43 protein-coding genes and 2 pseudogenes (1 of these 45 cut by a window edge) are annotated in these 57,671 nt (G+C 42.4%); 22 read left to right on the top strand and 23 right to left on the bottom strand.

All coding sequences use genetic code 11. The features are described 5' to 3' along the window. On the top strand, window positions 1-797 hold the 3' portion of the coding sequence (prmA, locus tag BXY_RS07370) for a 50S ribosomal protein L11 methyltransferase (RefSeq protein WP_004314966.1). The gene continues 52 nt to the left of window position 1, outside the view; only the last 797 of its 849 coding nucleotides appear in the window; the start codon falls outside the window, past its left edge; it ends in the stop codon at window positions 795-797. A gap of 226 nt (window positions 798-1,023) precedes the next feature. On the opposite strand, the gene BXY_RS07365 is transcribed toward prmA, so the two are convergent. The 10 genes from BXY_RS07365 to BXY_RS07320 form a co-directional block, all read right to left on the bottom strand. Continuing rightward, the gene (locus tag BXY_RS07365; RefSeq protein WP_004314967.1) at window positions 1,024-1,530 is read right to left on the bottom strand and encodes a flavodoxin; all 507 of its coding nucleotides are present in this window, start codon (window positions 1,528-1,530) and stop codon (window positions 1,024-1,026) included. A gap of 12 nt (window positions 1,531-1,542) precedes the next feature. Continuing rightward, window positions 1,543-3,579, bottom strand: a complete 2,037-nt coding sequence (locus BXY_RS07360; protein WP_015531585.1) for an alpha-ketoacid dehydrogenase subunit alpha/beta — start codon at window positions 3,577-3,579, stop codon at window positions 1,543-1,545. A gap of 37 nt (window positions 3,580-3,616) precedes the next feature. Continuing rightward, window positions 3,617-5,053, bottom strand: a complete 1,437-nt coding sequence (locus BXY_RS07355) for a dihydrolipoamide acetyltransferase family protein (protein ID WP_015531584.1) — start codon at window positions 5,051-5,053, stop codon at window positions 3,617-3,619. 108 nt (window positions 5,054-5,161) lie between these two features. Continuing rightward, on the bottom strand, window positions 5,162-5,884 hold the full coding sequence (locus BXY_RS07350) for a lipoate--protein ligase family protein (protein WP_015531583.1): 723 nt from the start codon (window positions 5,882-5,884) through the stop codon (window positions 5,162-5,164). Between the two features lie 19 nt (window positions 5,885-5,903). Continuing rightward, complete coding sequence (gene lpdA, locus BXY_RS07345; RefSeq protein ID WP_015531582.1) at window positions 5,904-7,247, bottom strand: dihydrolipoyl dehydrogenase; 1,344 nt, start codon at window positions 7,245-7,247, stop codon at window positions 5,904-5,906. Window positions 7,248-7,323: 76 nt separating this feature from the next. After that, window positions 7,324-8,217 carry a glycoside hydrolase family 25 protein gene (locus BXY_RS07340; RefSeq protein ID WP_004325606.1) on the bottom strand — a complete coding sequence of 298 codons (894 nt, stop codon included), beginning with the start codon at window positions 8,215-8,217 and terminating at the stop codon, window positions 7,324-7,326. 168 nt (window positions 8,218-8,385) lie between these two features. Continuing rightward, entirely contained in the window at window positions 8,386-10,032 is a 1,647-nt protein-coding gene (locus tag BXY_RS07335) for a diphosphate--fructose-6-phosphate 1-phosphotransferase (protein ID WP_008021833.1), read from the bottom strand. Window positions 10,033-10,238: 206 nt separating this feature from the next. Then, complete coding sequence (locus BXY_RS07330; protein ID WP_008643984.1) at window positions 10,239-11,618, bottom strand: efflux transporter outer membrane subunit; 1,380 nt, start codon at window positions 11,616-11,618, stop codon at window positions 10,239-10,241. Further along, entirely contained in the window at window positions 11,618-14,722 is a 3,105-nt protein-coding gene (locus tag BXY_RS07325) for an efflux RND transporter permease subunit (RefSeq protein WP_008643983.1), read from the bottom strand. Before BXY_RS07325 ends, BXY_RS07330 begins: the two co-directional genes overlap by 1 nt. Window positions 14,723-14,725: 3 nt before the next feature. Further along, a complete protein-coding gene (locus tag BXY_RS07320) occupies window positions 14,726-15,982 on the bottom strand; it encodes an efflux RND transporter periplasmic adaptor subunit (protein WP_004314976.1) in 1,257 nt (418 codons plus the stop codon). Between the two features lie 271 nt (window positions 15,983-16,253). Between BXY_RS07320 and BXY_RS07315 the strand changes: the two genes are divergently transcribed. Continuing rightward, complete coding sequence (locus tag BXY_RS07315; RefSeq protein WP_015531580.1) at window positions 16,254-18,470, top strand: patatin-like phospholipase family protein; 2,217 nt, start codon at window positions 16,254-16,256, stop codon at window positions 18,468-18,470. Between the two features lie 424 nt (window positions 18,471-18,894). Here the strand turns inward: BXY_RS07315 and BXY_RS07310 are convergent, their stop codons facing one another. The 5 genes from BXY_RS07310 to BXY_RS07290 form a co-directional block, all read right to left on the bottom strand. Next, complete coding sequence (locus tag BXY_RS07310) at window positions 18,895-20,355, bottom strand: carboxypeptidase-like regulatory domain-containing protein (protein ID WP_004314979.1); 1,461 nt, start codon at window positions 20,353-20,355, stop codon at window positions 18,895-18,897. A 47-nt stretch (window positions 20,356-20,402) separates the two neighbouring features. Next, window positions 20,403-21,620 (bottom strand): hypothetical protein, encoded by a 1,218-nt coding sequence (locus BXY_RS07305; RefSeq protein ID WP_008643976.1) that lies wholly within the window; start codon window positions 21,618-21,620, stop codon window positions 20,403-20,405. A 6-nt stretch (window positions 21,621-21,626) separates the two neighbouring features. Continuing rightward, window positions 21,627-22,244, bottom strand: a complete 618-nt coding sequence (locus BXY_RS07300; protein ID WP_004314981.1) for a YjbH domain-containing protein — start codon at window positions 22,242-22,244, stop codon at window positions 21,627-21,629. Window positions 22,245-22,790: 546 nt separating this feature from the next. Next, window positions 22,791-23,744 carry a tyrosine-type DNA invertase cluster 3b gene (locus tag BXY_RS07295; RefSeq protein ID WP_004314983.1) on the bottom strand — a complete coding sequence of 318 codons (954 nt, stop codon included), beginning with the start codon at window positions 23,742-23,744 and terminating at the stop codon, window positions 22,791-22,793. A 725-nt stretch (window positions 23,745-24,469) separates the two neighbouring features. Continuing rightward, a complete protein-coding gene (locus BXY_RS07290) occupies window positions 24,470-25,705 on the bottom strand; it encodes a site-specific integrase (RefSeq protein ID WP_004314041.1) in 1,236 nt (411 codons plus the stop codon). Window positions 25,706-26,082: 377 nt separating this feature from the next. On the opposite strand from BXY_RS07290, the pseudogene BXY_RS07285 reads away from it, so the two are divergent. From BXY_RS07285 to leuB, 7 genes and pseudogenes are all read left to right on the top strand, one after another. Beyond that, window positions 26,083-26,592 (top strand): annotated as a pseudogene (locus BXY_RS07285) (carboxypeptidase-like regulatory domain-containing protein); the annotation flags it as partial. Window positions 26,593-26,676: 84 nt separating this feature from the next. Then, a complete protein-coding gene (locus tag BXY_RS07280; protein ID WP_004311794.1) occupies window positions 26,677-26,910 on the top strand; it encodes a hypothetical protein in 234 nt (77 codons plus the stop codon). A 401-nt stretch (window positions 26,911-27,311) separates the two neighbouring features. Then, entirely contained in the window at window positions 27,312-28,841 is a 1,530-nt protein-coding gene (locus BXY_RS07275; RefSeq protein WP_015531576.1) for a 2-isopropylmalate synthase, read from the top strand. Between the two features lie 49 nt (window positions 28,842-28,890). Then, window positions 28,891-30,285 carry a 3-isopropylmalate dehydratase large subunit gene (leuC, locus tag BXY_RS07270; RefSeq protein WP_015531575.1) on the top strand — a complete coding sequence of 465 codons (1,395 nt, stop codon included), beginning with the start codon at window positions 28,891-28,893 and terminating at the stop codon, window positions 30,283-30,285. Window positions 30,286-30,326: 41 nt separating this feature from the next. After that, window positions 30,327-30,923 (top strand): 3-isopropylmalate dehydratase small subunit, encoded by a 597-nt coding sequence (gene leuD / locus BXY_RS07265; protein WP_004307192.1) that lies wholly within the window; start codon window positions 30,327-30,329, stop codon window positions 30,921-30,923. Continuing rightward, window positions 30,905-32,452 carry an alpha-isopropylmalate synthase regulatory domain-containing protein gene (locus BXY_RS07260; RefSeq protein ID WP_004315473.1) on the top strand — a complete coding sequence of 516 codons (1,548 nt, stop codon included), beginning with the start codon at window positions 30,905-30,907 and terminating at the stop codon, window positions 32,450-32,452. The genes leuD and BXY_RS07260 overlap by 19 nt, the downstream gene beginning before the upstream one ends. Before the next feature lie 60 nt (window positions 32,453-32,512). Next, a complete protein-coding gene (gene leuB, locus BXY_RS07255; RefSeq protein WP_004311790.1) occupies window positions 32,513-33,574 on the top strand; it encodes a 3-isopropylmalate dehydrogenase in 1,062 nt (353 codons plus the stop codon). Window positions 33,575-33,793: 219 nt separating this feature from the next. Here the strand turns inward: leuB and BXY_RS07250 are convergent, their stop codons facing one another. Together BXY_RS07250 and BXY_RS07245 are read right to left on the bottom strand one after the other, a co-directional pair. Next, on the bottom strand, window positions 33,794-34,483 hold the full coding sequence (locus BXY_RS07250; RefSeq protein WP_004311789.1) for a phosphatase PAP2 family protein: 690 nt from the start codon (window positions 34,481-34,483) through the stop codon (window positions 33,794-33,796). Window positions 34,484-34,578: 95 nt separating this feature from the next. After that, window positions 34,579-36,414, bottom strand: coding sequence for an LTA synthase family protein (locus tag BXY_RS07245; protein WP_008644767.1), 1,836 nt, complete (start codon window positions 36,412-36,414; stop codon window positions 34,579-34,581). Between the two features lie 131 nt (window positions 36,415-36,545). On the opposite strand from BXY_RS07245, the gene cysK reads away from it, so the two are divergent. Together cysK and BXY_RS07235 are read left to right on the top strand one after the other, a co-directional pair. Beyond that, window positions 36,546-37,496, top strand: a complete 951-nt coding sequence (cysK, locus tag BXY_RS07240) for a cysteine synthase A (protein WP_004311787.1) — start codon at window positions 36,546-36,548, stop codon at window positions 37,494-37,496. 27 nt (window positions 37,497-37,523) lie between these two features. Further along, window positions 37,524-38,342: a tetratricopeptide repeat protein gene (locus BXY_RS07235; RefSeq protein WP_004311786.1), complete on the top strand. Its 819-nt coding sequence runs from the start codon at window positions 37,524-37,526 to the stop codon at window positions 38,340-38,342. A gap of 184 nt (window positions 38,343-38,526) precedes the next feature. On the opposite strand, the gene recQ is transcribed toward BXY_RS07235, so the two are convergent. Beyond that, window positions 38,527-40,335 carry a DNA helicase RecQ gene (gene recQ / locus BXY_RS07230; RefSeq protein ID WP_008025863.1) on the bottom strand — a complete coding sequence of 603 codons (1,809 nt, stop codon included), beginning with the start codon at window positions 40,333-40,335 and terminating at the stop codon, window positions 38,527-38,529. Window positions 40,336-40,605: 270 nt separating this feature from the next. Between recQ and BXY_RS07225 the strand changes: the two genes are divergently transcribed. From BXY_RS07225 to hisS, 8 genes are all read left to right on the top strand, one after another. Continuing rightward, complete coding sequence (locus tag BXY_RS07225) at window positions 40,606-41,070, top strand: helix-turn-helix domain-containing protein (RefSeq protein ID WP_004301101.1); 465 nt, start codon at window positions 40,606-40,608, stop codon at window positions 41,068-41,070. A gap of 95 nt (window positions 41,071-41,165) precedes the next feature. Next, window positions 41,166-43,214, top strand: coding sequence for a dipeptidyl-peptidase 3 family protein (locus BXY_RS07220; protein ID WP_015531573.1), 2,049 nt, complete (start codon window positions 41,166-41,168; stop codon window positions 43,212-43,214). Window positions 43,215-43,220: 6 nt separating this feature from the next. Continuing rightward, window positions 43,221-43,886, top strand: coding sequence for a DNA alkylation repair protein (locus BXY_RS07215; protein WP_004314019.1), 666 nt, complete (start codon window positions 43,221-43,223; stop codon window positions 43,884-43,886). A 256-nt stretch (window positions 43,887-44,142) separates the two neighbouring features. Then, a complete protein-coding gene (locus BXY_RS07210; RefSeq protein ID WP_008025868.1) occupies window positions 44,143-44,631 on the top strand; it encodes a Fur family transcriptional regulator in 489 nt (162 codons plus the stop codon). After that, a complete protein-coding gene (locus BXY_RS07205) occupies window positions 44,628-45,899 on the top strand; it encodes an adenylosuccinate synthase (RefSeq protein ID WP_004301093.1) in 1,272 nt (423 codons plus the stop codon). The genes BXY_RS07210 and BXY_RS07205 overlap by 4 nt, the downstream gene beginning before the upstream one ends. 109 nt (window positions 45,900-46,008) lie before the next feature. Further along, on the top strand, window positions 46,009-47,307 hold the full coding sequence (locus tag BXY_RS07200) for an alpha-L-fucosidase (protein WP_008644769.1): 1,299 nt from the start codon (window positions 46,009-46,011) through the stop codon (window positions 47,305-47,307). Between the two features lie 120 nt (window positions 47,308-47,427). Further along, entirely contained in the window at window positions 47,428-48,108 is a 681-nt protein-coding gene (locus BXY_RS07195) for a zinc metallopeptidase (RefSeq protein WP_004301089.1), read from the top strand. A 240-nt stretch (window positions 48,109-48,348) separates the two neighbouring features. Continuing rightward, window positions 48,349-49,734, top strand: coding sequence for a histidine--tRNA ligase (gene hisS, locus BXY_RS07190; protein WP_009039277.1), 1,386 nt, complete (start codon window positions 48,349-48,351; stop codon window positions 49,732-49,734). A gap of 116 nt (window positions 49,735-49,850) precedes the next feature. On the opposite strand, the gene hydF is transcribed toward hisS, so the two are convergent. The 4 genes and pseudogenes from hydF to BXY_RS07170 all read right to left on the bottom strand — a co-directional run bounded on the left by hydF (window position 49,851) and on the right by BXY_RS07170 (window position 55,117). Next, window positions 49,851-51,041, bottom strand: a complete 1,191-nt coding sequence (hydF, locus tag BXY_RS07185; RefSeq protein ID WP_015531572.1) for a [FeFe] hydrogenase H-cluster maturation GTPase HydF — start codon at window positions 51,039-51,041, stop codon at window positions 49,851-49,853. A gap of 76 nt (window positions 51,042-51,117) precedes the next feature. Beyond that, a pseudogene (hydG, locus tag BXY_RS07180) lies at window positions 51,118-52,538 on the bottom strand ([FeFe] hydrogenase H-cluster radical SAM maturase HydG). Window positions 52,539-52,620: 82 nt separating this feature from the next. Beyond that, a complete protein-coding gene (gene hydE / locus BXY_RS07175; protein WP_015531569.1) occupies window positions 52,621-53,667 on the bottom strand; it encodes a [FeFe] hydrogenase H-cluster radical SAM maturase HydE in 1,047 nt (348 codons plus the stop codon). Next, window positions 53,648-55,117, bottom strand: a complete 1,470-nt coding sequence (locus BXY_RS07170) for a 4Fe-4S dicluster domain-containing protein (protein ID WP_004314012.1) — start codon at window positions 55,115-55,117, stop codon at window positions 53,648-53,650. The genes hydE and BXY_RS07170 overlap by 20 nt, the downstream gene beginning before the upstream one ends. Window positions 55,118-55,264: 147 nt before the next feature. On the opposite strand from BXY_RS07170, the gene BXY_RS07165 reads away from it, so the two are divergent. The 3 genes from BXY_RS07165 (at window position 55,265) to BXY_RS07155 (ending at window position 56,824) form a co-directional block, all read left to right on the top strand. Continuing rightward, window positions 55,265-55,438: a hypothetical protein gene (locus tag BXY_RS07165; RefSeq protein ID WP_008015767.1), complete on the top strand. Its 174-nt coding sequence runs from the start codon at window positions 55,265-55,267 to the stop codon at window positions 55,436-55,438. A 70-nt stretch (window positions 55,439-55,508) separates the two neighbouring features. Further along, window positions 55,509-56,057 carry an NUDIX hydrolase gene (locus BXY_RS07160; protein WP_004314010.1) on the top strand — a complete coding sequence of 183 codons (549 nt, stop codon included), beginning with the start codon at window positions 55,509-55,511 and terminating at the stop codon, window positions 56,055-56,057. 59 nt (window positions 56,058-56,116) lie between these two features. Beyond that, on the top strand, window positions 56,117-56,824 hold the full coding sequence (locus tag BXY_RS07155; protein ID WP_004314009.1) for a DUF5039 family protein: 708 nt from the start codon (window positions 56,117-56,119) through the stop codon (window positions 56,822-56,824). Between the two features lie 410 nt (window positions 56,825-57,234). Here the strand turns inward: BXY_RS07155 and BXY_RS07150 are convergent. Next, a partial coding sequence (locus BXY_RS07150) for a L,D-transpeptidase (RefSeq protein ID WP_208946777.1) occupies window positions 57,235-57,671 on the bottom strand: 437 nt, incomplete at its 5' end.

Here is a 57,671-nt window from a genome sequence, read left to right as displayed (position 1 = left end):
ATGACGTACTGGCTGCCATATTGGGTGAAGTCGGATTTGAAAGTTTTGTTGAGTGTGAAGGCGGACTGACCGCATATATCCAACAGACATTGTGTGATGAAAACGCCATCAAGATTGCCATCAACGAGTTCCCCCTACCCGATACGGATATTACTTATACATATACCGAAGCGGAAGACAAGGACTGGAACGAGGAATGGGAAAAGAATTTCTTCCAACCCATCATTATCGGAAACCGATGTGTGATCCACAGCACTTTCCACCAAGATGTCCCCAAAGCGGAATATGACATCGTCATCAATCCTCAAATGGCCTTCGGAACAGGACACCACGAAACTACCAGCCTCATCATTGAAGAATTATTGGACAGCGAACTGAAAGATAAATCCCTGCTCGATATGGGCTGCGGAACTTCGATTCTTGCCATCCTCGCACGTATGCGGGGCGCACGTCCCTGTACGGCCATCGACATTGATGAATGGTGCGTACGAAACTCCATCGAAAACATCGAGTTGAACCACGTAGACGATATTGCCGTATCACAAGGAGATGCCTCGTCGCTTGTAGGAAAAGGACCTTTCGACGTTATCATCGCCAACATCAACCGGAATATATTACTGAATGATATGAAGCAATATGTTGCCTGTATGCATACGAATTCCGAACTCTATATGAGTGGATTTTATATAGACGACATTGCCGCCATCCGCGAAGAAGCGGAGAAGAACGGACTGACTTTCGTTCATTATAAAGAGAAGAATCGTTGGGCAGAAGTGAAATTTATTTATAAAGGATAAGAGCCAACAAATATCTTTAAAAGAGAAAGCTCCCTTATCATTAAAAGATATAAGAAAGCAAGCAAAAATCGCAGTCGATATACGCTATAAACAAGCGTAAGACTCCAGATTAATGCAGAAAAAAAATAGTGACGGTATACGCGTGGGATAGTGACGCTATCCATAGCATATACCGTCACTATTTGCATCGGATAGCGTCACTATCTTATAAAGAGAAATAAAGTCGTTACGCGAACTCTTTTTTGACCTGTTGGCACCATGCTTTGATTTTCTTTTCCGCCTGTTCGGACTGATTATCCAAATCGACAACCAACCCGCACCACTGCTCGCCACGTAAAGCCTTGGAACGTTCGAAAGTGTAACCTTCGGAAGAAGTAAAACCGACCAAGGTAGCCTCATCCCCTTCAAAGACTTCTGCCAGCAGACCAATTCCATCTGCAAAATTTTCCGGATAACGTATCTGATCTCCCAAACCGAAGATAGCAACCTTCTTACCTTTCAATTTCATTGTCCGGAGTTCCGGCAACAGTTCGTCCCAATAAGTAGGAAGTTCTCCGTCAAACCAGGTGGAAGCACCCACAATGAAGCAGTCATAAGCTGCAAAATCATTCTGCCAGGCCTGCTCGATAGGCACTACTTCTATCTTGTCTTCACCAAACTCTTTCTGTATTTTCTCTGCCACCCAACTCGTTCTTTCGGCTTTGGTAGCATAAAACAAACCTATCTTTTTCATAATTCTTCTCTTTTAATATTCCAATAATTTCCGTGCAGCTTCGTATATCTTAGCTTCGTCCGGCAAAATTTCTTTTTCCAGTATCGGATTGAAACCGACGGGAGTAAACGTAGAACCGACACGCTGCACCGGTCCGTCGAGATAACGGAACATTTCCTCACCAATCATTGCTGCAAGCTCCGCACCAAAACCGGAGAATACTTTATCTTCATGTACAACCAATGCTTTGCTGGTCTTCTTGACCGATTCAAATATTGCCTCTTTATCCAGCGGAATCAGAGAACGAATATCGATCACTTCTACTTTCCAACCACCCTCTTTCTCCAATCGTTCGGCGACATGCAGACAGAAATGGGTCGTATTTCCGTATGTGATAATACTCAAATCCGTACCCTCACGGCGGATACGTGCTTTTCCGAAAGGTACTTCAAAGTCTTCCGGCACCACAGTGGCGGCTTCTACCGAATTATACAATGCTTTCGGTTCGAGAAACAAAGTAAATCCCTTAGAGCGCATACTAGTACGTAACAATCCGGCTGCATCATCTGCAAAAGAAGGGCAGACAATTCGTGCTCCCGGCAATGTAGTCAAAGCTCCTTCTATATTTTGAGAGTGATACAGCCCTCCACCGATATAACCTCCGGAAGCCAACCGCAGCGTTATATTCGGGGCAAACTTACCATTGCTGCGCCAATACTCATGCGTACATTCTACATATTGTTCTACGGCAGGCCAGAAGTAATCAGCAAACTCCGCTCCCTCTATCACGACATGGATTTTAGGATCAAAGCGGCTCATTCCATTGGCAGTGCCTACAATATAATCTTCGGCAATTGGCGCACTGAACACACGGGCTTCGCCGAATTCCTGCTGCATCCCTTTGGTGACATTAAACACGCCGCCTTTCTCTCTGTTTGCTACGTCCTGTCCCCAGATAAACGTATCGGGATTGTAGCGGAATTCGGCTTTCAATGTTTCGTTAATGGCATTTACCAGGAAGGTCTTTTCGCCCTCTGCTACATGAGTACCTTCTTTGTACTTCTGCGGTTGATAAGGTTCGGGCATCACAAAATCGTAGATGCTCTTAGGATCAGGATCGGGAGCAGCCAACGCTTTTCGGTTGGCAGCCGACAGTTCTTTCTTTGCGTCAGCTTCGATCTGTTGCAACTCTTCTTCTGTCAGGCGTTTGTAACGCAACAACATCCGGCGGAATTTCATCAGCGGATCGGCATCTTTTACGTATTCCAGTTCGTTCTCATCCCGGTACAGGGTATGTTTATCCGAGTTGGAATGGGAACCGATACGAACACAGTTGGCCTGCACAATCACCGGATTACGGGTTTCCCTTGCATATTCGTGGGCTTCGGTCATGGCATTCATCGAGTCGAACACATCTTTTCCATTGCAATAGATGATTTTCAGATTCTTGAAACCGGAGAAGTTCTCGGCAACTTTGCGGTTGGCCGTCTGTTCCGATTTAGGGACAGAGATACCATATCCGTTGTCCTGTATCACAAAAATGACAGGAAGACGTTCAAGGCTGGCGCCATTGATAGCCTCATATACAAATCCTTCGGAAGTAGCAGATTCTCCGTGAGAAGTGATGACGACTCCTTTGTGTCCATAATATACCATCGCTCTGGCTACACCTACAGCATGAAGGTCATGCGTTCCCGTAGCGGAAGAGATATTTTCGATGTGCCATTCCGGTTTGGCGAAATGGTTCGACATGTGACGTCCGCCGCTGCCCGGGTCTGTCGCTTTCGAGATACCATTCAGGATGATTTCTTCCGGAGTCATTCCGGCAGAAAGTACAGTCAGCATATCGCGGTAGTAAGGAAACAGGAAGTCTTCGCCCAAAGTGAATACCTGACCGATGGCAAGCTGAATACCATCATGCCCCGCGTAAGGAGCATGATAAGACCAACCCAAAGATTGCAGCAGGTATGACGGTGCTTTTTCATCCAAAGCACGCCCCAATGTCATCAGATGATACCACTTTTTCAGGGTTTCTACATCTGTCGTTTTTATATCATATTTCTTTTTCATAGTGAATGAAGTTCTTAATGAGTGAAACAATCAGTTATCAGCCTTGCCAGTTTTCGAGGTAGTCGGCTATAAAGTGGAGGAAGTTACCTCCCAACATTCCGTCTACTACCCGATGGTCATAAGACAAAGACAGATACATTTTATGGCGGATGGCAATCGTATCGCCTTCCGGTGTTTCTATCACAGCAGGTTTCTTTTCAATATATCCTACTCCCAAAATAGCAACCTGCGGCTGATTAATTATCGGTGTACCGAACAGGCTCTTGAACGTTCCGAAATTGGTAATGGTAAATGTACCGCCATCAATATCTTCCGGCATTAATTTATTATCCCTTGCTTTCAGGGCTAAAGAGTCAATGGCAACTGCCAGGCCATTCAGATTCAAACGATCGGCGTCATGCACCACAGGCACAATCAGATTTCCATCATTCAGAGAGACAGCAATACCTACATTGATATGTTTCTTAAAGAGGATATTATATCCGTCTACTGACACATTCACTTGAGGATAGGCTGCCAATGCTTTCGCTACGGCCTCGGTTATCACAGGCATATAAGTCAACTTCACTCCTTCGCGACGGAAGAAAGCATCTTTATTCTTTTCGCGCCAACGCACCAGTTTGGTGACGTCTACTTCTACCACATTGGTTACATGAGGAGATACTTTCTTAGACATAACCATGTGGTCGGCAATAATCCGGCGAACACGATCCATCTCTTTCACTTCAACTCCAGGCATGGCAACAGGAGCAGACGATTTGGATGAAGTAGCAGACGACTGTGTAGCAGGGGCAGATGCAACCGGAGACGTTTTCGGAGTTATCTGTTCGGGAGCAACAGCCACCGATGGTTTGCTTGTAGCCGGAGCAGCAACGGCAGAGGCTGGCTTCTGTTCAGCCATATCTCCTCTTTTCTTCTTTTCAATATAGTCTTTTATATCTTTCTTACTCAATCGCCCTTCATAACCCGTACCTTGTATAGCATCCAACTCTTCTTTCGGAATCTTAGCCTCCCGCGCCAACTGAATCACAACAGGAGAATACCAACGTTCTTCCTCAACAGCAACGGGTTTGGATGTATCAACGGGGGTTGATGCAGTATTCACTGATTGATTCTTAGCAATGTCTGCTGCTGATTGTGGTGTTCCGGAAACATCAGCAGCAACCTGACTGGCATCAGCTCCTTGGTTTGTAGCACCTTCGCTTGCCGACTCCGTACCGGATGATTCTTCGCCATCCAAATCAATAATAGCGACGACTGTTCCTACAGCTACCGTGTCACCTTCCTTATATAAAATCTCCACCACTTTTCCCGCTACGGGAGAAGGGATTTCCGCACTTACTTTAGCAGTATTCACTTCAAAAAGCACATCGTCTTCCTGAATCATGTCACCCACCTTTACAGACCAAGAGACAATGGTCCCTTCGGTTATACTCTCGCCCAACTTAGGCATTTTTATTTCGAATTTTGACATAGACAGTAAATTTATTATTCAACCTTAGATATATTACAACAATGGGCTGAAATAGAAAGTTTTAAGTTAAGTAAATTTTAACCGGAGGCCAATCGGTACAACCAAGCATCAACGGCTATATATCCACTCTTTCTGAATATATTTTTCTTCCCGGAGCTGATTGACAGCTTCTATCTCCTCCTTAGTGAAAGCACTGACAGATTGCGACTTACTGAAATACTGAAAAGCCTTTTCTTTGAAATCAGTGACAGTCCCCGCCGACAAATGCCTGCGGATATTGGTTACCTCACTCCGAACGGAAGGAACAGCGTATACAGACGATAACGTTTCATCATCGACCATCGGTGCCGGATTCAATGCTTGATGCAACGCTGTAAGGTCCGTATCATACAATAGCGTGCAATGATACAATACCCGATCCTTGTACAGGCATTGCGCACTTCCTGATATTTTCAATCCATTCAGATAAATCCCCAATCGTTCGCCTCCTGTTGCCATCAGTCCCATAGAGTTCAGGAAATCCAACGTCCGCTGCAAATACGTGACAAACTCCGGCAAGCGGGGAGTCGTTTCTATAAAAGTCAGATTGACATTGCCCAAATCATGGTACACTGCTCCCCCACCGGAAAAACGACGGGCAATATGTACCTGCTCCCGTTCCGCCCATTCCTGATCGACTTCCGACCGTAACCGCTGATGCTTTCCTATTACCACAGAAGGAGTGTCCTGCCAAAGCATGAAAATGTCTTCATTTCCCTGCTTCAACAGATATTCTTCTGCAGCCAAGTGAAAGTAAATATCAGTAAACGGACTATAGATACATCGAATCATAGGTCAGACAGAATAAGAGTTAAAACATAATCTCGTGATAAATCTCTCCGACCGTAGGATGCGGAAATACAGTCTTCTGAAATTCTTCCACCGTATAGCCTCTCTGAATAGCAATACCTGCGATCACAATGAGTTCCGACGCCGGATTTCCCAACATGTGGCAACCGATGATCTTCCCTTCTTCATCCTGAATCAGTTTACAAAGGCCGTTTCCCTGTTCATTCTCGGCTACGAACCGACCGGAATAAGCCATCGGTAATTTGGATATACGATAAGAAAGTCCTGATTTTATCAATTCTTCTTCTGTCTTTCCCACTCCTGCCACTTCGGGATTGGTATAAACAACTCCCGGAACACAATCGTAATTCATCCGGTCTTCCACTCCCAAGATATGATTGATAGCGACTTCCGCTTCACGAATAGCGGTATGTGCCAATAAAGAATAACCTGTAATATCCCCACAAGCATATACGCAGGGATGCGAAGTCAACAGATGTTCATCTACTTTGACCCCATTCCGATGCAATTCTATATTCAGCTTGTCCAGCCCCACTCTGGATAAATTTGCCTTACGGCCTACACTAAGCAAGATTTTCTCCGCTTCAATAGTGGAAACTTTGCCTTCTTTTTCTATCACGACTCCATGAGCGTTCACTTCCACTACTTTCGTATTCAAATAGAAAGTGACTCCCCGTTTGGCATATTCAGCGCGAAGCATACCGCTCGTTTCCTTATCCATCGCTCCCAAAATCTCCGGCATCATTTCTACCACATGCACCTTTACTCCCATGCTGTTAAAGAAAGAAGCAAATTCCATCCCGATCACTCCACCGCCAATAATAACCAGCGTCTTGGGAAGTTCTTTTATCTCCAACGCCTCCTTGGAAGTCCAATAACTGACTCCCGACAATCCCGGTATGGGAGGAATCACTGTATCGGAGCCGGTACATACCAGCAAGTATTTCACAGAATAGGTTTCTCCATCACAAGTGATGCGAATCATCCCCTCTTTCTCTCCTTCTATAAAAGCTTCTTTCTCCACGATCGTCACTCCGTAAGAATTCACAGTCATCTTCACGCCACCCGTCAACATTTTCACTGTTTTGTCTTTGCGGCTCATAATCTTGGATAAATCGAACGAAGGAGATTCGGCAGAAACGCCATATTTGGAAGCACTTTTGATGCTATCCAGTATTTTAGCAGAATATAACAAAGTTTTAGTAGGAATACACCCCTCATTGAGACATACTCCCCCCATTGCCTTTTTCTCAAAAAGAACGGCTTTTAATCCGTTGGCCCCTGCACGTTCGGCAGCTGTGTACCCGGCAGGACCACCACCAATAATAGCTATATCAAAGTTCATAATCGTATCTTTTTTAGTAATAATACGATTATAACAAATGAGAGAAGAGATAAGTTGTTGGGAAAAGAAATACCTGTTACTTAATTGTCAGCTTTTTAAGTTCCTCTAACGAGCCATTGAACACGTTCAGGTCTACGTCTTCTTTGATGCCGGGAACACTTCCTACATCAGTATGTTGCCAAAAGTCCCATTTCCCCTGATACTTTACAGAGTCAACATAATAATGGGCGATCCAGTAAGGGTATGTATTGAAGATGGAGTCATCCAGATAACGGGTTTTAAATTTATAAGAAGTATAAAGAATAGGTTTCACTCCATAATGAGATTCCACCCGGTCCAGCCAGCGCTTAATGCCTTGCTGCAATTCCTTTTTTTCCTTCCGCCCGGTCACTTCCACATCAAGTACGGGAGGTAAATCACCCGTGTCCAGTTTCACCGTACGAATAAAGAAGTCCGCCTGTTTCAAAGCATCCGTACCAGGAATATAAAAATGATAAGCACCACGGATAAATCCATGATTACGGGCATTGGCGAAGTTCGCCTCAAAGGTTGTGTCGTTATGATCTCCTCCTTCTGTAGCTTTCATAAAAACGAAATGCAAAGGAGTAGCCGTCTCTTTATTCTGCAACAGTCTTTTCCAATCAATCTTTCCCTGATAATGAGAAATGTCAATACCATGAATATCATATCCGTCAGGGATACAAACTCCGTATTCCTTTAAACCATGACAAGGTTTCCATCGATAAGCATAAGGACGGATAAAAAAATAGTAGAATACAACGGAAAAACAACCGATAATCACCACTGCCAAAATGTTACGAATCCAGACAGGCATCACAGTTCGATGCTTCATCTGTTCCTTTTTTGAGGTACGGGAAGTTTTGGAAGAAGAGGTCGTTCCCTTTTTCTTGGTAGTGGAAACAGTTCTTTTCTTCTGTACGGCAGACATCGGATTGTTGCGTTGCGGCATTTACTTTAAACGATCAATGTTTTTAGAGATAGGCACGGATTACGCGAATTAACACGGTTTTTTAGTTATTTCTTATAAACCGTGTAGTCCGTGTAATCCGTGCCTGAAAGAATCTTTCATTGCAGCTGTTATTGCAACTGTTACATCAACAACTGCTCTGAAGTGTATTTATTTAGCTTGTTCCAGCTGCAAAGTCTTAGTTGCCTGGTCGCAAACTTCTGTAGGACCGAAGTACTGGATCGGACCCGGATATACATAATCCGTTTCGATAGCCCAACGATCACGTTGCGCAGCAAATGCCTTGAAAGGAGCACCATCCAGTTTCACCAATGCTTTCTGGATAACCGGTTTCATTTCACCGTGGCGACGTTCCATGTTCATCATCATAGTGATAGGCACACCACCAGCAATCCATTCAGCAGCAGGAGCAGTTGTGTTGCGTACAGAAGACATATAACCAGTCTTACCGTTAGCAATCAACATAGAAGCTGTGTAACCCAAAGAGTAGCAATAGTCAGCGTCAAAGTTTGATGGAGCAGCACAACGTCCTTCATAACCGAAGAAGTGGTGTTGAGCAGCAAATTTACCAACATACTTGCCTTCTTCTTTCCATGCAGCCAACTTAGTAGCTACCATTTCAGACAACAGTTTTTCTGTCTCGATCAATGATACCTGAACGTTTCCGTGCGGGTCACGATCCAAAGTCAACTGACGGGCAACACCTTCCGGCAGACTTGCATAGATAGCAGAGTTTTCCGGAGAAAGTTTGCGGATGATATAATCACGTTGGTGAGATTTCTTAATCTGACCGAATTCTTCAGCATTAGCAGCCAGGAAGTCGTTCAATTCAGCAATCAGGCGTTTCATGGCAGGAATGAATTCTACCAATCCTTCCGGAATCAATACAGTACCGAAGTTGTTTCCCTGTGCGGCACGGTCAGCTACCACTTTAGCGATGTAAGTCACTACATCGTCCAAAGACATATCTTTAGCTTCTACTTCTTCAGACACGATACACACGTTAGGCTGTACCTGTAAAGCACATTCCAGTGCGATGTGAGAAGCCGAACGACCCATCAACTTGATGAAGTGCCAGTATTTACGTGCAGAGTTACAGTCACGTTGGATGTTACCGATTACTTCTGCATAAGTCTTACATGCTGTATCGAAACCGAAAGAAGTTTCAATCATATCGTTCTTCAAGTCACCGTCGATTGTTTTCGGGCAACCGATCACCTGTACACCGTAGTTCTTAGCTGCATAGTATTCAGCCAATACACAAGCGTTTGTGTTAGAGTCGTCACCACCGATGATAACCAATGCTTTGATGCCAAGTTCTTTGATGATTTCATATCCCTTTTCGAATTGGCTTTCTGCTTCCAGCTTCGTACGTCCGGAACCGATGATATCAAAACCACCTGTGTTACGGTATTCGTCGATAATATCAGCAGTCAGTTCCATATAGTTGTGATCTACCAGACCACCAGGACCCAGGATAAAACCATATAATTTGTTTTCCGGGTTCAATTTCTTGATACCGTCGAACAAACCGGAGATTACATTGTGTCCGCCCGGAGCCTGACCACCGGAAAGAATTACACCTACGTTCATAGCGGGAAGAGCAACAGCTTCACCAGCTTCGAATGTAATCAACGGCATTCCATACGTGTTCGGGAATAATGCTTTGATAGCTTCCTGATCGGCTACAGATTGAGTAGCAGCACCTGCTACGGCCTTAACAGCTCCTGATGCCAATGCTTTCGGAAGTTTGGGCTGATAAGCAGCCCTTGCGATTTGCAATGCACTTTTAGTCATTTTCTTTAATTTTTTATTTAAAGGTGTTAGTAAGTTTCTTGTCAAACTTGAAAAGCGTTGCAAATTTCGCACTTTTTTCCGAATTATGAAAATTCTTCTGTTGTTGTTTTTAAGACAAAAAGAAGAAGAAAGAAAAATTAAGGCTACCTCCCGGTGTGGGAGATAGCCTTTACGTTTTCTTCAATGAGTGAATCGATATGATAATTCTAGGGATTTTGTTCCCAGCCTCCACCAAGAGCCTTATAGAGTTGAACTACCGCAATCAACTCGTCACGGATAGCATTACTCAACCCAATCTGTGCATCAAAATATCCACGTTGGGCATCCAATACGTCCAGATAATTAATAACTCCATTGATGTATTGCAGTTGTGCCAGGTCCATGTAGCTCTTGGCCGAACGTTCCAAATTGGCACGAAGTTCATACACTTCTTTGATCTTGTTGAAATTGACAATTGCATTACGTGTTTCCTTGAAAGCTTCCAGTACGGCTTTTTCATAACTATGTACTTCAGCCTCATAAGCTGCCTTTTTTGCTTTCAATGCCGCACGGTTCTTTCCCCAGCCAAAAATCGGAGTCAGCAAAGCTCCTTCCATCACTGCGTATGGAGATTTCAGAAGTTCCGACAAAGAAGTACTTTCACTACCGAAACCACCTGTCAGGGCAAGACGCGGGAACATATTTGTATAAGCCACTCCCACTTTCGCATTGGCAGCAATCAATTTCTGCTCTGCCTGACGAATGTCGGGACGACGTTCCAATAATGTAGACGGCAACCCAACAGGAAGTGTTTCCGGAGAATTGAATTCCTGAAGCAAACGGGAACGGGCTATCTTATTAGGATATTCACCCGCAAGATAGGCAATATCATTTTCTTTCAGGGAGATTTTACGTTCGAGGTCAGGAACCAAAGTTGCCGTACGCGCCAATTCCACCTGTGCCTGTCGATAGGAAGTCTCGGAAGTCAACCCACCGGCAAACCGGATACGTGCCAGACGTACTCCTTCTTCACGGGCTTTTAATGTTTGCTTTACGATGTCCAGTTCTGTATCTAAAGCAACCAATTCATAGTAAGCCTGTGCCACTTCAGCAACAATCGTCATCCGCAATGCGCGTTGCGCCTCGATAGATTGCAGATATTCGGCAATACTGGCCGAACGTGCCCAGCGCAGATTTCCCCAAAGATCGAGTTCCCATGAAACGAGGAATTGTGCTTCAAAAGTATCTGATCTCTTGAAAGCGTCTCCTCCATGATTTTCGAGTTCACGTTCTGCCGTTACTTTTCCTTTGATATCCGGAAGTAACGCAGCGGTGGAAATACGTTTCTGTGCTGCCATTTCTTTCACACGGGCAGCGGCAATCAACATATCCTTGTTATGATCCAGTGCACGTTCTATCAGACTTCTCAAAGTAGCATCCGTATAAATATCCCTCCAGTCCTGATCGCCGAAACTGATCGAGTCTTGCGCTCTTTCCAAGCTGTCGGGCAAATGAAGATCAGGACGGACATAGCTTTTCCCTACCTTGCAGGAAGTCAAGACTCCGGCAAGTAACAGGATAGCAATATATAGTTTCTTTCGTTTCATTATTTCTTATGTTTTAAAATTTTCGACTTTGTTTTATACACCATCACAAAGAAGAACGGCACAAGAATGATACCGAATACAATGGCAAATATCATTCCGAAAAATACACCTGTACCGATTGCCTGCCGGCTTGCCGACCCCGGACCGCTTGCCAATACCATCGGAAGCATACCGAGTACGAATGCGAGAGAAGTCATCAGAATCGGACGGAAACGCAATTTGGCTGCGTAGATAGCCGACTGCACCAGGTCTTCACCTTTATCTACCTGTACTTTTGCAAACTCTACAATCAAAATCGCGTTCTTAGCGGCAAGTCCCACCAACATTACCAGACCAATCTGGAAATAGACATCGTTCTCCAATCCGCAAACCCAGACTCCTAAATAGGCTCCCAAAGCGGCAACAGGTAAAGAGAGCAACACGGCAATAGGCACCGTCCAACTTTCGTATTGTGCAGCAAGGAAGAGGAATACGAACAGGAATACCAATGCCATCACCATACCAGTCTGACCTCCCGCCTGCTTCTCCTGATAAGAAAGGCCACTCCATTCAAGACCGATATTATCGGGAAGATGGTCACGGGCTATCTGTTCCATGATCTCCATCGCCTGTCCGGAACTATATCCCTGTGCAGCTGCTCCACGAATAACGGCCGTAGTAAACATATTGAAACGTTTAATACTTCCCGGTCCTGTGGTATAGGAGGCATTTCCTAAAGAAGTCAACGGTACCATCGCTCCATTGGAGGCCTTCACGAAGAACAGATTGATATTGTCTTTGTGTTCCCGGTAAGGAGCTTCCGCCTGAATGTAAACCTTATATATACGGTTGAACATATTAAAGTCGTTCACATACACCGAACCGGTATAAGCCTTCATGGTAGAGAACACATCAGCCAGTGGCACACCCAGCATCTTCACTTTGTCACGGTCTACATCGAAATAGAGTTGTGGTATTTCCGACTGCAAAGAAGATGACAGACCAGCCAGCTCTTTGCGTTTGGATGCGTAGTACATTAATGTATCTGCCGCGTCTACCAAATTATCGAAAGTGGCTTCTCCACGGGCTTCCAATTGCATTTCAAAACCTCCCGAGCTACCCAGTCCCGGAATAACCGGAGGAGTGGACAGATAAACTTTACATTCGGGATATTCCCTCAAATGTTTTTCCACCGTATCCATAATCTTCTCAATAGTGGTGTTCTTCCGCTCTTCCCAAGGTTTCAGGATCACCGTCAGTTCAGCACGTCCCTGGTTACTTCCAACACGCGGACTACTTCCCGTTACGTTCTGTATATATTCAATATATGGATTCTTTTCCAAATAAGCAATGGCACGTTCTGTTACGATACGGGTACGTTCCAAAGTAGCTCCCTCCGGCAGTTCCAATTCAATCTTGAAATATCCCTGGTCTTCCACAGGCAAGAAACTGGTCGGAATAATACGGTGAATCAGCATGATAGCAATCAATACCATACCAAAAGCACTTAAAACCCGGCGAGGATGCTTGATCGTACGAGTCACAGCAGCCACATATTTATTGCTACCGATACCCAGCCATTCATTAATCTTCCGGAAAACGATATTCTTTTTCTTTCCGTTATCCGGCTTCAGAATCAATGAACACATCACCGGGCTCAATGTCAGAGCCACTACCGTAGAAATAAGTACGGACACCACAATCGTCACCGTAAACTGGCGATACAACTGCCCTGTAATCCCACTTAAAAAACTAACCGGAACGAACACTGCCGCCAATACCAGTGATGTGGCAATCAAAGCACTAGCAAGTCCGTTCATCGCTTTCTTCGTTGCTTCGTATGGGCTTAGATGTTCCGTTTCCATGATATGTTCTACGCCTTCCACCACCACAATCGCATCATCCACCACAATACCGATGGCAAGAATCAATCCGAGTAATGTCAGTATATTCAGCGAGAAACCGAAAATCAACATGAATCCGAAAGTACCGATCAATGAAATAGGCACCGCTACTACCGGAATCAACGTTGCACGCCAGCTCTGCAAGGATAGATAAACCACCAATACAACTAATACCAACGCTTCAAACAACGTCTTATATACTTCATGAATAGATTCGGAAATATAAGTCGTCATATCGAACGGAATCTCATAGCTCAATCCTTCCGGAAAATTCTTGCTAATCTCATCCATAGCCTCTTTTACCCTCTCGGCTACTTCCATCGCATTTGCTCCCGGCAACATATAAATACCAAGCACAGCAGCATTCTCGCCGTTGATACCACTTTCCGTGTTATAAGAAGAAGCCTCCAACGATACACGCGCCACGTCTTTCAACCTGATAATAGATCCGTTGGCATTGGCACGCACTACAATATCTTCAAACTGCCCTACGGTAGACAAACGTCCTTGAGTCGTAATAGGAATGGTAATATCCAGTCCCTGCACCGGTTGTTGTCCCAATACACCGGCCGCTGATTCACGGTTCTGATCCTTCAATGCATTCTGTAAATCCTGTACGGTCAGCCCAAAGTTTGCCAACTTATCGGGTTGCGCCCATATCTGCATCGCATAATAGCGGCTACCTATATTAGATACACGTCCAACCCCAGGAATACGGCGAATTACATCGAGCACGTTGATAGTAGCAAAGTTACTCAAATAAATTTCGTCGAACTTCGGATCAGTAGAAGTCAAACAAAGCGTCATCAACTGACTGGGAGCCTGTTTTTCTACTGAAATACCATTCTGAATGACTTCCGCCGGCAAACGGGATTCCGCTAATTTCACACGGTTTTGAATCTCAACGGCTGCCAAATCCGGATCAGCAGATACATCAAAAGTGACCGTTGCCGAAAAACCTCCGGAGTTAGAACTGTTTGATTCCATATAAAGCATACCCGGCGTACCATTGATTTCCTGCTCAATCGGAGTGGCTACTGCCTGCGACACGGTAAGTGCGCTGGCACCCGGATAGGATGCGCTGATCTTCACCACCGGAGGGGTAATCTGCGGATATTGATCCACCGGAAGCATCGTCAGACCAATAATGCCGACAATCACAATCACGATGGAGATTACGGCCGAGAAGACCGGCCTATCTATAAAAAAAGTAACTTTCATCGTTTATTCTCCTTTCGCGTTATCCTTCGTTCCGGTAGTGTTTTCTTTTACTCCGGTCACTTCATTTTTTGTCGTAGTTATACTGTCCCCAGCTTCGGCTTCCGGATCACTGACCCGTACTTTCATGCCCGGAGTCAACTTATGGAACCCTTCTACAACCACCATTTCTCCTTCTGCCAGTCCTCTTTCTACCACCACATTATTCCCGACTTCCGGTCCTAATTCGATAAAACGTTTCTCTACCGCATTATCTTTGCGCATGGTATAAATATATGCTCCACCCTTTTCGATGGTAACGGCTTTCATCGGAACAACAAGTGCACCTTCACGAACATCCAGCAACAACTTTACCTTTGTAAATTGTCCCGGCAACAATACTTGTTTCGGATTCGGCATTTCTGCACGTACAGAGAAAGTTCCGGTTTGAGGATCGACTTGCGGTTCGGCAAAATCCACATATCCTTTAAATGGATAGACGGTATTATCCGCCAATGTAATGGTAATATTCGGCTGCCAGGAACGGGTGGAATCCTGCTGTCCCAAATTAATGTTTCTTTCTTTACTCTTCAAATAATCGAGTGCTGTCATACTGAAATCCACCAACACTGTATCACTCTTCACAATGGTAGCAAGCAATGATTTTCCTCCGGGACCGACTAATGTACCCAAGTCCACATTTCTTTCACTAATGTGTCCCGATAAAGGCGAACGAACAATGGTATAACCCAATTCCAGTTCAGCCTGTGCCAAATCCGCCTCGCTCATGGCTACCGTTGCCTCGGCACTTTCATAAGCGGCTTCCGCATTATCCAAGTCCAACTGGCTCGCAGCGTTCTGTTCAAACAACGGACGGATACGTTTTAAATCACGTTCCGCTTTCAAAGCCTGCGCTTCGTCTTTTTTCAATTGCGCTCTGGCTTTATCTGCTTTGGCACGATACTGGTCCTGGTTGATTACAAACAAAACCTGATTCTTATTGACATATGTCCCTTCGGCAAAAAGCATATTTTCCAGATAACCTTCCACACGGGCACGTACTTCGACGAACTGTTGGGCACGAATACGCCCCACATATTCCCCGTATATCTCTACGTCGTCTTTCACTACCGGTTCAACAATGACTGTCGGCATTTCCGGCGCAGCCTTCTGAGGTCGGGTCAGTATCCAATACACGCCCAACACAACTACCATACACATAATAGCAGCAATGGTTCTCTTTCTCCTCAGTTTCAACTCATGTTTCGAAAAGAATAATCTCATATCGAATCTTATTATTTAATTTAACTTATGTTTGTTCTATATCCTTATTTACAACTCATATACCAAAAATGCGTTACCTGCATTATTTGCTTAAAATCAAAGCATTAGATATTTCTTCGTTTTGCAGAAAGTGTGGAAATTCACTGTATGGTGTAGAAAAAATCCACATTTCCGACTTTTGGAACATTTTTTTTAGTTCCCATTTCAACAACTAAACAAATTATGCTCTACATTTGTATTATATTAAACATCAACACTAGACCACATCCTAATGAAAAAACAAATCTTTTCAACATTAGTTTTATCAATTGGCATCTTATTGCCTTTTTCTTTGCATTCTCAAGAGCAAAGGAAAAAGGTAGGTGTCGTTCTAAGCGGCGGCGGTGCCAAAGGAATGGCACACATCAAAGCACTGAAAGTAATTGAGGAAGCCGGAATCCCTATCGACTACATAGCCGGTACCAGTATGGGAGCTATCGTAGGTGGTCTGTATGCCATCGGTTATACTACGGAACAATTGGACAGCATGGTACGGAAACAAGATTGGACATTCCTGTTGAGCGACCGTATCAAACGAAGTGCCATGTCATTGACTGATCGTGAACGGTCTGAAAAATATACAGTCTCTATCCCTTTCACCAAAACTCCCAAAGATGCTGCTACCGGAGGACTCATGAAAGGGCAAAATCTGGCCAACCTATTTTCAGACCTCACTGTGGGGTATCATGACTCTATCGACTTCAATAAACTTCCCATTCCTTTTGCTTGTGTGGCAGCCAATGTTGTCAATGGAGAGCAAATTGTATTCCATGACGGAATACTCTCAACCGCTATGCGTGCCAGCATGGCTATTCCGGGTGTATTCACTCCGGTACGGCAAGACAGCATGGTATTAGTGGACGGCGGCATTGTAAACAACTATCCGGCAGATGTTGTAAAAGCCATGGGAGCCGATATTATTATCGGAGTAGACGTGCAGAATGCTTTGAAGAAGGCTGACAAGCTCAACAGCGTCCCCGATATTCTGGGGCAGATTGTAGACATCACCTGCCAGTCTAACCATGAAAAAAATGTAGACCTCACAGACACTTATATCCGTGTCAATGTGGAGGGATATTCATCTGCCAGTTTTACTCCGGCTGCCATCGACACTCTGATGCGAAGAGGCGAAGAAGCGGCTAAAGAACAATGGAATTCGTTGCTTGCCCTGAAAAAGAAGATAGGAATAACCGAAGATTATACTCCGAAGCAACATGGCCCTTATTCTTCTCTTTCCAATGCACGCACAGTTTATGTGACGGACATCTCATTTTCCGGTGTAGAGGTGGATGATAAAAAATGGCTGATGAAGAAATGTAATCTGAAAGAAAACAGTGACATTACCACTCTACAAATAGAACAGGCCTTGTATCAATTACGTGGCAGCCAATCCTATTCCAGTGCCAGCTATACGTTGAAAGAGACTCCTGAAGGTTATCACCTCAACTTCCTGTTGCAGGAAAAATATGAAAGAAGAATCAATCTGGGCATCCGTTTCGATTCGGAAGAAATCGCGTCTTTGTTGGTGAATGCAACGGCAGACCTCAAAACTCATATTCCTTCCCGTCTGACTCTTACCGGTCGATTGGGTAAACGATATGCTGCCCGCATAGACTATACGCTGGAACCCATGCAGCAACGTAATTTCAACTTCTCGTATATGTTCCAATACAACGATATCAACATTTACGAGGAAGGTGACCGCGCCTATAATACAACGTATAAATATCATCTGGCAGAATTCGGTTTCTCCGATGTATGGTACAAGAATTTCCGCTTCGGACTCGGTCTGCGTTTTGAATATTACAAGTACAAAGATTTCCTGTTCAAGAAACCTGAAATCTCCGATCTGAAAGTAGAATCCGAACACTTTCTAAGTTATTTTGCCCAAGTGCAATATAATACTTATGATAAAGGACGCTTCCCTTCTAAAGGAAGTGACTTCAGAGCTACCTATTCGCTTTATACGGATAACATGGCACAATACAACGACCATGCTCCATTTTCAGCATTGAATGCTTCGTGGGCAAGTGTCATCCCTGTGACCCGCCGTTTCTCCGTCATTCCTTCCATTTATGGACGTATCCTGATCGGAAGAGATTTTCCTTATCCACTACAAAATGCCATTGGCGGTGACGTACCCGGTTTCTATATTCCACAGCAATTGCCGTTTGCCGGGGTTACCAACCTGGAATTGATGGATAACACCATAATGATTGCGTCTATTAAATTCAGACAACGCATGGGAGCCATTCATTATCTCACGCTGACGGGTAATTACGGGCTAACGGATAGTAATTTCTTCGATATATTGAAAGGCAAGCAATTATTCGGTGTTAGTGCAGGTTATGGAATGGACAGCATCTTCGGACCATTGGAAATATCGTTGGGGTATTCCAATCAGACGGACAAAGGAAGTTGTTTTGTGAATTTAGGGTATTACTTCTAGTCAAATCTAGTCAACAAAGAATATAATAACACTCCAAGAAAGACAGATTTTAGCAATACTACTTGCAGTAATACAGTATTTTCGAAGAGCAAAAGAGGAGACCGCTTCACAGTGACCTCCTCCTTCTATACTCTATATGAACATGCTCCAAAAGGGTTTATTGAAAAAAAAGGAGTACATTCAAAAGGGTTTTATCTTAAATTGAATAATCAAAACTTAATTATACTGCTATCAACTAGACAAACAATATCAAAATCATATCAACGATCTTCACAGACAGTTGATATTCAGGGAAATATGCATCAAAATAAGATCTGATGCGTGGCCCCGATTAGGTAAAGATGTACCTCTGTACTTTTTCCTAATCGGCTAAGGCAGGGATTCAATGCTACAAACGAATCCAAGCCCCTTACTATAAAACATCTTAAATACTACCACCCTTACCGCCGCTATGTGTCGGATTATAAGTAACCGTCTTATATTGATGATCCGTTCCGGTATAACGAGTTGCTGTAATCGAAACCGTCTTGTTTTGACCATTAAACTTTACATTAGCCGTCAATGTGGTAGTACGAGCCTTTGCATAGCAAGTATAACTCATAGTGGTGTATCCGTTTACATTTACAGTGTTATAAACACGTTCAGTTTCCGTAATGCCAGATACCGATCCCATTAATGAGAACATACGAGTTTTCATGAAAGCAACCATTGCATTCACCGTTTTTGTATCTTCAGCACTAGCACCAGCTCCTAATTGCGATTTAACTTCAGCAACAAGACCAGCATCATTCTTATCATAGTCCCAACCAGACTTTTCCTTATATTTCAATTCAATGCCAGTCACCGCTTTAGCATTCTCGCTATTATCACGACTAGCTTGTCCTAGAATATTAGTTGTCACAGTTTCATTACTAATCTTGCTGTATACTTTATTCTCTATAGCATAAGCAGAGAAGTGATCGACATCGGCTGTATATGCAGTGACAGCTCCATTTTCTGTAGTAGAAGATACATTTTTAATTACATTTCCATCATTATCTTTTGCATCTCCCCATTCTCCTGTATCTGGATTCTGATAAGTAAGTATCATATCAGCATCAGCAAATGTTATTCCAGGGATAGGATTAGGAATAGAAATCGTAACATCATTTTTAAATTTCAAACCAGACGGTTCAAATTTAGCAGCAGCTAAAGGTATGCTTTTTTCTACATTTTGATTCACTTCTTCAGCCTTCACTTCAGTAGTCACTTCTGCAGGAGCAGGAACAAAGGTTGTTACACTAATGCCAACATTCCCATCACTAATAAGGCTTGCACTAGCTTCTGTATCAATTGCACCTGCCGGTATTGCCAATTCGACTTTCACGAGTGGTTTATCCTCTACCACTACTTCCGGAGCAACTTCTCCCGGATCTTCAATGGTAGTATTAGATTCACTATTATCCTCTACTTTAATTTCTTCTTCTGCAGTTACTGACACCGTTTCTTTCCGACTTTCCTTTGTCAGAGCCAGAGCTACCGTTACCACACTACGATTCTCTGCATTCTCTGCAATGACAACTGACGTTTTCTGTGAAAGATATCCATTAGAAGACGCTTCAATACTATAAGTACCTGTAGCACTTTCTGTAACAGAGAACTTACCATTCGAGTCGGTTGTGTAATTTTTACTACCCACTTTTACCTTTACCCCATTCATTGCTTCTCCCCCAGAAGTCACCGTACCCATAATGTAATACTCCACTACCGGTTTTGGAGTTTCAATTACTTCCCCTTCTGCCGGTTTCGGATCGTCATCATCATCGTGACAGGCTACTGTCGCAAAAGTTAACATACCCAAGGCTATCGCCATGGCACCCACATAAAACCATTTTACACTTTTCATAATGTTTCAATTTTGTTAAAAATACTAGTTAAAATATCAATCATGTTTCACTTCTCACTCGTTTTAATCAAATAATATCGAATATAATCCGGCTGCCAAAAATGTGAATTCTCTGCCGACTTAGGTTCAACAGTATAACTTTCGCCCAACGAACGATGGGCATATTCATTCCCGCTACGCATATCATACTGAAAAGCAAAATATTCGGGAAGCATTACCCGTAGCAGATGTCGCTTGCGTTTCTTTCCCGGTAATGGAATAGAAAAGTTGAATCCTGCATTCGTTGCTCCATTTGTATACATACCATATATACCTACAATATATTCGCCGAAGTAGCGTGAAAGAGTTCCGCGTACCCCATAATCGCCATAAATAAAACGATCTCCTTCTACTTTCACCAAGGTGTTCACTTCCGGAATATAATATCCTACACTAATTTGTCCATTGACTCTTTTCCATTGACTCATTTTCCATTCGCTACCATAGAAATGAGCAGAGCCGGTTATTCCTCCTCCACCTTCTACCGTCCACTGACCATTTGCTGAAAAATAGCCGATGCCTGCTGCAAGTCCTTGACGGTCATTCGAGAAACTACCGCCTGTGAGGTATCCTTTCCAATGATTAGCCAAGCGAAAATCCTGACGAAAAGTCATGTATCCCAGGCGAACGCAGTTCCACTTGCCATCTTCATTACTTACAACAGGCAAAGAAACCTGCATCCGTAGTGAGGCGCCTTTCCATAATTGCATTTCCACGGCAGGTTGCAACTCGAGAGCCGCTTTATACAACTTATAAGTTACATTATTGACTAACATCACGTTGGGATATACTACCAAATCGACCTTACCGAAAGAACTTTCTTTTCGTTTTACGCCTTTCAGCTGCCGTACAGCAGTTTCGGTAGAAGTAGTCATCCCCATCTTGCGATACACTTCATCCAACGCACATTCACCGGCTTGATATTTTTGAATCAATTCTGCAGGGATGGTTATGCATAATTGTGGTAAGGCATTATCTAATATAAGTAGCTGCAAAGTCGGTATTTCCGGTATAATAACCAAATGGCGTATGGCAATACCGATTCCATTATAAATACCTCTATAAGCAGAGGTCTCAAAAGCCGCAGTTATCGTGTCCCTTTTCTCCACAACTGAAATATTCTCCATATCCAACTCTTTCAGTGTCTCGCTCACACGAACTGGCTGTGCCTGTAACAAAGAAATACCACAGAGAAAAACAGCGGTCGCACTAACAATCCTTTTCATCTTCTTTTAATGCATTAATGTACATTCATACCGCAGACCGGCGGAAACACATGTAAATTCACGAGTAAACACATTGACGGACAAATGCTTCCAAAAGCGCATGGCAGCACCCATATTCCATCCACGCGTATCATATTCCACCATCAACTTCAATTCTTTGCAAAAAGAAGGCGTATAGCGGACACCTCCGAAAGGTCCTTTATTAAATACACGACAATCACCTTGATGAATATACCATCCGGCCGTTACAGCCAATTGGTCTCCCGAACGAAATCCGATAGTCTTTGTCAACACACCATAATAAGCTCCCCAATATGGAGTCTTCTTCTCTGTCAAAAGATCATCTCCACCAATCACAACAGCTGGGAAATAGCGACTTTCTTTTAGCGGACGAATACGAATCGTATTAGAACGGTCCTGATTATGATAACCCGTCCTGCCTGTACCGGTTGTCATTTTGAGTAATGTCATCCGGTAAGTGAATTCGATAAAAGAGAAAAGAGTCATATCTACAAAATAGTTCATGGTAGGAAAACTGAAAACCGATGGAGTAACTTGCTCGGGTAAGAAATTGACTCCTCCCATAAATGTACCGGTCTCCTGCATTTCAGCGGTAGGTATCATCAACTACCCCGTTGTTCCCATGGAATATTGCGCGTGAACCAGACCGCTCATCGGAATGAGTATCAGAAATAGAATACTACCTTTTAACGAAATAAATGGCTTATTCCTAAAAGCCGCTTTAGTTTGTTTCATCTTTATTTGTATGTTATACTTTTAAATAGAGATATTCTCAAAACTTTTTTGATTAATCCACTATTTTTACCTTATATAATTCCGTTACTTCTTAGGTAACGGAAAACACACAATCAAGACCAATCGGAATGAGAACAGAGAAAAACATCGACAATTACAGTGGTAGAAGAGTTTTTGCCTTTAGCGAAGGGGGAAATTCTTTTTAAGACAGGACATATAAATCAGAGGGCATGAAGATATGATTATTTCATGTTCAGATTTTTTTTTGCCGTATGCATCAGATAAAACGAAAAAAAATGGGAGAATATTTGTTTGCTATTTATATTTTTGTCTATCTTTGCGTCACATTTGATTCCGTTACCTAAGAAGTAACGGATACATTTAAATACTGATTATTAAAGCTTTGCCTATCTATCACCTACTTACATTGTAATTTTTAACGTAAGATAAATTCTTTCTATTCACTTCTGTGCGTTCTCTTAATCCAAAGCCTTTCAGATATATTTGTGTGGTTTTAATAGATTTGTGTCCCAGCGATTCACTAATCATTTCAATCGGAACTCCGCGATACTTGGCAGTAGTGGCCCAAGAATGTCGGAAGGTATATGAAGTGACGGGTGAGTCCAGGCGCAACACTCTCGCCAAATCCTTCAAAGAATTATTAAAACGACGAAGAGCAGACTGATATTCTTTATATGCTTTTTCATCTTTCCGCTTCTTATCACCATGCAGAATATCGAATAAATAGTCGGGACAATCAGGAAGAGCGGGTTTATTGCTTCGAAGCTGATTCACCATCTCTTTTGCACTTTCCAGAATTTCCAGGCTTATAGGTGTTTTAGTCTTGATACGGTTATATTGAAGCACATTCCGGTCTAAAGCAGATTTCTCCAAATGCGCCAAATCCGCGAATGACATTCCACAGAACTGAAACATCAGAGCTGCAATCGTCTGCGTACGACGCAAACGTTCGGATTTCGGGTCCTCATACAGTAGTTTGTGCAATTCGGTCACAGGCAATGCTTTCTTTTGCCGAATATCCACGCCTGTATAGACATCATGAAACAACCGGGGAACATAAGGGGCACTTCCCGCTTCTACTCCCCGATTATAGATACTACGCAACATACGCATATAAGTAGAAACCGTATTGAGCTTTAATCCGGACCCGTAAAGATGCTGTCCATAGCATCGTAAACACTCCCGGGTGACTTGCCTGAACGATATGTTACCTGTTCCACAAAACTTACTAAAAGAAAAAAGAGCATTCTTATAAACATGAGCGGTAGAATATCGCCCTTCTTTTCGCAAACGCTCAATGTACGCTCCGGCACATTGGCTAAATCCATTTTTATTCATTTTTTGCATCACTAGTTATTTTAGATTATACAATATATAGAGAAAGAACAAAAGTAAGCTACTTTATGATTGCAGCTATTATAAAAAAAGAAAAGTAAAATCAGTTTCATATACTTTTTCTAGATCCAATTCTTGTTAGATAAATAGATTAGATGTTCTATTTTTAAGATATCAGGCTAAATACAATTGAGCAAAATCAATGAATGAAAGAAAAAGTTAGTAAGATTGCACATGAATATGCAGTAATTAAATTGTTTTTATTCATATATGCGGTATGAATATTCGATAAAAGACGTTTTCTCAGGAATGTTCCACACCGAGAATCACTTCGTTTCTCGGTGTGGAACATTTTGATTCTTTAAATGGAACCTAACAAATCATTTAAAGAATAATAATAACTTGTTTTATAGTAGTTGTTTTCTTCTAGTTAGTGCCGATAATACAAAGAACGGAATCTTTTCATTTGATTAATATTGTCAATATTAGATACTATTCTATCACTACGCGGGCGATAAAAAGAATAATTTGCAATAATATTATCCTTTTTTATTTGAATTATGTTTGGCTAAAGTGGAAATCCCTGCGGTTTTCAAAACACTCCTGATAACAAGATGCATATTCTAAATTATAGGTAATCTGAATATGCGTTTTTTAATATTATACTCACTTTTATCCTATATCAATTATTGGTCCATTTTTCATTGTACATACAATTTGCATGCAAATGTATTAATCTAGAGATTAAAGTTAGTCAATAATTGAGCATTCCTTATTCTTTCCTCTTTTTCAAAGTATGCTAAATAGTGCTCGGTTACAGATAAGTTAGAGTGTCCCAAGCTTTCAGAAATATATGAGGTTTTTGCACCTCCACGTTTTAATACTGTAGCAAAAGAATGCCTTGCCGTGTAAGTCGTCAACTGAAAAATTCCAATGTCTTGGGCTATTTTTTTAAGTCTTCTGTTACATTTGGTTATAATACGCCGTACCAATCTAATCTTTTCAAAGGCATCTTCAGTTCCTCTAGCATATTTAAAAATATACGTTTGCGGGCTTAATCTTGGATTACCCCATTTTTGAATAATATTCCACATTTCAGGAGTAATGATTGCATGTATCTCTTTGTTATGTTTGGTAGTTCGAGATGTCTTAGAGCGTACAAAGCATATTTCTCCATCCATAATATTTGAATACTGAAGAAATAATAAATCCATAAAATTAATGCCATTACATAAATAAGAAAACACCCAGAGATCCCTAAATTCTTCTATATCTTTTGTTTCACATTGATAAGACATTACTTTTTTTATTTCAGAAAGAGTAAGTGCTAATTTACGTCCACACCCTTCAGGAATTTCATATTTATTCTTTCCAAAAGGAAAAGATGATTCTTTTATGATACCATCATGTACAGCACGATTTAAGACACACTTTAAAGCTCGGAAATAAATACTTATGCTTGAATAGCTTTTACCTTCTGATATCCAAAATTTTTCACAACGTTTAAGCCAATCAATTGTAATGTTTTCCAAAGGTATAGTGGAACCTCCGAAATCTTCTAAACTTTTTAAAGCACTTTGATAATTTAAGTAAGTGTTTGCTTGTTCATTGGCTTCCAGTTCTTTCATTTTTAAGCGAAAAGCACTGCGCAAAGTCATATCATTCATCTGCCTTCCTAACCTGGCGCTTAATGTTTCAATACTAAATTCTCCTTTTTGTATCAGTTCGTTAACTTGTTGCTTAATAGTTGAAAAACTACTCTCTATATCTGATCGAATTTCTGCCAATAACCGGCTTTTTACTTTTAATAACCTTGCCCAATCTTCTTTTGACACTTCCTTCCCAGTTGAGTAATATTTTTGCTTTCTTCTATATACCACTTGAACTTTAACAGGAAACTGTCCACTCTTTTTTGCTCTTCTGGTATCTAATATGGTTAAAACCGAAATTCCATCTTTTGAATATTTGAACATAAAATGAATATTTATATCTATACAATAGGTAAAGCATACATATATTGTATGCAAAATGTATGCAAATGTAATAAATCAGCCTGATTTTAATAAGTACATAAGATTCTATTTATCAAATATTTGAGTATTTATTTTTCAATTAGGAATCTTTCTATTCTATTTTTTTCGAAAAAAATCTTATCTTCGTTTAGTAAGGTTACAACATAAAATGTATTACTATTGAATAAGCGCTTATGGAATTTATTTTAAGTATAACCTTTAAATTTATTAATTATGAGAAACAGAGATACATGAAACCTTTGTGTGAAAACGGTAATCTCATTTACCGCCTCTAATTACAAATTCTCTAAAAACTATTTCTAATTAAAAAGAATAAGATGAAAGAAATTATAAAACACAAGTTTTCATACTTGTTATTCTTCCTTTTGTTGGTTTCGTGTTTTGCTTCAGCTTATGGGCAAGAACGAACGATCACTCTTAATCTATCGAAAGTACCCTTGAACACTGCTTTGAAAGAAATTGAGAAACAAACTTCAATGTCAGTAGTCTATAACACAAATGATGTCGATATAAATCGTGTCATATCTATCAAGGTAACAAAAGAATCTTTGAATAATGTAATGAATCAGTTATTCAGAGGAGTTAATGTCAGTTTTTCAATAGTAGATAATCATATTGTACTTTCTGCGAAGAGTAATAAAGAAGAGCAGCAGAAAAAAACACCAATTACTGCAAGTGGTACTGTTACTGATTCAAAAGGAGAACCATTGATTGGAGTTAGTATTTTGGTAAAAGGAACTTCAAATGGTACTATCACTGATATGGATGGAAATTTCAAAATACAAGCAGCTAAAGGTGATGTACTTGAAGTATCCTATATCGGTTATGTGTTGTTTGGTACTTTGCAAAAAAAGTGTTATATTTGCGACCGACAATTATTTTATTAAACGTTTAAAGCAAATTTGAAAGGTATGAAAACTAAATTATTTTTGGCTGCTGTAGCAGTAACATTTTCTTTTGCAATGATGTCTTGTGCTGGTAACAAAACTACTAACGCTGCTTCTGAAGGTGAAGAAACAACCGTAGAAACTGTAGAAGCTGTTGTTGAATCTGATTCTTGCTGCCAGGCTAAAGATTCTTGTGCTACTGCTTGCGACAAAAAAGCAGATTGCGCAGAAAAGAAAGAATGTTGCGATAAGAAGTAATCTATTGATTTAGAACAATAAAGAAGAAGAGGGAGAGAATGCTGAAAAACATTCTGCTCCCTCTTTTCTTTTAGTGAAATATAGACCTGTATTCGTGATACATTTTTGGTAAAAATCGGCTTTAACTTATGAAATGATATTTTTTTCGATAAAAAAGTAACGTATTATTTGGTGGTAAAGAAATAATCCATACCTTTGCACCGTCAAACTATAAAAGAGACAAGAAATGAACCAGATGTTTATACATATTCTACTATGCGGTATTATTATTCTACTATCAAAGGTTAGTGGAAGTGAGTGCTGCGCGTAAATGTGTATAAATGAAAATATACGAAAGCCTTTCTCACTTCCAAGTGTGAAAGGCTTTTTTAATGCTAATAATTATATAATATACATTGAATATGGACAATAGGTTATTTATTTTTGATACCACTCTTAGAGATGGTGAACAGGTTCCGGGATGCCAGTTGAATACAGTAGAGAAGATTCAGGTAGCAAAGGCATTGGAAGCGTTGGGAGTAGACGTGATTGAAGCCGGATTCCCCATTTCGAGCCCGGGAGATTTTAATTCAGTGATTGAGATTTCAAAAGCGGTGACTTGGCCTACTATCTGTGCTTTAACACGTGCAGTTCAAAAAGATATTGATGTTGCTGTAGATGCACTGAAATTTGCTAAACATAAACGTATTCATACCGGTATCGGTACTTCTGATTCGCACATTAAATATAAATTCAATTCGAATCGTGAAGAGATTATCGAACGTGCGGTAGCTGCCGTGAAATACGCCCGCCGTTTTGTGGACGATGTAGAGTTTTATGCAGAAGACGCAGGCCGTACGGATAACGAATATCTGGCACGTGTGGTGGAAGCCGTTATCAAAGCAGGAGCTACCGTAGTGAATATTCCTGATACAACGGGTTATTGCTTACCTTCAGAATATGGTGCTAAAATAAAATACCTGATCGACCATGTAGACGGCATCGATAATGCCATACTTTCTACTCACTGTCACAACGACTTGGGTATGGCTACTGCCAATACGATAGCCGGTGTTTTGAACGGCGCACGTCAGGTGGAAGTGACCATCAACGGTATCGGCGAACGTGCAGGAAATACTGCCCTCGAAGAAATCGCCATGATTATCAAAAGTCACCACGAAATAGATATTCAGACCAATATCAATACACAGAAGATTTATCCGACCAGCCGCATGGTATCCAGCTTAATGAATATGCCGGTACAGCCGAATAAAGCGATCGTTGGACGTAATGCTTTCGCACATTCTTCAGGTATCCATCAGGACGGTGTATTGAAGAATGTACAGACGTATGAGATTATTGATCCGCATGATGTGGGTATTGATGATAACTCTATCGTATTGACAGCCCGTAGCGGACGTGCCGCATTGAAAAATCGTCTTTCTATTTTGGGAGTTGACCTGGAGCAGGAAAAGCTGGATAAGGTATATGATGAGTTCTTGAAGTTGGCTGATAAGAAAAAAGATATTAATGATGACGATATTTTAGTATTGGCAGGCGCAGACCGTAGCCAGAATCATCGCATCAAACTGGATTATTTGCAGGTGACGAGTGGTGTCGGCGTTCGTTCGGTAGCTAGTTTGGGATTGAACATTGCCGGTGAGAAGTTTGAGGCTTGTGCCAGTGGTAACGGTCCGGTAGATGCAGCTATCAAGGCATTGAAGAAGATTGTAGAACGCCACATGACTTTGAAAGAGTTTACTATTCAGGCTATCAGCAAGGGAAGTGATGATGTAGGTAAAGTACACATGCAGGTAGAATACGATAACCAGATTTATTATGGTTTTGGAGCTAATACAGATATTATTGCCGCTTCCGTAGAAGCTTATATTGACTGTATTAACAAATTCAAATCAATAAAAAAGAGACTGAAAGTCGTATCGGCATTGTAGAGATTGACTAAAATAGTAAATAGTAATTAGTAAAATAGTAAATAAACAGATGAATACATTATTTGATAAGATATGGGATGCCCACGTGGTGACTACTGTGGAAGATGGTCCTACACAGCTTTATATTGATCGCTTATATTGTCACGAAGTGACTAGTCCGCAAGCTTTTGCCGGATTGCGTGAACGTGGAATCGGAGTGTTGCGTCCGGAAAAGGTATTTTGTATGCCCGACCATAATACACCGACACACGATCAGGATAAGGAGATTGAAGATCCGATTTCTAAAACGCAGGTCGACACATTGACTAAGAATGCGAAGGATTTTGGTTTGACACACTACGGTATGATGCATCCGAAGAATGGAATTATCCATGTGGTAGGTCCCGAACGTGGTTTGACTTTGCCGGGAATGACGATTGTCTGCGGTGACTCTCACACTTCTACTCATGGTGCGATGGGAGCAATCGCTTTCGGCATCGGAACAAGTGAAGTGGAAATGGTATTGGCTTCGCAATGTATTCTTCAGTCAAGACCGAAAACAATGCGTATCACCGTAGACGGTGAACTGGGCAAAGGGGTGACTGCAAAAGATGTAGCTCTGTATATGATGTTCAAGATGACTACCAGCGGTGCTACCGGTTACTTCGTAGAATATGCAGGTTCGGCCATCCGCAATCTGACAATGGAGGGACGTCTTACCCTTTGTAACCTTTCTATCGAAATGGGTGCACGTGGTGGGATGGTTGCTCCGGACGAAGTGACTTTTGAATATATCAAGGGACGTGAAAGTGCTCCGCAAGGCGAAGCATGGGACAAGGCTTTGGCATATTGGAAGACATTGAAGAGTGATGACGATGCCGTATTCGACAAGGAAGTCCGTTTTGAAGCTGCTGATATTGAGCCGATGATTACTTACGGAACGAATCCGGGTATGGGTATGGGCATCACACAGCACATTCCTACGATGGAAGGAATGAGCGAAGCTGCACAGGTTTCATTCAAGAAATCAATGGACTATATGGGATTCCAACCGGGAGAATCTTTGTTGGGCAAAAAGATTGATTATGTATTCCTTGGAGCTTGTACAAACGGTCGTATCGAAGATTTCCGTGCATTTGCTTCCATCGTGAAAGGCCGCAAGAAAGCGGAAAATGTAATTGCATGGCTGGTTCCGGGTTCATGGATGGTAGACGCACAGATCCGTAAGGAAGGAATCGACAAGATTTTGACGGAAGCCGGATTTGCCATTCGTCAGCCGGGATGCTCTGCTTGTCTGGCGATGAACGATGATAAGATTCCTGCCGGGAAATATTCGGTATCTACCAGCAACCGTAACTTCGAAGGACGTCAGGGACCTGGTGCACGTACCTTGTTAGCTAGTCCTCTGGTGGCTGCTGCTGCTGCGGTGACAGGTGTGATTACCGATCCGAGAGAACTGATGTAATTTCAATCATAAATCATAATTTATAATTCATAAATAAGGCGATGGCTAAGACAAAATTTAATATAATCACAAGTACTTGTGTACCTCTTCCTTTAGAAAACGTAGATACCGACCAGATTATTCCGGCACGTTTCTTGAAAGCAACCACTCGTGAAGAGAAATTCTTCGGTGATAACCTTTTCCGTGACTGGCGTTACAATGCAGATGGTTCCCTGAACAAGGATTTTGTGTTGAACAACCCTACTTACAGCGGACAGATATTGGTGGCAGGTAAGAACTTCGGTTCGGGTTCCAGCCGTGAACACGCAGCCTGGGCAATTGCCGGCTATGGTTTCCGTGTGGTGGTATCCAGTTTTTTTGCCGATATTCATAAGAATAATGAGTTGAACAACTTTGTGCTTCCGGTGGTTGTAACCGAAGAGTTTCTGCAAGAATTGTTCGATTCGATAGAAGCAGACCCGAAGATGGAAGTGGAAGTGAATCTTCCCGAACAGACCATCACCAACAAGGCGACAGGTAAAAGTGAACATTTTGAAATCAATGCTTACAAGAAACTTTGTTTGATGAACGGATTGGACGATATCGATTTCTTGTTAAGCAATAAAGATAAAATAGAAGAATGGGAAAAGAAGGCGTGAAAATAGAAATCATGGACACAACGCTCCGTGATGGTGAACAAACCAGCGGAGTATCTTTCGTGCCTCATGAGAAACTAATGATCGCCCGTTTGCTGTTAGAAGATTTGAAGGTAGACCGGGTGGAGGTTGCTTCGGCGCGTGTGTCGGACGGTGAGTTTGAAGCCGTGAAGATGATTTGCGACTGGGCGGCCCGTCGTAATCTGCTCCATAAAGTGGAAGTGCTCGGCTTTGTTGACGGGCATACTTCTGTCGATTGGATTCAGCGTACTGGTTGTCGCGTGATTAATCTTCTTTGCAAAGGTTCACTGAAGCATTGTACGCAACAACTGAAAAAGACACCGGAAGAACATCTGGCAGATATCATTAATGTGGTGCATTATGCCGACGAGCAGGATATAACCGTCAATGTTTATCTGGAAGATTGGAGTAACGGTATCAAGGATTCTCCCGAATATGTATTCCAGTTGATGGATGGATTGCAAGAGACGAGTGTCAAGCGTTATATGTTGCCTGACACGTTGGGTATCTTGAATCCCTTGCAAGTGATAGAGTATATGCGGAAGATGAAGAAACGTTATCCGAATACTCATCTCGATTTCCATGCGCACAATGACTATGATTTGGCAGTGAGCAACGTTCTTGCAGCCGTATTAAGCGGTGTCAAAGGACTGCATACCACCATCAACGGACTGGGCGAACGGGCTGGAAATGCTCCCCTCGCAAGTGTGCAAGCCATCCTGAAAGATCATTTCAATGCGGCGACCAATATCGACGAGAGCCGTTTGAATGATGTCAGCCGGGTAGTGGAGTCTTATTCGGGCATTATGATACCTGCCAACAAACCGATTGTAGGTGAGAATGTCTTTACGCAAGTGGCAGGAGTACATGCCGACGGAGATAACAAAAATAATCTTTACTGTAATGATTTGCTTCCCGAACGCTTTGGCCGTAAACGTGAATATGCGTTGGGCAAGACAAGCGGCAAAGCCAATATCCGCAAAAATCTCGAAGACCTCGGATTGGAGCTGGATGAAGATGCTATGCGCAAGGTGACGGAGCGTATCATCGAACTGGGCGACAAGAAAGAATTGGTGACACAGGAAGATTTGCCGTACATCGTTTCTGATGTGTTGAAGCATGGAGCGATTGGTGAGAAGGTCAAACTGAAGAGCTATTTTGTGAATCTGGCTCATGGATTGAAACCGATGGCTACGTTGAAGATAGAAATCAACGGAAAAGAGTACGAAGAGAGTTCAGGCGGTGATGGCCAGTATGATGCTTTTGTTCGTGCATTGCGTAAGATATATAAGGTGACATTGGGACGCAAATTCCCGATGCTGACCAATTATGCGGTGACAATCCCTCCTGGTGGGCGCACGGATGCATTTGTGCAGACAGTAATCACATGGAGTTATGACGAGCAGGTGTTCCGTACCCGCGGACTTGATGCCGATCAGACGGAAGCTGCCATCAAAGCTACTATGAAGATGTTGAACCTCATCGAAGATGAATACGAGAAGAGCAAGTGAGAGATAACTTGCCCAAAGAATGTTTTTTATAAGAATATATAAATAGAAGAATAAACGATTATGGATTTTAAAATTGCTGTATTAGCAGGCGACGGCATCGGACCGGAGATCTCTGTGCAAGGTGTAGATGTGATGAGTGCTGTTTGCGAGAAGTTTGGCCACAAAGTAAGTTACGAATATGCAATCTGTGGAGCTGATGCGATTGATAAAGTAGGCGATCCGTTTCCGGAAGCAACCTATCAGGTTTGTAAAGATGCGGATGCTGTTTTATTCTCTGCCGTAGGCGATCCGAAATTTGATAACGACCCTACTGCTAAGGTACGTCCGGAACAAGGTTTGTTGGCGATGCGTAAGAAATTGGGACTTTTCGCTAATATCCGTCCGGTGCAGACATTCAAATGCCTGATTCACAAATCTCCGTTGCGTGCGGAACTGGTAGAGAACGCAGATTTTATCTGTATCCGTGAGTTGACCGGAGGTATGTATTTCGGTGAAAAGTATCAGGATAATGACAAAGCGTATGATACCAACTATTATACTCGCCCGGAAATCGAACGTATCTTGAAAGTGGCTTTTGAATATGCGATGAAGCGCAGAAAACACCTGACGGTGGTAGATAAGGCAAACGTGTTGGCTTCTTCCCGTCTGTGGCGTCAGATTGCACAGGAAATGGCTCCGAACTATCCGGAAGTGACAACAGATTATATGTTTGTGGACAATGCTGCAATGAAGATGATTCAGGAACCTGCTTTCTTCGATGTGATGGTAACGGAAAACACCTTCGGTGATATTCTGACTGACGAAGGTTCTGTAATCAGTGGTTCTATGGGCTTGCTTCCTTCTGCTTCCACAGGCGAGAGTACTCCGGTGTTTGAACCGATTCACGGTTCATGGCCGCAGGCTAAAGGATTGAATATTGCTAATCCGTTGGCACAAATTCTTTCCGTAGCTATGTTGTTCGAGTATTTCGATTGCAAAGAAGAGGGTGCGCTGATTCGTAAAGCAGTAGACGCTTCTTTGGATGAGAATGTACGTACACCGGAAATTCAGGTGGCTGACGGTGCTAAATACGGAACGAAAGAAGTAGGACAGTGGATTGTTGATTATATCAAGAAAGCTTGATATTCTACACCACAGATTACACCGATTCACACAGATTGCTGATGGAGCTGTATAACAGCCCTTTATAAATAATTTCACCCACGTTATAGCTATCTATAACGTGGGTGATTTTTAATATTCAGATTTTGTTTGATAACTCCACTTACTCTTCATTCTTCTTGTGGAATATCTTTTTTATCATTTGAAATCTGTGTGAATCTGTGCAATCTGTGGTGAACCTTACCAGCTTTTAATTATGGAATATATAATGATACCGAGCACTGTCAGCAATCCTACATAAATAGTGACTGGCCATTGTTTTATATCTTTTCTCTTCGTACGGGTGGAAGGTTCCAAATAAATGGCTATTTTGTGAGCGATAGTACAGAATAGCCAACCGCCGAATCCTCCGATAATACCTCCTACGAGTAAATCACCGGGATAATGTACACCCAAGTATATACGTGTATAGCAGTTAAGAATTGCCCAAGTTACGATGAAAATACTTAGCCAACGTTTACGGAACAGAAATACTACAAACATGGCAAGACCCAATGAATTGGCCGCATGGCACGATGGGAAACCATAACTTCCTCCACGATACCCGTTTACGATATATACCATATCCACAATAGGGTTGTCCGGATTGGCGGGACGCAGGCGTGCCACTACCGGGCGGATGATACTGCTGCACATTTGGTCGGCAAAGGTTATCGTGAGCGCGATAGCTGCCACATAACATACGACTACCTTCCAATGGAAATTTCTTAATAATATGTATAATATGGTGGCATACATGGGAACCCAGATTATTTTACCCGTAAAGGAACTCATGAAATAATCCCAGAAAGGGGAGTGTATACCATTGAAAGATAAGAAGATATTTGTATCTATCTCCGAAAGGAATTGCACGATTTCGCTATGTATCATCCGGCTTTATTGATCTATTTTTAACGTCGCAAATATACAATAAAGAATAGTAAATGTCCTATATTACCTTATAAATATTCCATATTTCTTAATAATTAGCGTTTGGCAAGATCATCGTAGAGCTTCTGTAAGAACGCTTTTCCTTTTTCCAGGTTAGCTCCTTTGGCGGTGCCTTCGTCCAGTTGTACGGTATTGGCGTCCAGATTGTACACCAATTGGTTATCGGCAGTAATCATTCCGAAATAATCCGGCCGGGTAAAGTATGCGAAATGAGGAGAACCCGGATTCAGGATATTCTTGCTGAAAGTAAATTCATCGTGCGGCAATCCTAATTGAGCGAGCAAAGTGGCGGCAATGTCAATTTGCGAAGCATAGGTATCTATTACGAGAGGTTGTTTAATTGCACCTCCGATTAAAATCAGCGGAATGGTTTGTCCGTCCAGCGGATTTTCTATCGGGTATGGGTATGCACCCTGATGATCGGGAACGAGAACAAACAGTGTGTTTTTCCATAACGGTGTTTCCTGATACTGTTTCACGAAATTTCCCACACAACTGTCGGCATACGCAAAGGAGTTGAGGACTTTATCATCCAGCCTGTGGAACGGAACTTCGAATGGTTCGTGGCTGCTTGATGTCTGAACCAGTTTCAGGAATGGCTCTTCTTGTTTTTCTTCTTTCAGGTCTTTCATCAGGCGTTGGAACAAAACGTGATCTTGTGCTCCCCATTTTCCGGTACGTTCGGACAGAGGGAAATCTTTATCGGAAATAATCTTCTCGATTCCGGAAGATACCAGGTAAGAGCGCATATTGGTGAAATCGGCATCTCCTCCATAGTAGTATTCGAGGCTGTATCCTGCATTTTTCAAGCTGCGGGGGATGGAAGGAAGTTTGTCCGTCTTTTCGGGATATTTCATGATGCTGGTGCTCGGCTGTCCGGGATATCCGCTGATGATAGATGCCAGTCCGCGGTCTGTGCGGAAACTGCTGCCGTAGAAGTTGCTGAATAATACGCCTTCTTTTGCGAATTTATCCATGTTGACAGCCACATTGGGTTGTCCTCCGAAAGTTTCCATCAAGTGTGTGGAGAAACTCTCAAGGATAATGAAAATAATGTTCGGGCGTTGTGTATTCAATAATTGGGGGATGCTGTCGGTTACTGCGACGGGTTTGTCTACCATCTCTGCAAATAATTCGTCGGCTATTTTCGGGTCCATGAAGCGATACTGCTTATCGAAATTATTCTGATGGGTGGCAGAATACATGAAGCTGAATGCCGGATTAATGGCTGCATGATTCATGCGTTGGTCCTGACTGAAATACACCTTGCTTAAATTCATGGTGGATACGCTGAATCCGCCCCGGATAGGGATGAAGAGTGCCGCTGTCAGCAAAAGCAGTGCAAGCGAGACATTCTGGCGTCGATAAGGTATTTTCAGAGGCTTTTTCTCCCGGATAAGGACACAATAGAAAATACAGTATAGAATTGCTGCATAGATCAATATAGCCAGAATTCCAAGTAGTACGAACCAAAAACTGACACTTGCCATGGCATCTTTGGGAGAAGAGAAAAAATAGAAAATAGGAGTGGCGTCCAGACGGAATCCCCAAAAGCCATACAATCCCAGGTCGATGATAAAAATGCAGGCCATGACAAAGGCTATTACTCCGAAATATCCTTGCCGGATGCGGCGGAGTATGGATGAATTTGTCCAGGCGGAAGCAATGAGCAGGATTCCGGGGATAGCGGTCAGGTAGCCCGCAAGAGATAAATCCAGTGGTAATCCGTGCCACATGACGCGGAAATAGTCACCCAAAGATACATTAGTATATAAGTCATGGTAGTAAACCATGAAGATTGGTTTCTGAAGAACGAATAAAAGAACAAATAAAAAATAGGTCGTGAGAAATTGTATAATTCTCTTTTTCATATATGTAAACTTAAAAAGATTGAACGGATACAAAGTTACTATACTTTTCCTTATCTTTCTCATGATGTGATGTAAAACATACCTTTTTTTCCATATCTTTGTCGTGTCTGTGACAAAAATGAAGTAATAAGATGGCAAAGATTGCAAAGAAACTAACAGATTTAGTGGGGAATACCCCTTTGATGGAACTTTCCGGTTATAGTGGAAAGTATGGTCTGGAACAAAATATTATTGCCAAACTGGAGGCTTTTAATCCGGCGGGAAGTGTAAAAGACAGAGTCGCTCTTTCGATGATTGAAGATGCGGAAGCTCGTGGAGCATTGAAACCCGGTGCAACGATTATTGAGCCGACAAGCGGAAATACAGGTGTAGGGTTGGCAATGGTGGCTACTATTAAAGGGTATCACCTGATATTGACCATGCCCGAAACGATGAGTCTGGAACGGCGGAATCTGTTGAAAGCGTTGGGTGCGCAGATTGTATTGACAGATGGGCTGGGAGGGATGGCAGCTTCCATTGCCAAAGCGCAGGAGTTGCGTGATAGTATTCCCGGTTCGGTGATTTTGCAACAATTTGAAAATCCCGCCAATGCTGCTGTTCATGAACGGACAACGGGTGAAGAAATTTGGAGGGATACAGACGGTGAAGTGGCCGTTTTTGTAGCCGGAGTTGGTACCGGGGGAACAGTCTGCGGGGTAGCTCGTGCTTTGAAGAAACATAATCCGAATATTTATATTGTTGCTGTGGAACCGGCATCGTCTCCAGTGTTGGCAGGCGGAGAGGCGGCCTCGCATCGTATTCAAGGTATTGGAGCGAATTTTATCCCGAAGCTTTATGATGCTTCGGTGGTGGATGAAGTAATAGGCGTGCCAGATGATGAAGCGATTCGTGCAGGACGTGAGTTAGCGGCAACAGAAGGTCTGTTGGCGGGTATTTCTTCGGGAGCAGCTGTGTATGCCGCCCGTCAACTGTCACAACGCCCGGAATTTAAGAACAAAAAAATAGTAGCGTTGTTACCTGATACGGGAGAGCGTTATTTGTCGACCGAACTGTTTGCTTTTGACGCATATCCATTGGATTAATTCATTCACTATAAAAAGACCTGAACCATGGTAAGAATAATTATAGCTTTGCTTTTTTGTTTTCCGGCTGTTACCTTTGCGCAAACCTATCAGCAATTGTCCGAGAGAGCCATTGAGTGTATCGAAAAAGACAGTCTTCCCCAGGCAGAGGAACTTTTGCTTCAGGCTTTGAAGTTGGAACCGAAAAATGCAAAGAATGCACTGCTCTTTTCTAACTTGGGGTTGGTTCAGCGCCGTTTGGGCGAGTTTGATAAGGCATTGGAATCTTATTCTTTTGCACTGAACTTTGCTCCTTTGGCAGTCCCTATTTTGCTCGACCGTGCCGCCATTTATATGGAAATGGGAAAAACAGACCGTGCTTATACGGATTATTGCCAGGTGTTGGACGAGGACAAGCAGAACAAAGAAGCTTTGTTGATGCGTGCTTATATTTATGTGCTCCGCCGCGATTATCCGGCTGCGAGAATAGATTATAATCGTTTATTGGAGCTCGATCCGCAGAGCTATAGCGGACGGCTGGGACTGGCTACTTTGGAGCAGAAAGAAGGAAAATTCCGGGAAGCTCTTGAAATATTGAATAAGATGCTTGCGGCCACTCCTGAAGATGCGACGCTCTATATTGCCCGTGCCGATGTGGAACGTGAGATGAAACATGAAGATTTGGCATTGGTCGATTTGGAGGAAGCCATCCGGTTGGATGCTGCCTCGGCTGATGCTTATCTGTTGCGTGGAAATATCTACCTGGCACAGAAGAAGAAAGGATTGGCAAAAGCTGACTTTGAAAAAGCTATTTCATTGGGAGTGCCTCCGGCTGATTTGCACGAGCAATTGCGGCAATGCAAGTGAAGTTATTAATAAGCCAACTATATCTTTCCGGTTTACATAAGTGAGCGCCTTTTGCTATGGACATTAGTTCGTTCCACAGTTGTTTCCCTTTAGTTCTACCTATGTGGAACGAAAGGATAACCCGGGTGGAACGAATAATCATTAGTCAGGTGACTCGTTAATATATACTATTCAAGAATTTCTTTTATTCTACGAACTGTCTAATCAGGTTTACGAAATCCTTTCCATATTTCTTTTTCTTGTGTTCGCCGATACCACTGATTTCTCCAAACTCTTCGATGGTGGTGGGACGTGAGATGCAAAGCAGATGCAACACTTTGTCTGACAAGACGATATAGGCGGGCAAAGCTTCCTGATCGGCAAGTTGTTTTCTTAATCCTCGCAATGCTTCGAACAAATCTTGGCTTTCGCCGCCTGCCGCGCCGAAGGGGAGTTCTTTGGCGATAACCACTTTTTTCTTTTTTCCTTTTCGGGTAACTGCTTCCTCATGCTGGATAACTACCAATGCCGCTTGTGTCCTTCCGAAGAGAACATCACTTCCGCTTGACGTTATTTTGAGATGATTATTCTCATTATAAGCTATTTCAAAGTAGCCGAGTTGCAGCATTTGAAGCAGATAGTCTTGCCAGTCACGAGGAGGAATGTCGCGTCCGGCACCGAACGTTTTAAGTTCCTGATACCCTTTTCCGGTTACTTCCGCAGAATAGTTTCCACGAAGAATATCAATCAACACTCCTGTGCTGATTTGTTGTTCTGTGCGTGCGATGGCACTTAATGCTTTTTGCACGATGACTGTACCGTCGAATCGTTGAGGGGGATTTTTACAAACATCGCAGTTACCGCAATCCTCTGTTGTTGTTTCTCCGAAGTAGCTTAATAAGATTCTTCGTCGGCAAATATCGGCCTCTGCGTATTGCTGCATACGTTGGAGCTTTTCCAGATTGATATTTTGCTGATTACTTTCCGAAGCGAATTTAGTTAGTAATATTAAGTCGCCTAATGAATAAAACAGGACAGTATTGCTGGGAAGCCCGTCACGTCCGGCACGTCCTATTTCCTGATAAAAGCTTTCTATACTTTTAGGCAGGTTATAATGTATCACCCAGCGGACATTTGATTTATCAATCCCCATTCCAAAAGCAATGGTGGCACATACCACTTGTATGCGGTCGTTAATAAAATCATTCTGTGTTTCGTCCCGGTGTTGAGTGGATAACCCGGCGTGATAAACACCGCAGCGGATACCCTGCTTCTGTAACATCTGTGCGACGGTTTCCGTCTTACTTCGACTCATGCAGTAAATAATCCCGCTTTCTTCCCCGTGGCGGTGGATAAATTCTAAGATAGCCTTGTTCTTTTCCTTCGCTTGAAATCCACGTTTCACAGTCAGGCTGATGTTGGGACGGTCGAACGAGGAAATGAAGGTACGCGGATGGTTCAGATGCAATTGCCGTACGATGTCTTCACGCGTGATTTTATCCGCGGTGGCAGTTAGTGCGACAATTGGTATTTGCGGAAATTGTTGGTGGAGCACTCCCATTTGTGTGTATTCCGGACGGAAATCATGTCCCCATTGCGAAATACAATGAGCTTCATCAATAGCAAACAGAGAGATGTTCATATCCCGCAACAAATAGTCCTTTTCAGCTAAAAGTTTTTCCGGTGAAATGTAAAGCAGCTTCAGGCGACCTTCAATGCATGCGCGGCGCAGATTAGCGTTTTCTGTTTCGTCATTACTGCTGTTCAGCGCTCCGGCAGCGATGCCGTTTGCCAGCAATGCTTCTACCTGATCTTTCATCAATGAGATGAGGGGAGAAACGACAACGGCAGTACCTTCGCAAAGCAGTGCGGGAAGTTGGTAACAGATTGATTTCCCCCCACCAGTGGGCATTAATACCAATGCATCCTGTTTGTTCAGGATGTGTCGGATGATTTCTTCTTGCAGAGGACGGAAATTATCGTACCCGAAATATGTCTTTAAAGTCTCTCTCATTGATGCTGATTTATCCATGCTGCAAAGGTACATTTTTCTTTGGCAATTTTTCATCATGTGTAGATTTCTGTTTCTGATATGAATTATAAATAAGTTAAAGTTTCTTATTATTCGGACTCATTCCTTCTTTTTCAAGGTTTTTGATTGTTTATTTAGAAAAAAAATGCACAAAATAATTGTGTGTTTAAAAAAAAAGTAAGACATTTGTAACATGTTACGTTGCAAATGAGCAATTATTAACAAATGAACAAACCCTAACCAGTTAATTCAATGAGCGATTTAGAGAACAAAAAAACGGAAGAAACTCCGAAAAAACGTCCCTACAATTTGAGGGAAAAGAAAGAAAAGAAGGCTGCATACAGGTCTTTGATTAGACCGGAATTGGCAGACGAGTTGTATGACAAGATCCTGAATATCATCGTTGTACAGAAGAAGTACAAGGATCCTGACTATTCAGCTAAGGACTTGGCGAAAGAATTGAAGACGAATACTCGTTACCTTTCTGCAGTAGTAAACTCACGCTTTGGCATGAACTATTCTTGCCTGTTGAATGAATACAGAGTAAAAGATGCTTTGCATTTATTGACTGACAAACGTTATGCCGACAAAAATGTGGAAGAAATTAGTGCCATGGTTGGCTTTGCAAATCGTCAATCTTTTTACGCTGCATTTTACAAAAACGTAGGTGAGACTCCTAATGGATATCGCAAAAAACATCTCGAAAATAAGAAATAATTGCGCGTTCCGAAATTAGTCAAAAGGAATTACCTCTAAATGAAAGATTTTGGAGATAATTCCTTTTCTCATTTTAATTAATCAATGCTAGCATTATGAAAAAACATCTGATTTTAATGACAGTGGCCGCTACGCTTTTAACATCGTGCGGAGGAAGTAAAACAACAACTGCTGAAGCAGACAAATTTGATTATACAGTGGAACAATTTGCTGATTTACAGATATTGCGTTATAAAGTTCCCGGATTTGAGGAACTGACGCTGAAACAGAAGGAACTGATTTATTACCTGACAGAGGCTGCTCTGGAAGGAAGGGATATTCTGTTTGACCAGAATGGAAAATATAATTTGAGAATCCGTCGGATGCTCGAAGCAGTATATACAAACTATCAGGGAGATAAAACAACGCCTGATTTTAAAAATATGGAGGTGTATCTGAAAAGGGTATGGTTCTCCAATGGTATTCATCACCACTATGGTACGGAGAAATTCGTGCCCAACTTCTCGCAGGAGTTCTTGAAACAGGCTGTACTCGGTATAGATGCCAAGTTGCTGCCGTTGGCGAAAGGACAGACTGCCGAACAACTTTGTGCCGAACTGTTTCCGGTGATTTTCGATCCGACTGTTATGCCGAAACGGGTAAACCAGGCAGATGGCGAAGATCTTGTGTTGACTTCTGCTTGTAACTATTATGACGGAGTGACGCAGAAAGAGGCAGAGAGTTTTTATAGCGCCCTGAAAGACCCGAAAGACGAAACACCGGTTTCTTACGGGCTGAACAGTCGGCTGGTCAAAGAAAACGGAAAGTTGGAGGAGAAAGTTTGGAAAGTAGGCGGACTCTATACACAGGCAATAGAGAAGATTGTTTATTGGCTGAAGAAAGCGGAAGGTGTAGCAGAGAATGAGGCACAAAAGGCCGTCATCACCAAACTGATTCAATTCTATGAAACAGGCAATCTGAAAGATTTCGATGAATATGCCATTCTTTGGGTGAAAGACCTTGATTCACGAATCGACTTTGTGAATGGATTTACTGAAAGTTACGGTGACCCGTTGGGTATGAAAGCGAGCTGGGAGTCTTTGGTGAATTTCAAAGATTTGGAATCAACGCACCGCACAGAGATAATCAGTAGCAATGCGCAGTGGTTTGAAGATCATTCTCCGGTAGATAAATCTTTCAAGAAAGAAAAGGTAAAAGGGGTATCGGCTAAAGTGATTACTGCCGCTATCCTTGCAGGTGATCTTTACCCGGCAACGGCTATCGGTATCAATCTGCCGAATGCAAACTGGATTCGTGCTCACCACGGTTCTAAATCGGTGACAATCGGAAATATAACAGATGCTTATAATAAAGCCGCTCACGGAAACGGATTCAACGAAGAATTTGTTTATAGCGATGCGGAAATACAACTGATCGATGCCTATTCTGACTTAACGGATGAGCTGCATACGGATTTGCACGAATGTTTGGGACACGGTTCCGGTAAGTTACTTCCGGGTGTAGACCCTGATGCTTTGAAAGCATACGGCTCTACCATCGAAGAGGCGCGTGCCGATTTGTTCGGATTGTATTATGTGGCTGACCCCAAGCTGGTAGAACTGGGACTTCTCTCTTCTCCCGATGCTTATAAAGCTCAATATTATACTTATCTGATGAACGGTCTGATGACGCAGTTGGTACGTATCGAACCAGGCAATACTGTGGAAGAAGCTCACATGCGCAACCGCCAGTTGATAGCCCGTTGGGTATTTGAGAAGGGGGCTGCCGATAAAGTGGTGGAATTGGTGAAGAAAGGCGGAAAGACTTATGTGGTTATCAATGACTATCAGAAAGTACGCGAGCTTTTCGGCGAATTGTTGGCTGAAATCCAGCGAATCAAATCGACAGGCGACTTCGAAGGTGCCCGTTCATTGGTAGAAAACTATGCCGTAAAAGTAGATCCGGCTTTACATGCAGAAGTTCTGGAACGTTATAAGAAGTTGAATCTGGCTCCTTATAAAGGTTTTGTGAATCCGAAATACGAACTGGTGACAGATGAAAACGGAAACGTTACGGATGTCACGGTTTCTTATGATGAAGGTTATGTAGAACAAATGTTGCGTTACAGCACTGATTATTCTCCGCTGCCTTCCATAAACAACTGATCTGAAATGGATATTAAAGAACAATTGAAAGATATCAAGACACAGCTCCGTCTCTCTATGAACGGGGCTGTGTCCCAAAGTATGCGCGAGAAAGGGCTAGTTTATAAACTCAATTTCGGAGTGGAACTGCCTCGTATCAAGATGATTGCCGAAGGTTACGAAAAGAATCATGACCTGGCGCAGGCTTTATGGAAAGAGGAAATTCGCGAGTGTAAGATTCTGGCGGGAATGCTTCAGCCGATCGAAACGTTTTATCCCGAGATAGCCGATATTTGGGTGGAAAACATCCGGAATATCGAAATAGCAGAACTGACTTGTATGAATCTCTTCCAGCATTTACCGTATGCTCCGGCCAAATCCTTTCACTGGATTGCCGACGAACAGGAGTATGTGCAGACTTGTGGTTTCCTGACTGCCGCCCGTCTTCTGATGAAGAAAGGGGATATGACTGAACGTGCCTCCGGCGAATTGCTCGACCAGGCGATTTGTGCGGTACATTCCGACAGTTATCATATTCGTAACGCTGCTTTGCTGGTTATCCGCAAATATATGCAGCATAGCGAGGAACATGCTTTTCAAGTATGCCGCCTGGTGGAAGGTATGGCTGATTCTACCTTGGAAGGAGAGCAGATGCTCTACAATATGGTGAAAGAAGAGCTTGCTGTAGACTAATCTTATTTTCATGGAGTAAGTCCTTTTATTAAATAACGGTTTAATTTTTTAGACGCGGATAACACGGATGACGCGTCTAAAAAATAAACCGTCTTGTTATTCGTTTATTATATAAGCCAATCTACAAAACGAATGATAGCCTCCATTTAATTTATAAAAAAACTGTCTAACTCTGTGATGAACTAAAAAAACTTCTCTTTATCATTTGCTTTCCGCAAAAAAGGCTTAACTTTGTTCGCGCTAATTTTGGCTGATGATGGAAACTCAAAACGTGAAAGATACAGTAAGGCAGATATTCACGGAATATCTCACGGCGAACGGGCATCGAAAGACTCCTGAACGCTACGCCATACTCGATACTATTTATTCTATCGACGGTCATTTCGATATTGACATGCTTTATTCACGGATGATGGACCAGGAGAATTTCCGGGTGAGCCGGGCGACTCTCTACAACACCATTATTCTTCTTATCAATGCACGGCTGGTCATTAAGCATCAGTTCGGTACTTCCTCCCAATACGAAAAATCATATAATCGCGAGACACATCATCACCAGATATGTACTCAATGTGGTAAAGTGACCGAGTTTCAGAACGAGGAACTGCAGCAAGCCATTGAAAATACGAAATTGAGCCGCTTCCAGCTTTCACATTACTCCTTATATATATATGGAGTATGTAGTAAGTGCGACAGAGCTAACAAACGGAAAAAAGTAAATAACAACAATAAAAAAGAAAAATGAAAGTAGATGTTCTATTAGGATTACAATGGGGCGACGAAGGTAAAGGAAAAGTAGTCGACGTTTTAACACCTAAGTATGATGTGGTTGCTCGTTTTCAGGGCGGCCCGAATGCCGGTCACACGCTTGAGTTTGAAGGACAGAAATATGTGCTTCGCTCTATTCCTTCCGGTATTTTTCAAGGAAACAAGGTAAACATCATCGGTAACGGTGTGGTACTTGATCCGGCATTGTTTAAAGCAGAGGCAGAAGCACTTGAAGCATCGGGTCATCCGCTGAAAGAACGTTTGCACATTTCAAAGAAAGCTCATCTTATTCTTCCGACACACCGTATTCTGGATGCTGCATACGAAGCAGCCAAAGGTGATGCTAAAGTAGGAACTACTGGTAAGGGTATCGGCCCTACTTACACGGATAAAGTGAGCCGTAACGGTGTTCGTGTAGGTGATATTCTTCATAATTTCGATCAGAAGTATGCTGCCGCAAAAGCTCGTCACGAACAAATTCTGAAGAGCTTGAATTATGAATACGATCTTACTGAACTGGAAAAAGCATGGTTGGAAGGTATCGAATACCTGAAACAATTCCATTTCGTAGATAGCGAACATGAAGTGAATAACCTGTTGAAGGATGGTAAGAGCGTGCTTTGTGAAGGAGCGCAGGGTACTATGCTTGATATTGATTTCGGTTCATATCCGTTTGTGACTTCTTCCAATACCGTATGTGCGGGAGCCTGCACCGGACTTGGAGTGGCACCTAACCGTATCGGTGAAGTATATGGTATCTTCAAGGCATACTGTACTCGTGTAGGAGCAGGTCCGTTCCCATCAGAACTGTTTGACGAAACAGGCGACAAGATGTGTACGTTGGGACATGAATTCGGTTCTGTAACCGGTCGTAAACGTCGTTGCGGATGGATCGACCTGGTAGCGTTGAAGTATTCCGTTATGATAAACGGAGTTACCAAATTGATTATGATGAAGAGCGATGTACTCGATACTTTCGAAACAATCAAAGCGTGTGTTGCTTACAAAGTGAACGGTGAAGAGATCGACTACTTCCCGTATGACATCACAGAAGGCGTAGAACCTGTATATGCAGAGCTTCCGGGCTGGCAGACAGATATGACCAAGATGCAGAGCGAAGATGAATTCCCGGAAGAATTCAATGCTTACCTGACTTTCCTGGAAGAACAGCTTGGTGTAGAAATCAAGATTGTATCTGTAGGACCAGACAGAGCACAGACCATCGAGCGTTATACTGAAGAATAACAATTGATTTATTATATGGAGGAAAGGCGGAGATTGAAGAAAAACTCCGCCTTTCTTGTTCAATCCTTTGTATAGTCTATCCTAAACACACAAAAATAATGTATGCCTTATGAAAACACGTTTTATAACTTTCCTTTTGTTGTTCGTAATGAACTTGGGAGTATTTGCGCAATCCTCCTATCAGCCTACCGAAGAGAATCTGAAAGCACGGCAGGAATTTCAGGATAATAAGTTTGGTATTTTTCTTCATTGGGGGCTATACGCTATGCTCGCTACCGGTGAGTGGACTATGACAAACAATAATCTGAATTATAAAGAGTATGCCAAACTGGCAGGCGGATTTTATCCTTCCAAGTTTGACGCGGATAAATGGGTGGAGGCTATTAAAGCTTCGGGAGCCAAATATATCTGTTTTACTACCCGTCATCATGAAGGTTTTTCTATGTTTGACACTAAGTATTCGGATTATAACGTAGTCAAAGCTACTCCTTTTAAAAGAGATATTGTGAAAGAGCTGGCAGCAGCCTGTGCCAAGCAGGGCATCAAGCTCCATTTTTATTATTCACATCTTGACTGGGCGCGCGAGGACTATCCCTGGGGACGTACAGGACAGGGCACAGGTCGCTTGAACTCGAAAGGAGATTGGAAAAGTTATTATCAATTTATGAATAACCAGTTGACAGAATTGCTGACGAATTACGGTCCGATAGGTGCTATTTGGTTTGACGGATGGTGGGATCAGCCCAAAACTTTTAACTGGGAATTACCGGAACAGTATGCTCTGATTCACAAACTCCAACCGGGGTGTCTGGTGGGTAATAATCATCATCAGACGCCTTTTGATGGAGAAGATATTCAGATTTTCGAACGCGATCTGCCGGGTGAGAATGCTTCGGGACTTTCCGGACAGGAGGTGAGTCGTCTGCCGTTGGAAACTTGTGAAACAATGAATGGTATGTGGGGATATAAGATTACCGATCAGAATTATAAATCAACAAAGACATTGATTCACTATCTGGTGAAGGCAGCCGGTAAGAATGCCAATCTTTTGATGAATATCGGCCCTCAACCCGATGGGGAACTTCCTGCGGTAGCTGTACAACGCTTGGCAGAGATGGGAGAGTGGATGAAACAATATGGTGAAACGATTTATGGAACACGAAGCGGTGCAGTTGCTCCACATGATTGGGGAGTGACAACACAAAAAGGAAATAAACTCTATGTGCATATTCTCGACCTGAAAGATGCGGCTTTGTTCCTGCCGTTGTCAGATAAGAAGGTCAAGAAGGCAGTCTTGTTTAAAGACCAGTCTCCGGTTCGTTTCACAAAGACGAAAGCCGGTGTTTTGCTCGAATTCGCCGAGGTTCCGAAAGATATTGACTATGTGGTAGAACTGACAATTGACTAATTTTTAGCTAATTCTTCATAAAAGCAAGGGGAAACTATTCTGACATTGAACGTTTCCCCTTATTTTTGGCAAACAATTTGTTTATAAAGATATAGAGTAATAATTAAAATTGAAAAGTATATGATGTCTTATTGGGTATTATTTATAGGAATCGCTGTTGTAAGTTGGTTGGTACAGATGAATTTGCAAAACAAATTCAAGAAGTACTCTAAGATTCCTACAGGAAATGGAATGACAGGACGCGACGTTGCTTTAAAAATGTTGCATGACAATGGAATTTATGACGTACAGGTTACACATACGCCGGGACGGTTGACCGACCACTACAATCCTACTAACAAAACGGTGAATTTGAGTGAAGGGGTGTATGAAAGTAACAGTATAATGGCAGCTGCCGTAGCAGCCCATGAATGTGGACACGCTGTACAACATGCACGCATGTATGCTCCGTTGAAAATGCGTAGTGCGCTGGTTCCGGTGGTAAACTTTGCCTCTTCCATTATGACGTGGGTATTGTTGGGTGGTATCTTGTTGATAAACTCTTTCCCGCAGTTATTGCTGGCAGGTATTATCCTGTTTGCTATGACTACATTGTTCAGCTTTATCACGCTGCCGGTGGAAATCAATGCAAGTAAACGTGCGTTGGTCTGGTTGAGTTCATCCGGCATTACTAATTCGTACAATCATGCACAGGCTGAAGATGCTCTTCGTTCTGCTGCTTATACGTATGTAGTTGCTGCATTAGGCTCACTGGCTACATTGGTATACTACATCATGATCTTCATGGGTAGAAGAGACTAAGAAATGAAAAAGGGAGAAAAGTACGTTTATTAACTTCTCTCCATAGAATATAAAAAGATTCTCCGCAGTCTTTCCGAAGACTATGGAGGATTTTTTGTATTGTTTAGGGTCTGACTTGAGTGTTTCTTTACGATATTGATAGGGGATGGACACAATACGGGTGATTTTTTCAAATATATGTAAGTATTGCTCGGAAATTTGCAGTAAATTTGCGCAATTAAAATTATAAACAGTAATATTATGGCAGCAAAACCAAGTATTCCTAAAGGAACTCGTGACTTTTCGCCGGTAGAAATGGCGAAGCGTAATTATATATTCAATACGATTCGTGACGTATATCATTTGTATGGATTCCAGCAGATAGAGACTCCTTCGATGGAGATGCTTTCTACATTGATGGGAAAGTACGGCGATGAGGGAGATAAACTACTCTTTAAGATTCAGAACTCTGGAGATTACTTTTCCGGGATTACTGACGAAGAATTGTTAAGCCGTAATGCTGCCAAACTGGCAAGCAAATTCTGTGAGAAAGGTTTGCGTTACGACTTGACAGTGCCTTTTGCCCGTTATGTAGTGATGCATCGTGATGAGATCACTTTCCCGTTCAAACGCTATCAGATTCAACCGGTATGGCGTGCCGACCGCCCGCAGAAAGGACGTTATCGCGAATTTTATCAATGTGATGCCGATGTTGTAGGAAGCGATTCGTTATTGAACGAAGTGGAATTGATGCAGATTGTCGATACCGTTTTTAGTCGTTTCAATATTCGTGTATGTATTAAGATTAACAACCGCAAGATTCTTTCCGGCATCGCTGAAATTATAGGCGAATCGGATAAGATTGTAGATATTACCGTAGCTATTGATAAATTGGATAAAATCGGTTTGGATAATGTAAATGCCGAACTGAAAGAGAAGGGAATCAGTGATGAGGCTATTGCCAAGTTGCAGCCGATCATTCTTCTTAGTGGTACGAATGCGGAAAAGTTGAACAAACTCAGAAAAATATTGAGAGATAGTGAAATTGGTTTGCAAGGAGTAGAAGAAATAGATTTTATTAGAAAGACATTGTGGAATGACGTTCCTCGATTGAAGAATAAGATGGAGATTGATTTGACTTTGGCTCGTGGATTGAATTATTATACAGGTGCTATTTTTGAAGTGAAAGCGTTAGATGTGCAAATTGGTAGTATTACAGGTGGCGGTCGTTATGATAATCTGACAGGAGTATTTGGTCTGGAAAATGTATCAGGTGTAGGGATTTCCTTTGGTGCTGACCGTATTTTTGATGTATTGAACCAGCTTGAACTTTATCCAAAAGAAGCAACAGATGGTACAAAAGTCCTTTTTTTGAATCTTGGTGAAAAGGAGTCTAAAATTTCTATGTATATACTGAATAAAGTACGTAATGCTGGTATTCATGCGGAAATCTTCCCTGATATAGCAAGAAAAAATAAACAACAAAATAAGCAGATGAGTTATGCTAAAGCTAAGAATATTCCTTTTGTTGCTATAGTGGAAGAGAAAGAAATGAACAATAAAAAGAATATTAGATTGAAGAATATGAAAACAGGAAAATATAAGTTTGTTTCGGCAGAAGAACTGATTGCTGTTGTGAAGAAATAAGCAGAGAGTAATGGAAATTATAAAATTATTAACTGCTCTCAAAGTAGAGCAGTTAATAATTTATGTATATTGCGAAAGTCCGGTATTTCACCGGATTCTTTCCTTTTAATCGGGATTTAATATTTTATTTGATCTAGTATTCCATTGAGGAAAGCAATTGCTACTCCATAGTTCGTCATAGGAATGTGCTGCTCCCGCGCACGTTCGATGCGACTAAGTACGTATTTACGGTTAAACATACATGCTCCGCAATGGATAACTAAAGAGTAAGGAGTCAGATCTTGTGGAAAGTCGGTTCCTGCTACCATATCAATTTGCAGATTCTCTCCAATCCGTTTCCGTAACAAACGAGGAAGTTTCACTCTTCCTATATCTTCTGAAAGGGGAGCGTGCGTACAAGCTTCCGCTATCAGTACACGTGACGATTCCGTCAGTCTTTCGATGACAGCTGCACTTTCTACATAATAGTGAATATCACCCTTATAACCTGCGAAAAGCACCGAGAAAGAAGTCAGTTCACTTTCCTTTGGTTTCTGTTCATAAATCGCTTTGAAAACTTGTGAATCGGTGATGATTAACTTCGGAGGACGGGCAAGGGCTTGTAGGGTTGCAGAAAACTTATCAGTGGTGCAAGTCATTACGAGGCATTTTTTATCCAACAATTCACGGATAGTCTGCACTTGCGGTAAGATCAGTCTGCCTTTGGGAGCTTGGATATCCTGCGGCATTACTAAAAGTACAAGGTCATTCTCTGTAACAAGTTCCCCGGTGATACTTTGTTGACCGAAGTCCGAAGGTAATTTTTCGAGGATGGCTTGCCGGATCAGTTCGATTCCTATCTTTTCTTTGGCACTGATAAGCAAGGGGTGTATTTTACATTGTTCCTCGATATATGTAGCTAAATGATCGCTATTCTCTCGTATATCTATTTTATTCAATACCGGAATGACAGGGATATTCTTCTCTTTCAATAGTGCCAGTATCTCTTTTTCATGAAAAAAGGTAGTGTCTTCACATAATAACAATGCAATATCCGTTTTCTCAATAGCCTTTAAAGTCCGGCTGATACGCAGTTCTCCAAGCTCTCCTTCGTCATCGAATCCCGGAGTATCTATAAAAAGACAAGGACCAATACCTTGAATCTCCATTGCTTTAGACACAAGGTCGGTAGTCGTTCCGGGAGTATTTGAAACGAGCGCGATGTCCTGTCCTGTCAACGCATTGATAAGAGAAGACTTACCACTGTTCCGTCTACCGAAAAGGGTGATATGAAGTCTGTTAGCATTTGGAGTATCTGTTAAGCTCATAATTGATAATTTTTCAACTTGTTAATTCGTGCGTAGCTAATTGGCAGATTGATATGTTAGCACATCAATGTATTATTTAAAATCTAAAGTCTCTTTGTCCTGCAGCTATTGCTTTGAGATTCCGGATAGCTATTTCCCTGATTTTGGGATTGGGGATTCGTTCCGTTTCTTTTAGAACCAGTTCCAATCCTTTCTGTCGCGTATCTTCTGAAGCATAATCTTCCAGATACTCTTTCAGAGTCATCAGGGCATTCGGTCCGCAACAGTTTGCTATCTGACCGGATTTCACTAATGACATGAAACGGTCTCCCGTCCGTCCTTCCGGTAACAGGCTGTACAGAAGCTGGGGATATATCCGAGTTCGAGCAACCAGTTGACCACTTCGTCTAATGTCCGGGTGTCGCTCACATCAAATTGGGCAGAATTATGATCGGGTAATTCCGTTTCAGCATATCCGCCTACACTGGTACGTGAACCGCCACTGATTTGTGAAATACCCAATTCGAGCACTTTCTTGCGTGATTCTTGCGATTCACGTGTAGAAATAATCATTCCCGTATAAGGAACGGCAATTCGGATAACAGCTACAATCTTGCTGAATATCTCATCCGAAATAGCGTTCGGGAAATCTCCCGCATCGATGTCATCTGCCGAACAGATGCGCGGCACACTGATTGTATGCGGCCCTACACCGAATTTGGCTTCCAAATGTTCGGCATGCATTAATAATCCGATAAAATCATACCGATAAGTATTCAAACCGAAAAGGACGCCAATGCCTACATCATCGATTCCTCCTTCCATCGCGCGGTCCATCGCTTCGGTGTGATAAGCGTAATTGCTTTTAGGTCCGGTGGGATGGAGAGCTTCGTAGTTATCTTTGTGATAAGTCTCTTGGAATAAGATATACGTGCCGATACCCGCTTCTTTCAATCGGCGATAATTTTCTACCGTAGTGGCTGCGATATTTACGTTTACCCGGCGGATAGCTCCATTTTTATGCTTGATACTATAAATCGTCTGAATAGATTCCAGAATATATTCTATCGGGTTCAGTGACGGATGCTCACCGGCTTCAAGAGCCAGTCGCTTATGTCCCATATCCTGCAAAGCAATTACCTCCCGGCGGATTTCTTCCTGTGTCAGTTTCTTGCGTGCAATAGTTTTGTTTTTGGCATGATACGGACAATATACGCAACCGTTTACGCAATGATTAGATAAATAAAGCGGTGCGAACATGACGATACGGTTGCCGTAAAACTTCTGTTTGATTTCTTTGGCGAGATGAAAGATACGTTCTATCAGGTCAGGTTGGTTACACTCCAGCAGAATAGCCGCTTCCCGGTGTGTCAGTCCCTTGCACAACGCCGCCTTTTCAATCAGTTGTTCAATCAGGATACGATTATCCTTATTGTTCTGTGCATATTCCAGCGTATCCAAAATTTCTTCGTGATGGATAAACTCTTCTGCTTTGGATGAATCTTTTTGGTATATCATAATATTCTTTGTTTTTTCACCACAGATTAGACGGATTCACACAGATTAAAATTTAATTCGAAATAAATCTGTGTGAATCCGTCTAATCTGTGGTGCGCTTAAAGTCGCCTCTTTCAGTGGAAATCTCGTAGCCGATGGTATTCAACTGCTTTTGTAAGGTAGCCAGTCCTTCGGCGGATTCCGCTCCGAGTGAAGCTTTGTCATTGTATAATTCATATTTTCTCCGTTCCTCCCGGGGAGACAGGTTGGGCATAACCACATTTGCACCAGCCAATATACCCCGCTCTCTGCCATCAGGGATAAGAGTGGCGAGAGCCGTTGTTGCCGGAATCAATGCGGATGGATGCATCAAACGGAAGATCGATAATAGAAGAATCGTCCGTTCCACCGTTCCGCTGGGATATTGGGCAAAAGGCGTATCATGATGGGGTAGGAAAGGGCCGATGCCAATCATTTCCGGCTGTAGCTTTTCAATGAACAAGATATCCTCGATGATATGTTCTACTGTTTGCCCTGGGCTGCCGACCATAATTCCGGTTCCTGTCTGATAGCCGATGTCTTTTAAATCCGCTAAACATTGCAGGCGCTGTTTGCCGGACATTTCTGCCGGATGCAGTTGCCGGTAATGCGACTCATTGTGAGTTTCGTGACGTAACAGATAACGGTTGGCTCCGGCACGGAAGAAACGTTCGTATGCATCACGCGACTTTTCTCCGAGCGACAGTGTAATGGCACAATCCGGATAATTCTGCCTGATACGGGCAACAGTCATTTCTATCCGATCGTCTGTCAGTGCGGGATCTTCTCCTCCTTGCAGCACGAAAGTGCGGAAACCTAATTTATATCCTTGCCGGCAACAATCCAGTATACTTTCCAGGTTCAATCGGTAACGTTCGATATTTGGATTTCCTTTTCGGATACCACAGTAATAACAGTTGTTCCGGCAGCAATTGCTGACTTCAATCAGTCCACGGATATAAATCTTATTTCCGAAGTGGCGGAGAGCGACTTCCTGCGCCTGTTTATTGATGTAACGCAGGGTTTCTGCGTCACATCCGGTCAACAGTTGCCGGAGCTCTTCCGGGCTAAGTGTTCTTTCCTGCCGTAGTTTATCGATCCATTGTTTCATAGCTCTCTTTTCGTTTGAGCAGCTCTTGTGCCAATTGGCGACGTCCCGAAACAATATCATTATGCGTACTTGGTCCGGTGATACATCCACCTTCGCATGCCATTACTTCAATAAACTGCCCCGCGGCCTTTCCTGTCTTGGCGCAGGCACGCAACAGAGCGATATTCTTTTTATTGATGTCCGACACTTGTATTGCATTGATTTTATCCGCTTCCTCTTTCAGATAAGCTTTGACAGCTCCCATCACACCACCTGCCTGTGCAAATCCATGTGCTTCGCGAACAGACGTATGTAATACAGAGAACTCCTGTACCTGTTCCAGTTCAATACCCAACCCGTCGAGAATCGAACCGATTTCTTCAAACGTCAGAATATAATCCACTGCTTCGTCACGACGTACTTCTTTGCGTTTAGCCACACAAGGGCCGACAAACACAACCTTAGCATCCGGATGCTTCTCTTTGGCAATCCGTGCGGCGTAGTACATCGGTGATCCGGTGGTAGAAACGTAAGGTTTCATATCCGGAATATGTTTCTCAACCAGTTCGATATAAGAAGGGCAACAGGAAGTAGTCATAAACTTCTGTCCCTCTTCCAATTTCTCCAGTAACTCGTGTGCTTCATTGCTGGTGGTTGCCATAGCACCTTCAGCCACTTCGATCACATCTGTAAATCCTATTTCTTTGAAAGCACCGTACACCTGTCCGATAGAAGTCTTAAACTGTCCCAGAATAGACGGAGCAACGATGGCAACCATCTTTTCTCCTTTACGGATGCGTTGCAATACATCGAATGTTTGCGAGATTTCGAAGATAGCACCGAACGGACAAGCATTCATGCATTTTCCGCAGTAGATACACTTGCTTTCATCAATGTGTTCTATGCCGTGTTCATCTTTGCTGATAGCTTTTACCGGGCAAGCCTCTTCACAAGGCACGGGAATATATACAATAGCGTGATAAGGACAACTCTTGTGACAAATACCGCAACTGACACATGTGTCATGGTCAATCATTGCCTGACCGTTTTTCTTGAAACGTATCGCATCTTTGGGGCAGTTCATGTAACAGCTACGTGCCACGCATCCGCGACAAAGGTTGGTTATTTCATAATTGATCTGTACACAGGAAGAACAGGCCTCGTCGATGACGCACATAATATTTTCCTTGTCCGGTTCGGGGCGGCTCAATGCCAATCGCGCATATTCAGAAAGCGGGGTAACTTCGTCGTGTTCGTCTGTCATATCCAGTCCCATCAGAGGAAAAGTCTTGTACCTCCACACTGCGCGTTCTTTATGTACGCAACACCGTCCTAGGGGTTTTGATTTTCGTGGACTCAACTCAATCGGGAGCCGGTCTATCTTTTCCACTAATTCGTCGTTTTTCCAGAGTTTAACGAGGTCTGCCAGCAATTTATGCCGGACAATCATAATATTATTCGTAAATGCCATATTGTAATAAAGAGGTTGTTAGTTAGTTGGTGCAAAGATACGAACAGAATTTCAATATTTAAGTTTTTTGAAACATTCTTGTAACTTTTTTGTAGCCCTCGCGTGTTATCTTTGTGGTGGACAAAAAAACTTAGAGGAGGCAGAGTTATGAATAGCAGTATTTTCGAACAACGTAGTCGTTTTGCCATGATTGGCGCATTGATGGTTATTATCAGTCTGCTGTTTTTATTCTACATGGGAAGTTCTTTGGTAAGCTCTACCAAAAAATACTTGGAGCAGATACAAGGGATAGAGATCACTTGTATCGACACAGACGAATAAAAACAAGCAACCGAAAGGTAGGATAACCCGGGGGAAATTTGTATTTTTGCCGGAAGAAAAAACAGACCTTATGGAAGAAAAGAATAGAGCCTGGAAAACGGTGAGTAGTAAATATCTATTTCGCCGTCCGTGGCTGACTGTGCGTTGCGAAGATATGTTGCTTCCCAACGGTAACCATATCCCCGAATATTATATTCTTGAGTATCCCGACTGGGTAAATACGATTGCCATTACAAAAGATGGTAAATTTGTTTTTGTCCGCCAGTACCGTCCGGGAATTGAACGAACTTGTTATGAACTTTGTGCCGGTGTCTGTGAGAAGGAAGACGCTTCACCGTTAGTGTCCGCCCAACGTGAATTGTGGGAGGAAACAGGCTACGGAAAAGGAAACTGGCAGGAATATATGGTGATTTCCGCTAATCCGAGCACTCATACCAATCTGACTTATTGCTTTCTTGCTACAGACGTGGAACTGATAGACCATCAGCATCTGGAAGCTACTGAAGATATCAGTGTACATCTGCTTACGTTGGAAGAGGTGAGAAGCCTGCTTGATAAGAACGAAATTATGCAGGCGCTGAATGCTGCTCCATTGTGGAAATATATAGCAAATCTGTAATATCGTTTGGAATTTTGTAGAGAAATAATAACTTTGGAGAAAATTTAAATTATCTAATTATGAAAACTATATTATGGAGTATTCTTTGTTTGTTTCTCTCCGGATGGGGAAGTATGCAAACAGTGTCAGCGCAGGACTTGCAAGAGATGGAAAAAAACTTGTCCGCTATCAATGAGGATTTGAATCAAAAGACAAAAGAATATAGTTGGCAGCTTGCGGCGGCTTATGCAGATTATTGTGAAGCAAATAATAAATATATAAGCTGGAACGACTTGCCTTATCTACAAACAGTTGTCGAATATGAACGGCCTGCTTCTTTGGAAACTTACCGACTGGCGCATAAAGCCAGTAAAGATGAATTGGATAAGTTTCTAAATACATATAAGGAATATAAGGATCTGACAAAGAAGCAGAAAGAAGCAGTAACCAAAGAGGAGAAGGATGCTGTATCGACTGCTTTTTCTGCATTCTGGAAGAAATTGAGAAGTGAAGAAAATCCTTATAAAGATTTGTATTATGCCGAACGGAAAGCGATCAGCAAATATCGGGCGGAAGCTTTGCGGTATGTGATTGCCCATTATAAAGAAAAGAAGCAGGAGATTCCGACTTCTTATATAAAATATGCTGAACGGTCTTATTTATTGCAGAAAGGTTCTGCTTTGGAGTTGTTGCAGAAAGAAATAAACGCATTGGAAAGTGTGCAGAGAGAACTTGTTCAGAATATAACAAGAGCAAGGTATGGGTTGGGTAAGACTGAAGATAAATAAAAGAGAGTTTCACACATAATTGATTAAGGTAATACGGGATGGAGAAATCCTTTTCTATACTGGGAGGTCTGGACTGAAAAGTTCAGACCTCTTTATCTTTCCCCTCAAGTACGTATAGAAAAGTTCTTTCCCCTCCTATGCAAACTTCTTTTGCATAGGGAGAAAACTAGTTTAGGGCATAAGGTAAACTATAACCGAAGGTTCTGATTATATAACTGGAAGTTTTGATTACATAACTGAAGCTTTCAGTTTTATAACCGGAACTTGCGGTTATAGTTTGAGGTAAGGGGAAAGTAACTTTTCCCCAAGAGAAAAGCAAGTTCTCACCTTATAGAAAAGAACTTTTCTAGTTATACTTTGGACGATAGGTAGTAGCGATTCGGGAATAGTGGTGTATGTTTGTTCAACGTTTATTCCAATACAAAAATAATAGTTTCATTTACAGGCGCCCAATCATAAATGAATTTGGCATGGGAAGTTGCATTTCGTACGCACATGTGCGAACGCGGTGTCGTTCCTAACGACGGACTATATTCTATCTGTGTCTTGCGGGGAGCATTGACCGGTACTCCGTGAATATAGGCTCCATCCGTGAAACGACTCGCATAAGGAGCATAACCTCCTGTCTCTTTCGAACCGTCTTTTAGAAATACCATCTTCGCTTTCTTTTCCTGTAATACAAACATTCCTAAAGGAGTTTCCTGTGCATACGGCGGCAGGTGACGTCCCGTAGTGGAAGGATTCATGCTACGAACCATCCATTGCCCTTCTCCGCTACGTTCGAGAGCAGCGATATTCTGATTGTGGCGGTCTACGAAAACAGCTTTGTTGAAAACAATCGTATCTC

Source organism: Bacteroides xylanisolvens XB1A, assembly GCF_000210075.1.
GTDB classification, from domain to species: Bacteria; Bacteroidota; Bacteroidia; order Bacteroidales; family Bacteroidaceae; genus Bacteroides; species Bacteroides xylanisolvens.
The sequence above is the reverse complement of the archived record's forward strand: the minus strand, read 5'-3'. Positions and strand labels throughout refer to the sequence as shown.

Excerpts from the sequence above, each read along its gene's own strand:
- BXY_RS07365 (WP_004314967.1), bottom strand. The coding sequence starts at position 1,530 with ATGAAAAAGATAGGTTTGTTTTATGCTACCAAAGCCGAAAGAACGAGT.
- BXY_RS07360 (WP_015531585.1), bottom strand. The coding sequence starts at position 3,579 with ATGAAAAAGAAATATGATATAAAAACGACAGATGTAGAAACCCTGAAA.
- BXY_RS07355 (WP_015531584.1), bottom strand. The coding sequence starts at position 5,053 with ATGTCAAAATTCGAAATAAAAATGCCTAAGTTGGGCGAGAGTATAACC.
- BXY_RS07350 (WP_015531583.1), bottom strand. The coding sequence starts at position 5,884 with ATGATTCGATGTATCTATAGTCCGTTTACTGATATTTACTTTCACTTG.
- lpdA (WP_015531582.1), bottom strand. The coding sequence starts at position 7,247 with ATGAACTTTGATATAGCTATTATTGGTGGTGGTCCTGCCGGGTACACA.
- BXY_RS07340 (WP_004325606.1), bottom strand. The coding sequence starts at position 8,217 with ATGCCGCAACGCAACAATCCGATGTCTGCCGTACAGAAGAAAAGAACT.
- BXY_RS07335 (WP_008021833.1), bottom strand. The coding sequence starts at position 10,032 with ATGACTAAAAGTGCATTGCAAATCGCAAGGGCTGCTTATCAGCCCAAA.
- BXY_RS07330 (WP_008643984.1), bottom strand. The coding sequence starts at position 11,618 with ATGAAACGAAAGAAACTATATATTGCTATCCTGTTACTTGCCGGAGTC.
- BXY_RS07325 (WP_008643983.1), bottom strand. The coding sequence starts at position 14,722 with ATGAAAGTTACTTTTTTTATAGATAGGCCGGTCTTCTCGGCCGTAATC.
- BXY_RS07320 (WP_004314976.1), bottom strand. The coding sequence starts at position 15,982 with ATGAGATTATTCTTTTCGAAACATGAGTTGAAACTGAGGAGAAAGAGA.
- BXY_RS07315 (WP_015531580.1), top strand. The coding sequence starts at position 16,254 with ATGAAAAAACAAATCTTTTCAACATTAGTTTTATCAATTGGCATCTTA.
- BXY_RS07310 (WP_004314979.1), bottom strand. The coding sequence starts at position 20,355 with ATGAAAAGTGTAAAATGGTTTTATGTGGGTGCCATGGCGATAGCCTTG.
- BXY_RS07305 (WP_008643976.1), bottom strand. The coding sequence starts at position 21,620 with ATGAAAAGGATTGTTAGTGCGACCGCTGTTTTTCTCTGTGGTATTTCT.
- BXY_RS07300 (WP_004314981.1), bottom strand. The coding sequence starts at position 22,244 with ATGATACCTACCGCTGAAATGCAGGAGACCGGTACATTTATGGGAGGA.
- BXY_RS07295 (WP_004314983.1), bottom strand. The coding sequence starts at position 23,744 with ATGCAAAAAATGAATAAAAATGGATTTAGCCAATGTGCCGGAGCGTAC.
- BXY_RS07290 (WP_004314041.1), bottom strand. The coding sequence starts at position 25,705 with ATGTTCAAATATTCAAAAGATGGAATTTCGGTTTTAACCATATTAGAT.
- BXY_RS07280 (WP_004311794.1), top strand. The coding sequence starts at position 26,677 with ATGAAAACTAAATTATTTTTGGCTGCTGTAGCAGTAACATTTTCTTTT.
- BXY_RS07275 (WP_015531576.1), top strand. The coding sequence starts at position 27,312 with ATGGACAATAGGTTATTTATTTTTGATACCACTCTTAGAGATGGTGAA.
- leuC (WP_015531575.1), top strand. The coding sequence starts at position 28,891 with ATGAATACATTATTTGATAAGATATGGGATGCCCACGTGGTGACTACT.
- leuD (WP_004307192.1), top strand. The coding sequence starts at position 30,327 with ATGGCTAAGACAAAATTTAATATAATCACAAGTACTTGTGTACCTCTT.
- BXY_RS07260 (WP_004315473.1), top strand. The coding sequence starts at position 30,905 with ATGGGAAAAGAAGGCGTGAAAATAGAAATCATGGACACAACGCTCCGT.
- leuB (WP_004311790.1), top strand. The coding sequence starts at position 32,513 with ATGGATTTTAAAATTGCTGTATTAGCAGGCGACGGCATCGGACCGGAG.
- BXY_RS07250 (WP_004311789.1), bottom strand. The coding sequence starts at position 34,483 with ATGATACATAGCGAAATCGTGCAATTCCTTTCGGAGATAGATACAAAT.
- BXY_RS07245 (WP_008644767.1), bottom strand. The coding sequence starts at position 36,414 with ATGAAAAAGAGAATTATACAATTTCTCACGACCTATTTTTTATTTGTT.
- cysK (WP_004311787.1), top strand. The coding sequence starts at position 36,546 with ATGGCAAAGATTGCAAAGAAACTAACAGATTTAGTGGGGAATACCCCT.
- BXY_RS07235 (WP_004311786.1), top strand. The coding sequence starts at position 37,524 with ATGGTAAGAATAATTATAGCTTTGCTTTTTTGTTTTCCGGCTGTTACC.
- recQ (WP_008025863.1), bottom strand. The coding sequence starts at position 40,335 with ATGAGAGAGACTTTAAAGACATATTTCGGGTACGATAATTTCCGTCCT.
- BXY_RS07225 (WP_004301101.1), top strand. The coding sequence starts at position 40,606 with ATGAGCGATTTAGAGAACAAAAAAACGGAAGAAACTCCGAAAAAACGT.
- BXY_RS07220 (WP_015531573.1), top strand. The coding sequence starts at position 41,166 with ATGAAAAAACATCTGATTTTAATGACAGTGGCCGCTACGCTTTTAACA.
- BXY_RS07215 (WP_004314019.1), top strand. The coding sequence starts at position 43,221 with ATGGATATTAAAGAACAATTGAAAGATATCAAGACACAGCTCCGTCTC.
- BXY_RS07210 (WP_008025868.1), top strand. The coding sequence starts at position 44,143 with ATGGAAACTCAAAACGTGAAAGATACAGTAAGGCAGATATTCACGGAA.
- BXY_RS07205 (WP_004301093.1), top strand. The coding sequence starts at position 44,628 with ATGAAAGTAGATGTTCTATTAGGATTACAATGGGGCGACGAAGGTAAA.
- BXY_RS07200 (WP_008644769.1), top strand. The coding sequence starts at position 46,009 with ATGAAAACACGTTTTATAACTTTCCTTTTGTTGTTCGTAATGAACTTG.
- BXY_RS07195 (WP_004301089.1), top strand. The coding sequence starts at position 47,428 with ATGATGTCTTATTGGGTATTATTTATAGGAATCGCTGTTGTAAGTTGG.
- hisS (WP_009039277.1), top strand. The coding sequence starts at position 48,349 with ATGGCAGCAAAACCAAGTATTCCTAAAGGAACTCGTGACTTTTCGCCG.
- hydF (WP_015531572.1), bottom strand. The coding sequence starts at position 51,041 with ATGAGCTTAACAGATACTCCAAATGCTAACAGACTTCATATCACCCTT.
- hydE (WP_015531569.1), bottom strand. The coding sequence starts at position 53,667 with ATGAAACAATGGATCGATAAACTACGGCAGGAAAGAACACTTAGCCCG.
- BXY_RS07170 (WP_004314012.1), bottom strand. The coding sequence starts at position 55,117 with ATGGCATTTACGAATAATATTATGATTGTCCGGCATAAATTGCTGGCA.
- BXY_RS07165 (WP_008015767.1), top strand. The coding sequence starts at position 55,265 with ATGAATAGCAGTATTTTCGAACAACGTAGTCGTTTTGCCATGATTGGC.
- BXY_RS07160 (WP_004314010.1), top strand. The coding sequence starts at position 55,509 with ATGGAAGAAAAGAATAGAGCCTGGAAAACGGTGAGTAGTAAATATCTA.
- BXY_RS07155 (WP_004314009.1), top strand. The coding sequence starts at position 56,117 with ATGAAAACTATATTATGGAGTATTCTTTGTTTGTTTCTCTCCGGATGG.